52 protein-coding genes and 2 pseudogenes (2 of these 54 running past the window's edge) are annotated in these 57157 nt (G+C 64.2%); 35 read left to right on the forward strand and 19 right to left on the reverse strand.

Annotated features, from left to right (window positions below):
- The 5 genes from N7E70_RS05025 to N7E70_RS05045 all read left to right on the forward strand — a co-directional run.
- Window positions 1-173: the 3' portion of a glycoside hydrolase family 16 protein gene (locus N7E70_RS05025; RefSeq protein WP_269441462.1), read on the forward strand. It extends 556 nt beyond the left edge of the window; 173 of the gene's 729 nt are visible here — the last part of the coding sequence; the start codon falls outside the window, past its left edge; the stop codon is at window positions 171-173.
- 64 nt (window positions 174-237) lie between these two features.
- Complete coding sequence (locus tag N7E70_RS05030; protein ID WP_263005689.1) at window positions 238-1569, forward strand: UDP-glucose dehydrogenase family protein; 1332 nt, start codon at window positions 238-240, stop codon at window positions 1567-1569.
- Between the two features lie 39 nt (window positions 1570-1608).
- A complete protein-coding gene (locus N7E70_RS05035; protein WP_263005690.1) occupies window positions 1609-2688 on the forward strand; it encodes a glycosyltransferase in 1080 nt (359 codons plus the stop codon).
- A gap of 33 nt (window positions 2689-2721) precedes the next feature.
- Window positions 2722-3903 carry a glycosyltransferase gene (locus N7E70_RS05040; RefSeq protein ID WP_263005691.1) on the forward strand — a complete coding sequence of 394 codons (1182 nt, stop codon included), beginning with the start codon at window positions 2722-2724 and terminating at the stop codon, window positions 3901-3903.
- Complete coding sequence (locus N7E70_RS05045; RefSeq protein ID WP_263005692.1) at window positions 3900-5357, forward strand: lipopolysaccharide biosynthesis protein; 1458 nt, start codon at window positions 3900-3902, stop codon at window positions 5355-5357. Before N7E70_RS05040 ends, N7E70_RS05045 begins: the two co-directional genes overlap by 4 nt.
- Here the strand turns inward: N7E70_RS05045 and N7E70_RS05050 are convergent.
- Complete coding sequence (locus N7E70_RS05050) at window positions 5259-6644, reverse strand: polysaccharide pyruvyl transferase family protein (protein WP_263005693.1); 1386 nt, start codon at window positions 6642-6644, stop codon at window positions 5259-5261. The two genes, N7E70_RS05045 and N7E70_RS05050, sit on opposite strands and share 99 nt — an antisense overlap.
- Before the next feature lie 166 nt (window positions 6645-6810).
- Between N7E70_RS05050 and N7E70_RS05055 the strand changes: the two are divergent.
- The 6 genes and pseudogenes from N7E70_RS05055 to N7E70_RS05080 all read left to right on the forward strand — a co-directional run.
- Window positions 6811-7935, forward strand: a pseudogene (locus N7E70_RS05055) (glycosyl transferase family 1); the annotation flags it as partial.
- Window positions 7936-8001: 66 nt separating this feature from the next.
- A complete protein-coding gene (locus N7E70_RS05060) occupies window positions 8002-8988 on the forward strand; it encodes a glycosyltransferase family 2 protein (RefSeq protein WP_263005734.1) in 987 nt (328 codons plus the stop codon).
- Window positions 8985-9914: a glycosyltransferase gene (locus tag N7E70_RS05065; RefSeq protein WP_269441444.1), complete on the forward strand. Its 930-nt coding sequence runs from the start codon at window positions 8985-8987 to the stop codon at window positions 9912-9914. Before N7E70_RS05060 ends, N7E70_RS05065 begins: the two co-directional genes overlap by 4 nt.
- Complete coding sequence (locus N7E70_RS05070; protein WP_263005694.1) at window positions 9904-10854, forward strand: glycosyltransferase family 2 protein; 951 nt, start codon at window positions 9904-9906, stop codon at window positions 10852-10854. The genes N7E70_RS05065 and N7E70_RS05070 overlap by 11 nt, the downstream gene beginning before the upstream one ends.
- Before the next feature lie 64 nt (window positions 10855-10918).
- Window positions 10919-11812: a UTP--glucose-1-phosphate uridylyltransferase gene (locus N7E70_RS05075; RefSeq protein ID WP_263005736.1), complete on the forward strand. Its 894-nt coding sequence runs from the start codon at window positions 10919-10921 to the stop codon at window positions 11810-11812.
- 153 nt (window positions 11813-11965) lie between these two features.
- Window positions 11966-14350: a polysaccharide biosynthesis tyrosine autokinase gene (locus tag N7E70_RS05080; protein ID WP_263005695.1), complete on the forward strand. Its 2385-nt coding sequence runs from the start codon at window positions 11966-11968 to the stop codon at window positions 14348-14350.
- On the opposite strand, the gene N7E70_RS05085 is transcribed toward N7E70_RS05080, so the two are convergent.
- Window positions 14347-15114: a metallophosphoesterase family protein gene (locus N7E70_RS05085; protein WP_263005737.1), complete on the reverse strand. Its 768-nt coding sequence runs from the start codon at window positions 15112-15114 to the stop codon at window positions 14347-14349. The two genes, N7E70_RS05080 and N7E70_RS05085, sit on opposite strands and share 4 nt — an antisense overlap.
- A gap of 203 nt (window positions 15115-15317) precedes the next feature.
- On the opposite strand from N7E70_RS05085, the gene N7E70_RS05090 reads away from it, so the two are divergent.
- On the forward strand, window positions 15318-16400 hold the full coding sequence (locus N7E70_RS05090) for a DNA topoisomerase IB (protein WP_263005696.1): 1083 nt from the start codon (window positions 15318-15320) through the stop codon (window positions 16398-16400).
- A gap of 11 nt (window positions 16401-16411) precedes the next feature.
- Here N7E70_RS05090 and N7E70_RS05095 read toward each other — a convergent pair whose 3' ends face one another.
- Window positions 16412-17743 carry a sensor histidine kinase gene (locus tag N7E70_RS05095; protein WP_263005697.1) on the reverse strand — a complete coding sequence of 444 codons (1332 nt, stop codon included), beginning with the start codon at window positions 17741-17743 and terminating at the stop codon, window positions 16412-16414.
- 232 nt (window positions 17744-17975) lie between these two features.
- Here N7E70_RS05095 and N7E70_RS05100 point away from each other — a divergent pair, with 232 nt between their 5' ends.
- Complete coding sequence (locus N7E70_RS05100; protein WP_263005698.1) at window positions 17976-19958, forward strand: acyltransferase family protein; 1983 nt, start codon at window positions 17976-17978, stop codon at window positions 19956-19958.
- 16 nt (window positions 19959-19974) lie between these two features.
- Here N7E70_RS05100 and N7E70_RS05105 read toward each other — a convergent pair whose 3' ends face one another.
- Window positions 19975-21240: an AGE family epimerase/isomerase gene (locus tag N7E70_RS05105; RefSeq protein WP_263005699.1), complete on the reverse strand. Its 1266-nt coding sequence runs from the start codon at window positions 21238-21240 to the stop codon at window positions 19975-19977.
- A 225-nt stretch (window positions 21241-21465) separates the two neighbouring features.
- Between N7E70_RS05105 and N7E70_RS05110 the strand changes: the two genes are divergently transcribed.
- Window positions 21466-22560: a fatty acid desaturase gene (locus tag N7E70_RS05110; RefSeq protein WP_263005700.1), complete on the forward strand. Its 1095-nt coding sequence runs from the start codon at window positions 21466-21468 to the stop codon at window positions 22558-22560.
- Window positions 22561-22643: 83 nt separating this feature from the next.
- On the opposite strand, the gene N7E70_RS05115 is transcribed toward N7E70_RS05110, so the two are convergent.
- Both N7E70_RS05115 and N7E70_RS05120 read right to left on the reverse strand, forming a co-directional pair.
- A complete protein-coding gene (locus N7E70_RS05115; protein ID WP_442866512.1) occupies window positions 22644-23573 on the reverse strand; it encodes an Lnb N-terminal periplasmic domain-containing protein in 930 nt (309 codons plus the stop codon).
- 178 nt (window positions 23574-23751) lie between these two features.
- Window positions 23752-24554: pseudogene (locus tag N7E70_RS05120) on the reverse strand (LysR family transcriptional regulator).
- Here N7E70_RS05120 and N7E70_RS05125 point away from each other — a divergent pair.
- The 8 genes from N7E70_RS05125 (at window position 24553) to N7E70_RS05160 (ending at window position 32777) form a co-directional block, all read left to right on the forward strand.
- Entirely contained in the window at window positions 24553-24852 is a 300-nt protein-coding gene (locus N7E70_RS05125) for a chromate transporter (RefSeq protein WP_263005703.1), read from the forward strand. The pseudogene N7E70_RS05120 and the gene N7E70_RS05125 sit on opposite strands and share 2 nt — an antisense overlap.
- 125 nt (window positions 24853-24977) lie before the next feature.
- Entirely contained in the window at window positions 24978-26876 is a 1899-nt protein-coding gene (locus N7E70_RS05130) for a sigma-54-dependent Fis family transcriptional regulator (protein ID WP_067965966.1), read from the forward strand.
- Between the two features lie 11 nt (window positions 26877-26887).
- Entirely contained in the window at window positions 26888-27151 is a 264-nt protein-coding gene (locus tag N7E70_RS05135) for a hypothetical protein (protein WP_263005704.1), read from the forward strand.
- 30 nt (window positions 27152-27181) lie between these two features.
- A complete protein-coding gene (locus tag N7E70_RS05140) occupies window positions 27182-28984 on the forward strand; it encodes an NAD(P)/FAD-dependent oxidoreductase (protein ID WP_263005705.1) in 1803 nt (600 codons plus the stop codon).
- A gap of 137 nt (window positions 28985-29121) precedes the next feature.
- The gene (locus tag N7E70_RS05145; RefSeq protein ID WP_154387015.1) at window positions 29122-30087 is read left to right on the forward strand and encodes a helix-turn-helix domain-containing protein; all 966 of its coding nucleotides are present in this window, start codon (window positions 29122-29124) and stop codon (window positions 30085-30087) included.
- An 88-nt stretch (window positions 30088-30175) separates the two neighbouring features.
- On the forward strand, window positions 30176-30580 hold the full coding sequence (locus N7E70_RS05150) for a GFA family protein (RefSeq protein ID WP_067965970.1): 405 nt from the start codon (window positions 30176-30178) through the stop codon (window positions 30578-30580).
- Between the two features lie 172 nt (window positions 30581-30752).
- The gene (gene adh / locus N7E70_RS05155) at window positions 30753-32270 is read left to right on the forward strand and encodes an aldehyde dehydrogenase (RefSeq protein ID WP_192313308.1); all 1518 of its coding nucleotides are present in this window, start codon (window positions 30753-30755) and stop codon (window positions 32268-32270) included.
- A gap of 153 nt (window positions 32271-32423) precedes the next feature.
- Window positions 32424-32777, forward strand: a complete 354-nt coding sequence (locus N7E70_RS05160) for a DUF779 domain-containing protein (RefSeq protein ID WP_067956239.1) — start codon at window positions 32424-32426, stop codon at window positions 32775-32777.
- Window positions 32778-33004: 227 nt separating this feature from the next.
- Here the strand turns inward: N7E70_RS05160 and N7E70_RS05165 are convergent, their stop codons facing one another.
- The 10 genes from N7E70_RS05165 to N7E70_RS05210 all read right to left on the reverse strand — a co-directional run bounded on the left by N7E70_RS05165 (window position 33005) and on the right by N7E70_RS05210 (window position 42802).
- Entirely contained in the window at window positions 33005-34495 is a 1491-nt protein-coding gene (locus tag N7E70_RS05165) for a sulfatase family protein (RefSeq protein ID WP_154387013.1), read from the reverse strand.
- 69 nt (window positions 34496-34564) lie between these two features.
- The gene (locus N7E70_RS05170) at window positions 34565-35539 is read right to left on the reverse strand and encodes an aliphatic sulfonate ABC transporter substrate-binding protein (protein ID WP_371746551.1); all 975 of its coding nucleotides are present in this window, start codon (window positions 35537-35539) and stop codon (window positions 34565-34567) included.
- A gap of 31 nt (window positions 35540-35570) precedes the next feature.
- Window positions 35571-36368 carry an ABC transporter ATP-binding protein gene (locus tag N7E70_RS05175; protein ID WP_067956241.1) on the reverse strand — a complete coding sequence of 266 codons (798 nt, stop codon included), beginning with the start codon at window positions 36366-36368 and terminating at the stop codon, window positions 35571-35573.
- The gene (locus tag N7E70_RS05180) at window positions 36365-37060 is read right to left on the reverse strand and encodes an ABC transporter permease (RefSeq protein WP_442866513.1); all 696 of its coding nucleotides are present in this window, start codon (window positions 37058-37060) and stop codon (window positions 36365-36367) included. Before N7E70_RS05180 ends, N7E70_RS05175 begins: the two co-directional genes overlap by 4 nt.
- A gap of 110 nt (window positions 37061-37170) precedes the next feature.
- Window positions 37171-38298, reverse strand: a complete 1128-nt coding sequence (locus N7E70_RS05185) for an ROK family transcriptional regulator (RefSeq protein WP_067956247.1) — start codon at window positions 38296-38298, stop codon at window positions 37171-37173.
- Between the two features lie 181 nt (window positions 38299-38479).
- Complete coding sequence (locus tag N7E70_RS05190) at window positions 38480-39283, reverse strand: sulfite exporter TauE/SafE family protein (protein WP_263005708.1); 804 nt, start codon at window positions 39281-39283, stop codon at window positions 38480-38482.
- A gap of 98 nt (window positions 39284-39381) precedes the next feature.
- Entirely contained in the window at window positions 39382-40326 is a 945-nt protein-coding gene (locus tag N7E70_RS05195) for a sugar ABC transporter substrate-binding protein (RefSeq protein ID WP_263005709.1), read from the reverse strand.
- 303 nt (window positions 40327-40629) lie between these two features.
- Window positions 40630-41280, reverse strand: a complete 651-nt coding sequence (locus tag N7E70_RS05200) for a GntR family transcriptional regulator (RefSeq protein WP_067965975.1) — start codon at window positions 41278-41280, stop codon at window positions 40630-40632.
- A gap of 81 nt (window positions 41281-41361) precedes the next feature.
- A complete protein-coding gene (locus N7E70_RS05205; protein WP_263005710.1) occupies window positions 41362-42297 on the reverse strand; it encodes a 2-hydroxyacid dehydrogenase in 936 nt (311 codons plus the stop codon).
- A 100-nt stretch (window positions 42298-42397) separates the two neighbouring features.
- Window positions 42398-42802, reverse strand: coding sequence for a VOC family protein (locus tag N7E70_RS05210; RefSeq protein WP_067956254.1), 405 nt, complete (start codon window positions 42800-42802; stop codon window positions 42398-42400).
- A 196-nt stretch (window positions 42803-42998) separates the two neighbouring features.
- Between N7E70_RS05210 and N7E70_RS05215 the strand changes: the two genes are divergently transcribed.
- Genes N7E70_RS05215 through N7E70_RS05225 form a run of 3 tightly spaced genes read left to right on the forward strand, consistent with a single transcriptional unit; the run spans window position 42999 to window position 45276 of the window.
- A complete protein-coding gene (locus N7E70_RS05215; protein ID WP_263005711.1) occupies window positions 42999-43955 on the forward strand; it encodes an alpha/beta hydrolase in 957 nt (318 codons plus the stop codon).
- 5 nt (window positions 43956-43960) lie between these two features.
- The gene (locus N7E70_RS05220) at window positions 43961-44875 is read left to right on the forward strand and encodes a dihydrodipicolinate synthase family protein (protein ID WP_263005712.1); all 915 of its coding nucleotides are present in this window, start codon (window positions 43961-43963) and stop codon (window positions 44873-44875) included.
- A complete protein-coding gene (locus tag N7E70_RS05225) occupies window positions 44872-45276 on the forward strand; it encodes a RidA family protein (protein ID WP_263005713.1) in 405 nt (134 codons plus the stop codon). Before N7E70_RS05220 ends, N7E70_RS05225 begins: the two co-directional genes overlap by 4 nt.
- A 102-nt stretch (window positions 45277-45378) precedes the next feature.
- On the opposite strand, the gene N7E70_RS05230 is transcribed toward N7E70_RS05225, so the two are convergent.
- Together N7E70_RS05230 and N7E70_RS05235 are read right to left on the reverse strand one after the other, a co-directional pair.
- The gene (locus N7E70_RS05230) at window positions 45379-45978 is read right to left on the reverse strand and encodes a malonic semialdehyde reductase (RefSeq protein WP_263005714.1); all 600 of its coding nucleotides are present in this window, start codon (window positions 45976-45978) and stop codon (window positions 45379-45381) included.
- Window positions 45979-45989: 11 nt separating this feature from the next.
- Window positions 45990-46799, reverse strand: a complete 810-nt coding sequence (locus N7E70_RS05235; protein ID WP_263005715.1) for a glutathione S-transferase family protein — start codon at window positions 46797-46799, stop codon at window positions 45990-45992.
- Between the two features lie 130 nt (window positions 46800-46929).
- On the opposite strand from N7E70_RS05235, the gene N7E70_RS05240 reads away from it, so the two are divergent.
- From N7E70_RS05240 to N7E70_RS05265, 6 genes are all read left to right on the forward strand, one after another.
- Entirely contained in the window at window positions 46930-47841 is a 912-nt protein-coding gene (locus N7E70_RS05240; protein ID WP_246787021.1) for a fumarylacetoacetate hydrolase family protein, read from the forward strand.
- A 47-nt stretch (window positions 47842-47888) separates the two neighbouring features.
- Complete coding sequence (locus N7E70_RS05245; RefSeq protein WP_263005716.1) at window positions 47889-48881, forward strand: ABC transporter substrate-binding protein; 993 nt, start codon at window positions 47889-47891, stop codon at window positions 48879-48881.
- Between the two features lie 28 nt (window positions 48882-48909).
- A complete protein-coding gene (locus tag N7E70_RS05250; protein ID WP_208993677.1) occupies window positions 48910-49452 on the forward strand; it encodes a VOC family protein in 543 nt (180 codons plus the stop codon).
- 153 nt (window positions 49453-49605) lie between these two features.
- Window positions 49606-50370 carry an ABC transporter permease gene (locus N7E70_RS05255; protein ID WP_263005717.1) on the forward strand — a complete coding sequence of 255 codons (765 nt, stop codon included), beginning with the start codon at window positions 49606-49608 and terminating at the stop codon, window positions 50368-50370.
- Window positions 50371-50393: 23 nt separating this feature from the next.
- Window positions 50394-51218 carry an ABC transporter ATP-binding protein gene (locus N7E70_RS05260; RefSeq protein WP_263005718.1) on the forward strand — a complete coding sequence of 275 codons (825 nt, stop codon included), beginning with the start codon at window positions 50394-50396 and terminating at the stop codon, window positions 51216-51218.
- 96 nt (window positions 51219-51314) lie between these two features.
- Complete coding sequence (locus tag N7E70_RS05265) at window positions 51315-51677, forward strand: GlcG/HbpS family heme-binding protein (protein WP_263005719.1); 363 nt, start codon at window positions 51315-51317, stop codon at window positions 51675-51677.
- Window positions 51678-51828: 151 nt separating this feature from the next.
- On the opposite strand, the gene N7E70_RS05270 is transcribed toward N7E70_RS05265, so the two are convergent.
- Complete coding sequence (locus tag N7E70_RS05270; protein WP_331461884.1) at window positions 51829-53706, reverse strand: methyl-accepting chemotaxis protein; 1878 nt, start codon at window positions 53704-53706, stop codon at window positions 51829-51831.
- A 706-nt stretch (window positions 53707-54412) separates the two neighbouring features.
- On the opposite strand from N7E70_RS05270, the gene N7E70_RS05275 reads away from it, so the two are divergent.
- The 4 genes in view from N7E70_RS05275 to N7E70_RS05290 are tightly spaced (at most 60 nt apart) and all read left to right on the forward strand, a layout consistent with a single transcriptional unit that may run on beyond the window.
- A complete protein-coding gene (locus N7E70_RS05275; RefSeq protein WP_263005721.1) occupies window positions 54413-54556 on the forward strand; it encodes a hypothetical protein in 144 nt (47 codons plus the stop codon).
- A 60-nt stretch (window positions 54557-54616) separates the two neighbouring features.
- Complete coding sequence (locus N7E70_RS05280) at window positions 54617-55585, forward strand: ABC transporter permease (RefSeq protein WP_263005722.1); 969 nt, start codon at window positions 54617-54619, stop codon at window positions 55583-55585.
- Window positions 55586-55602: 17 nt separating this feature from the next.
- A complete protein-coding gene (locus N7E70_RS05285) occupies window positions 55603-56553 on the forward strand; it encodes an ABC transporter permease (RefSeq protein ID WP_263005723.1) in 951 nt (316 codons plus the stop codon).
- Window positions 56554-56558: 5 nt separating this feature from the next.
- A protein-coding gene (locus N7E70_RS05290) for an amidohydrolase family protein (RefSeq protein WP_263005724.1) crosses the window boundary here: on the forward strand, window positions 56559-57157 show its 5' portion. Its footprint extends 595 nt past the window's final position; only the first 599 of its 1194 coding nucleotides appear in the window; its start codon is at window positions 56559-56561; its stop codon lies beyond the right edge, outside the window.

A 57157-nucleotide genomic window follows, 5' to 3' on the forward strand; every position in this document is an offset into this window, starting at 1 on the left:
GCCATCCGCAGAAGATCTTCTTCAGCCTGTGGGGCACGGGCACGCTGAGCGAATGGATGGGCCGATTTGTCGATCCCGGCAAGCCGGTGAGCATGGCGGTCGATCGCGTCGCCTTCACCGCCCCGGGCGAAGCTTGCCAGTTCGAGGGCTCGGTCGCGTGCACCCTGAAATGACGGGCAGATACCCAGGCGCGGTTCAGCCGCGCTTCGACATCATCAACAGACAGGAACGGACTGGATGAACCTCACGGTATTTGGGATTGGCTATGTCGGTCTTGTTCAGGCGGCTGTTCTGGCCGAGGTCGGGCATGACGTCGTCTGCGTCGACGTCGATGCGGCCAAGGTCGAGCGGCTGAACCAGGGTTTCATCCCGATCTTCGAGCCGGGGCTGGAGGCTTTGGTGCGCGAGAACCACGCGGCGGGGCGTATCGTCTTCACGACGGATGCTTCGATGGCGGTGAAGCATGGCGCGATCCAGATGATCGCTGTCGGCACGCCGCAGGGCGAGGACGGCTCGGCCGACCTCAAATATGTGCTGTCGGTGGCCGATGCCATCGGCCGCGAGATGGCGGGTGCCAAGATCGTGGTGACCAAGTCGACGGTGCCGGTCGGCACCGCCGACAAGGTGCGCGAGACGATTGCGGTGGCCTTGAAACAGAGAGGCCGGGAGGAGCTAAGCTTCGACGTCGTCTCCAACCCGGAGTTTTTGAAGGAAGGTTCGGCGGTCGCCGACTGCATGAAGCCCGACCGCATCATCGTCGGCACCGACAGCGAAGCGGCCGAGGAGGTGATGCGTGAGCTCTATGCACCGTTCAACCGCAACCACGAGAAGATGATCGTGATGGACGTGCGCTCGGCCGAGTTCACCAAATACGCCGCCAACTGCATGCTGGCGACCAAGATCAGCTTCATGAACGAGATGGCGAACCTGGCCGAACTGCTCGGCGCCGACATCGAGGAGGTGCGCAAGGGCATCGGTTCGGACCCGCGTATCGGCTACCACTTCATCTATCCCGGGCTGGGTTATGGCGGCTCGTGTTTCCCCAAGGACGTGCGCGCCCTGATCCGCACCGCCGGCGATGTCGGCTTCGAGCCGGTGCTGCTGCATTCGGTCGAGGCGCGCAACAATGCCCAGAAGGCGGTGCTGTTCGACAAGCTGAAAGACCACTTCAACGGCGATCTCACCGGCAAGACCTTTGCGCTCTGGGGTCTGGCCTTCAAGCCCAACACCGACGACATGCGCGAGGCACCATCGAGGGTGCTGATGGAGGCGCTGTGGCAAGCCGGCGCCAGGGTGCAGGCCTATGATCCCGAGGCGATGAACGAGGCGCAGCAGATCTATGGCCAGCGCGACGACCTCACCTTGTGCGGTACCAAGGAGGCGGCGTTGCGCGGTGCCGATGCACTCTTGATCGCCACCGAGTGGAAGAATTTTAGGGCGCCGTCCTTCGAGCTGATCCGCGAACAGCTCAAGACCGCCGTCATCTTCGACGGCCGCAACCTCTACGACCCGGCAGTCGTCGCCCGCCACGGCATCCAATACGTCTCCATCGGCCGCAAGGCCGGGTGAGGCGCGAGGCCGTCAACCATTCGATATCGGAGCAGGGACATGAAGGTTCTGTTTGCAGGCGGCAACGGCTACACGCCCGAGTTCAGCGGCGGCGTTCAGTCGTCGACGCATCACCTGGTCGAGCAATTGCGCGCCCATGGCCACGAGGCCTCGGTGCTGGCCGCGCTGTTCGGCGACGGCATGTTCGGCTTCAAGGCGAGAGCCAAGATGAAGCTGACCGGACAACGCGCCGTCATCGACAGCTTCCCTGGATATCCCGTAGTGCGGGCCTGGTTCCCATGGGAGGCCGCAGGCTTCGCAGTGGAGAAGCTGAAGCCCGACGTCGCCGTGGTCCAGTGCCACAAGTCGGTGCCGATCGGGAAAGCGCTGGAGGCCCAGGGCATTCCGCTGGTCGTCTATCTCCGGAATGTCGAATTCCACGAGCTTGGCGGCGATCTCAGCGAGTTGCGGCAGGCGCGCTACATCGCCAATTCGGAATTCACCGCGCGCACCTATGGCCAGCGCTTCGGCATCGAATCGACCGTCATCCCGCCGACGATCAATCCCGCGCTCTACGCCACGGAAACGTCAGGCGACTTCGTCACGCTGATCAATCCTTACGAGGAAAAGGGTTTTGAGCTTGCGGTGCGCATCGCCGGGCGCTGCCCCGACATTCCGTTCCTGTTCGTCGAAAGCTGGAAGCTGGCCGACGATCACCGCGCCCGTATCGAGCAGACGATTGCGCCGCTCGGCAATGTCCGGCTCGAAAGCCGAACCAGCAACATGAAGACGGTCTATGGTCGGACGAAGATCCTGCTCGCGCCGAGCAAATGGGAGGAGGCTTGGGGCCGTGTCGCCTCGGAGGCGCATTGCAGCGGCATTCCGGTCATCGGCTCGCGCCGCGGCGGCCTGCCGGAGGCGGTTGGCGAGGGCGGCGTGGTGCTCGACTACGACGCGCCGCTCGACGACTGGGTCGAAACCGTGCGTCGGCTCTGGCAGGACAAGGCCTGGTATGACCGGCAGTCGGCGGCCGCGCGCGCCTTTGCCGGGCGCGCGCAACTCGACCCCGACGCGCAGTTCGCCACCTTCATGGGCGTGCTCGAACAGGCCGTGGCGCAGGGCCTGAACAAGGCTGCCTGAGGTGGTGCCGTCAGGGTTCTGGAGAGCCGTTCGATGAAGGTTTGTTTCGTTGTCGACAAGTTCCCCTCGCTGTCCGAGACCTTCGTGCTCGACCAGATCGAAGGGTGCCTTGCGCGCGGCATCGAGGTCGGCGTCGTCTGCAACGAGACGACCTTCGGCAAGGAGCGCAACATCGACGATCCGCGCTGGCGCAATCTGCCCGGCGGCGTCGCGCAATGGTGGGGGGCGCTCGGGCCGCTGCGGCCCTCGCTGCGTCGCTGGTCGGGCAAGCTTTGGGACAAGGCATCGACGGCGCTCGACATCGCCTTTGCCGGCAAGCTCGAGAAGTACGACGTTATCGTCGCGCATTTCGGCAATAACGGCCTGCGGGTCGCCAGGGCGATGAAGCAGCGGCGGATATCGGTACCTCTGGTGACGATCTTCCACGGCCACGATGTCGGCGCGCCGATGCATGACGGTTCGCTGTCGCGTTACGAGGTCGTCTTCCGGCAGGGTGCGCTGCAACTGCCGGTCAACGGCTTCTTTCGTGACGCGCTGATCGAGGCCGGTGCGCGCGCCGACAGGGTTGCCGTGCACCATATGGGCGTCGATACCGAGGCGATCGGTTATCGCGCCGGCGAACGCCGGGACAGCAGGCTGGAGCTGATCTCGGTCTGCCGGCTGACCGAGAAGAAGGGCATCGAGTTCGCGCTTCGCGCGCTCGGCGACGTGCAAGCCGTCAGGCCCGACATCGACTGGTCCTACGTAGTCATCGGCGGCGGCGAATTGCTCGACGCGATGAAGCAGCTGGCGCAGACGCTCGGCATTGCCGAACGCGTGGCGTTTCTCGGGCCACGTCCGCACAGCGAGGTCAAGCAGCGGCTTGCCGACGCGCATGTCTTTGTGCTGCCCAGCGTCAAAGCGGGCGACGGCGACCTCGAAGGCATTCCGGTGGCGCTGATGGAGGCGATGGCAGCGGGGCTGACCGTGGTCAGCACCTATCATTCCGGTATTCCCGAACTGATCGAGGACGGCAGGACCGGCCTTCTGGCGCCGGAACGGGATGTCGGGGCGCTGGCGCAGAAGCTGATCTGGATCGCCGACAATCCCGCACCTTGCGAAGAACTGGCACGGGCGGCGCGGCGGAAGGTGGAGGAAGACTTCGATTCCGGCCGGCTCAACGATGCTTTCGCCGACACGCTGTTCCGTCTCGCCGCAACAAGGATTGCGGCATGACCGCCGATGCGCAACTCGGGCGCATCGCGCTGCGCGGCGGGGCGCTGACGGCAGCGGCGCAGGCGATCAAGATCGGCATCCAGTTCGTCTCAGTGGTGATCCTGGCCAGGATGCTGGCGCCGGAGGATTTCGGCCTCGTCGCCTCGGTCGGCCCGATCATCGCTTTTGTTGGACTGTTCCAGAATCTCGGCCTGCAACAGGCGGTCATCCAACGCCCTGAGATCAGCCGGCAGCAGCTCAACCAGGTGTTCTGGATCAGCGCCCTGGCCGGGCTGATCTGCACCATCGTGATCGCCGCGCTGTCGCCGGCGGTGTCGGCATTTTATGGCGACGGCAGGATGACCGGCATCACGCTTGCCGCCGCCATGCCTCTGTTGCTCGGTAGTCTTGCCGCGCTGCCGCTGGCCCTGATGAACCGCAACCTGCAGTTCGGCCAACTGGCCGTCAATGACGTCGCGACCGCCCTTGCCGGCCTGGGCGCGGCGATTGCCGCCGCCTATGCCGGGCTCGGCTACTGGTCGCTGGTAATCGGGCCTGCGGCGGGTGCCGTGGTGACGCTCGCCGGTGCATGGTTGGCGACGCGCTGGAAACCGGGCAGGCCAAGCATCAGGGTCGAGCGCGAGATCCTGTCCTTCGGCGCCAATCTCACCGGCTTCAACCTCGTCAATTTCTTCTCGCGCAACCTCGACAACATCCTGATCGGCAAGTTTTCCGGCCCGGTCGAGCTCGGCTATTACGACCGCGCCTATAAGCTGCTCCTGTTTCCACTGCAGAACATCAACCAGCCGCTGTCGCGGCTGATGGTGCCGCTGCTGAGCCGAATCCAGGACGACAAGCCACGCTTTCGCGAGCTCTATCTGCGCACCAACTGGTTGCTTGCGTTCATCACCGTTCCCGGCATCGCCGCCTTGACGATTGCTGCCGAGCCGGTCGTTTCCATCCTGTTCGGCGAACGTTGGCTGGGCGTGGCGCCGATCTTCGCCTGGCTCGGCATTGCCGGCCTGATGCAGCCAGTGTCGAGCACGACGGGTTGGATCTTCATCTGTCAGGGCAAGACCAGCACGATGTTCCGCTGGGGCGTCTATTCGGCGCTGACGACGGCGTTGTCATTCGCCGTCGGGCTGAAATGGGGCGCCGTCGGCGTTGCTGCCGCCTATGCCATCTCAGGCTACGCGCTCAGGCTGCCGGTGCTGGCGGTGATGATCGGGCGGACCGGCCCGGTCACGGCGCTCGACTTCATGATGGTGCAGGGGCTGTTGATCATCGCAGCGGCAGTGGCCTGGTTCGGCTACGGCTACCTGCCGCCAGCACTCATCGCCCAGTCCAACATCGTGGCGGCGATCACCGCGGCAACCCTAAGCTACGCGGTGGCGCTCGCCTTCATGGTCGCCGTTCCGCAGTCGCGTCGCGCCCTCGTCGCGACTTGGAAGACCATCGCCCGTAACATCCGCTGACGCACCGCCAAGCAGCGGCCGGACCAGATCGGCGGCCGACATGGCAGAGGCGTGTTCTTCCAGCACCGCGGCAAGCGTCGTTTTCCTGAGGTGGTCGAGATCGCCTGTGAAAGCCGCGAGCTTTTGGGTGGCTTCTTCAGAGGTCACGGAGTCTATGTCGAGCAGCAGCTCGGCCAGGCCGACGCGCTTGGCAAGTTCTCGGGTCTTGAATTCGTAGGCGATGGGCAGAACCGGCACGCCGACGCAGAGCGACATGATCATCATGTGCATGCGGGTGGCGACGACGAAGTCGAAGCCCTTGACCAGTTCCATCAACTGCTCGGGCGTGTGGAAGCCGGCGTCGACGTCGACATGGACAGCGACATTGGCATCGAGTTCGGCAACGATGGCACGGGCGGTTTTCGAATCGTCATGCGCGTATTCCGGCACGCCCTGGCAGGTCGAGACGAAGGTCACCTGCTTGCCGTGGTCGCGCACCAGGGTGGTGGTGATGTCGCGGATAGAGGTGATGTAGCGGTGCATGCCGTCGGCGCCGTCAGTCACGTAGTTCCAGTGGCGTACCGAAATGCCGACGCGGCCGGTCTGCGCCGGCGACGTGCCGGCAGAGAGCAGCGTTTCGATGCGCTTTTTATCGGCGAGCGCAAACACCGAATCGGCGACGACATGGCACTTGCCGGGATCGTCGACGAGGCCGTCGAGATGGCCGCGCGAGCACTCGTCACGCAGCAGCATCAGCGGGCTGCGGTCGAAGACTGGCTTCAGTTCGCGGCGATTGTAGTCCTTGTCGAACGGGCCGAGAGACTGGGTGAAAAACACCGGGTCCTTGCCGAAGATGGCGTCGATGCGGAACTGGTTGAGGCGGCGTTCGAGATTGTAGTTCTCGACCAGATAGGTGCCGCCCGTGGTGACGACGAGGTCGGCCTGCCTGTACATGTCGAGACTTCGGCGGTCCTCGGTGCCGAACATCGTTTCGTCCAGGGCGCGGCTCTTGCCATAGTGGCGCAGCGCGCTCAGGGCGAGCCGGTTGTAGATCGGTTTGGCCAGGTTCTTCAGTCGATTGTCGTCATAGGGGTATTTGAAGATCGATTCGGCCAGCAGCTTGCGGATCTCGATGTCGGGATAGGCTTGCCTGGGATAAAGCCGCGACGCCACCTCGGGCTGGCTATCGAACACCTGGAAGCGCAACTCGCCCGGATAGGCCGCCTTTAGGATGTGCCGGATGGCCAGCAGGATCGCCGCATCGCCGGTGTTCAGGCAGACGGTGTTTTCGACGATGACAGTCTTCATGGGCGCTGGCCTCCTCGGATTGGTCGCGTCGGGAAGATAAGTACAGGCTAACCGGGCCATTTTGCGGCGCAACAATAATTGAGGTGCGAGCAGTCAATAATTGTTGCGACGCAGCAATGAGTGCACTAGCTTCGTCGTCGGTGGGCCAAACTGCGAGCGTGAATTCATGCTGCATGTTCTGTACCTGGTGCACGATGTTTCCGACCCGGCAGTCCGTCGACGGATCATCATGCTCAAGGCTGGTGGCGCGCGCGTTACGCTCGCTGGTTTCCGCCGGACGCAAGAACGCGACGACGTCGAGGGCCTGACGCCGATCGACCTGGGTCACACCCGCGACGGGCGCTTTGCGCAGCGTCTGGGGGCGGTTGCGGTTGCTGCGACGCGCATCGGCGCTGCGCTGAAGGCGGTGGCTGCGCCCGACGTGATCGTTACCCGTAATCTCGAAATGCTGGCGTTGGCGCAACGTGCCCTACAGGCCTTCGGCGCCTCGACGCCAATCGTCTACGAATGCCTCGATATCCACCGGCTGGTGTTGCGCGAGGATGTGCTGGGCAAGGGCCTGCGCGGGGCCGAGCGGCTGTTCGGGCGCAATGTCGGCCTGCTGCTGACAAGCTCGCCGGCTTTCGTCAGGCATTATTTCGAACGGTACAGCCAGATCGATGCACCCATCGAACTGGTCGAGAACAAGCTCCTCGAGCTGGAGCCGCGTATTGATTCGATGCCGTCGGCGGCGCTGGCTGATGAGCCCTGGAAGATCGGCTGGTTCGGGGCGTTGCGCTGCCGCAAGTCGCTTGAGCTGCTCGCCGCCTTCACCCGCAAGATGGAGGGTCGGTTCGAGGTCGTCCTCCGCGGCCGGCCCGCTTTGTCGGAGTTTGCTGACTTCCACGGTTTCGTCGAATCGGAGCCCCATTTGGCGTTTAAGGGTGCCTACAGAAATCCCGAGGACATGGCTGATATCTATGCGCAGGTGCATTTTGCCTGGGCGATCGACTTCTTCGAGGAAGGCCAGAATTCGTCATGGCTGTTGCCCAACCGGCTCTATGAAGGCTGCCGATTCGGCACGGTGCCGATCGCCATGGCGGGTACAGAGACGGCGCGTTTCCTCGAGCGCCTCGATATCGGGCTGGTGCTGCCCGAGTCGTCAGCAACAGCGCTGATGGAAGAGCTCTCGGACATGACGCGCGAGCGTTTTGCCGCCTTGCGCGGCGGCGTGCTTGCCCATGATCCAGGAACCTGGATCTGCGACCTGGCCGATTGCCGGGCGCTGGTGGCGAGGCTCGAACGGGTCGCCGCCCAAAACGGCGAAAGCCTCGGCCATCGCCGCCTGACCTTCAACGCAACCAACACAAGCAGACGCATGACCGAAACGTCCTCCGCCATCATCATCATTCCGTGCCTCGACGAGGAGCGCCATATCGGCGGCCTTCTGGCCCAGCTGCGGCCCTCTGCCCGGCGGCTCGGCGCAATGATCATCGTCGCCGACGGCGGCAGCCGCGATGCGACCCGGACCATCGTTGCCGGCATTGCTGCCGAAGACGACAATGTCGTGCTGATCGACAATCCGGCGCGTATCCAGAGTGCGGCAGTGAACCTGGCCGTCGAACGCTTCGGTCGTGGCGTCGACTATCTGATCCGCATCGACGCTCATGGCGGCTATCCCGACGACTATTGCGACCGGCTGCTCGAGGAAGCGCCGGCGACGGGCGCCGATTCCATCGTCGTTTCGATGTTGACCGAAGGCAGCGGCACGGTGCAACAGGCGGCCGCGGCGGCGCAGAACTCGAAGCTCGGCACGGGTGGGGCGAAGCACAGGCTTGGTGCGGCGGGTGAGTGGGTCGATCACGGTCACCACGCGCTGATGCGCATCGCTGCGTTCCATGACGTCGGCGGCTATGACGAAAGCTTCAGTCACAATGAGGATGCCGAGCTCGACCATCGCCTGCGCGAGGCCGGCTACCGCATCTGGATGAGCGGGCGCACCCGCATGACCTATTTCCCGCGTGCTTCGCTCGGCGGCCTGTTTCGCCAGTATCTCGGCTATGGCAGGGGGCGGGCGAGGAATGTGCTGAAACACCGCGTCATCCCCAAGCTCCGGCAAATGATACCGCTGATGGTGGCGCCGACGGCACTTGTCGCAAGCCTCGCCATCATGCACTGGGCCTTCGCCGTGCCTGTCCTCGTCTGGGCGGCGATCTGCCTGGGCTATGGCGCTGCCCTTGCCTTGCGGGCCGGCAAGCCGGGGCTGGCGCTTGCCGGCGTGTCGGCGATGGTGATGCATTTTGCCTGGTCGCTCGGCTTCTGGCTGCAGCTTCTCGGCATGCCGGCAAGAGGGCGTGCGGCATGAGTGCAATGCCCAGCATCGACATCTGCGTCTGCACTTTCAGGCGGCGCGAACTGGCCGACACGCTGCGCTCGCTTGCGGCGATGGATTTGCCCGAGGGATACCGCATCGGTATCGTCGTCGCCGACAATGACGAGGTGCCCAGTGCTGCGGAGCTGGTCTCCGCTCTGGCGCAAGAGCTTTCGCTTGAGGTTCGCTACGTCCATTGCCCGGCGCGGAACATCTCGCTCGCCCGCAATGCTTGCCTGGATGCCAGCTCGGCCGATTTTGTCGCCTTCATTGACGATGACGAGAAGGCGACGGGCATGTGGCTGAAGCGGCTCGTCGAGACCGCGCAGGCGACAGGTGCCGAGGTGGTGCTTGGGCCGGTCAAAGCGCGTTACGGGGCAGGGGCGCCGGGCTGGATGCAGGTCGGCGATTTTCACTCGACCTATCCGGTGTTCGTCCGGGGCGAGATTCGCACCGGCTACACCTGCAATGCCTTGCTCCGGATCGCTTCGCCCAGCCTCGCCGGCCGTCGCTTCAGCCTGGCGCGCGGCCAGTCGGGCGGCGAGGACACCGAGTTCTTCGACCAGGTGTTCCGCGCCGGCGGACGGATCGCATATGCGCCCGAGGCCTGGGTGGAGGAGCCGGTTCCGGCGTCGCGCACCTCGTTCGGCTGGCTGACCAAGCGGCGCTTCCGTGTCGGGCAAACGCATGGCCGCCTGCTTGGAGCCAAGAGGGGTGGCGCTGGTCGCTTCGGTGAGCTGGTCAGGGCCTCGGCCAAGGCCGGTTACTGCTTTGCCGCGGCTGGGCTGACTGTGCTGCAGCCGGTCAGCCGCAACCGCAGCCTGTTGCGCGGCGTGATGCATCTGGGCGTGCTGAGCGGGCTGGCCGGCGCGCGCGAACTTCGCCTCTACGGCAATAAGGGAGGCGAGGATGCAGCCTGACGTCAGCTTCGTCATCGCCGCCCACAATGCCGAGGCAACGCTCGGCCGCGCCATCGACAGCGCGCTGGCTCAGCAAGGTGTGACCGTCGAGGTGATCGTCGTCGACGACTGCTCGTCCGATGCGACGGTTGGGTTTGCACGGGCCTATGCCGATCCGCGTGTGCGGGTCGTGGCGCTGGAGAACAATCGCGGTCCAGGCGGGGCGCGCAATGCCGGTCTCGACGCGGCGCGAGGGCGCTGGGTCGCGGTGCTCGATTCGGACGATGCCGTGCTGCCTGACAGGCTTTCAGCAATGATCGGCAGGGCTGAAGCTGGCTCCGCCGTGATGGCGGTCGACAACATCGTCGTGATTCACGAGGACGGCCGCCCGCAGGACATCATGTTTGCTGAAGGCTATCTCGAAAAACTCGGCCAATTGACGCTGGCAGACTTCATCGGCGGCAATGTCGTCTTCGAGACGACGTTCAATTTTGGTTACATGAAGCCGATATTCTTGCGTGAATATCTCGAGGCAAATGAGCTCCGTTACGACGAGAATCTGCGCATCGGCGAGGACTATATGCTGCTCGCAGACGCGCTCGCCCTGGGTGGCAATTGCGTCGTCGAACCTGCCGTAGGCTATGCCTATCACGTCCGAAACGGCTCGATTTCAAGGGTTCTGGAGCTTCATCACGTCGAGGCGATGCAGCGTGCCGATGCTGCGTTCGAGGCTCGCAACAGGCTCGGCGGAGAGGCGAAAAAAGCGTTCACGCGACGCGCCCGCAGCCTCTCCCAGGCTGCCTCATTCCTGTCACTGGTTATGCACATCAAGCAGCGGTCGCCGCTCAAGGCGGTACGAACCGCACTGAAGGACCCGGCGGCGGTTCGACATTTGCGGATGCCGATCGAGGTCCGGCTGCGCCGGTTCGCCAGGCAGTTCGCATACCGGTCCGGCACATGATGCGTGTGTCCGGAGCGGTCAAGAACAAGACGAGGAGAGTTACATGAGCGAGAGGATTGGCACGATGAAGAAAGTCAGGAAAGCGGTGATCCCGGTGGCGGGTCTCGGCACGCGGTTCCTTCCCGCGACCAAGTCGATGCCCAAGGAGATGCTGCCCGTGGTCGACAGGCCGGTGGTGCAGTATGCCGTCGACGAGGCACTGGAAGCCGGCATCGAGCACATCGTCTTCGTGACCGGCCGCAACAAGGCTGTCATCGAGGATTATTTCGACCTTCATCCCGAACTTGTCGGCACGCTCGAACAGGCCGGCAAGGTCGAGCAGATCAAGTCGCTGGAGAGCCTGCTGCCGGTTCCCGGCGCCACCAGCTTCACCCGCCAGCAGGCGCCGCACGGCCTCGGCCATGCCGTCTGGTGCGCCCGCGACATTATCGGCGACGAGCCCTTCGCGCTGCTGCTGCCCGACATGGTGTCGTTCGGCAAACGCGGCTGCCTGGCCGAGATCATGGACCTGCATGCCGAAACGGGCGGCAACGTCATTGCCGTCGAGCAGTGCGATCCGAGCGAGACCAACAAATATGGCATCGTCGGCAAGGGCCCCGACGTCGGTTCGGGCTTCGAAGTGACGGCCATGGTCGAAAAGCCGGCCCCGGCCAAGGCACCGTCGAATTTCTACATCAACGGCCGCTACATCCTGCAGCCGGAGATTTTCAACCTTTTGGGCACGCAGAAGCGTGGCGCCGGCGGTGAGATCCAACTGACCGACGCCATGGTGCGCCTTGCCGCGAGCCAAGCCTTCTTCGCCCGGCCGTTCAATGGCCGGATGTTCGACTGCGGCTCAAAGGAAGGTTTCATCCAGGCCAATGTCGCCTTCGCGCTGAAGCGGGCCGACATTCGCGATTCCGTGCTCGACGCCATCCGAGAGATGGTCGCCGAGCAGGATCACGTCGTCGCGGCCTGATGCCAACGGCCCGTCGGGGTGGCTGGAACGGCCGCCTCGACGGAGTTCGGAAAGAGCCGTGCCGGTCGGGCACGGCAAATTGCGTAGCTGAAATCGGCTTCGCCCAGAACCCAGCGAGCAGCCGCCGCTGCTCAGGCAAGAACTGGAACGCAGATGAACTACGCCAGCTTTCCCTTCAGCAACCGCCTTCCCGCGTCTCGCGAGGACGCGCGCGAGGGGAGCGACTTCATCGATCTCGAACGCCTGCTGGCGATGGCCAAGCGCCAAGCCAAGGTGGTCGGCGTCGGCGCCGTCATCGGCCTGCTGCTCGGGCTCGTCTATCTGCAGACGACGCCGCCGACCTATACCGCCTCGACCCGCGTGCTGATCGACGAGGGCATGAACAAGATGGTCGACGAGGTGTCGGCGACGCCTGTGAACATGCAGACCGATGCGGCGATCCTGTCGCAGATCGAAATCATCAAGTCGGCGCGGTTGGCCGCCGTGGTCGTCGACAAACAGAAGCTCGACCAGAACGCCAGCTTCATGCAGCCGCCGCAATCGCTGCTGTCGACGCTTGTCGGCTACGTCCGCGGCTTCCTCCAGGTCTTCCGCTCCACACCCGAGATCGCCGGCGGTGCTGCGCTCAGCGATGCGCAACGCAAGGCGATGGCCGATGCCGCCCGCAAGGAGCAGGCGGTGGCGATGTTGCAGAACAACATCATGGCCGAGCGCTCCGGCCGCAGTTACGTCATTTCCATGGCCTACCGCGCGCATGATCCGCAGCTGGCGGCCGCGATCACCAAAGCCTATGCCGACGCCTTCGTCGCCGACCAATTGGATGCCAGCTTCGACGCCACCGAAAAGGCGGCCGTCTGGCTGCAGGGCCGGCTGGAGGAGCTGCGCACGAGTTCGCAGAAGGCCGCGCTCGAGGTGGAAAAATTCCGCGCCGAAAATGGCCTTGCGGCGGCGCGCGGCGAAACCATCGCCGAGCAGCAGCTTTCCGATCTCAACGCCCAGCTGATCCTCGCCCAGGCCGATACCGCCAAGGCGCGGGCGCGCTACGAACAATACCGCACCATCGTCGAGAGCGGGCCGGAAGCGGCGGTCGGCAATTCGACCCTGTCGGCGGCCGAGGCAGGTAATCCATTGATCTCGGAGCTCAAGAAGCGCCATTCCGGCGTTTCGAAGCGCGAGCAGGAGATTTCGGCCGGCTTCGGTCCCAACCACCCTCAGGCAGTCGCGCTGCGCAAGGAGCAGGCCGACCTCGCCAATCAGATCTTCCGCGAGCTCAGCCAGCTTTCGGAGACCTATCGCAACGAGTTCGAGGTGGCGCAGTCGCGCGAGACGGCGTTGCGCAACAGCGTGTCGGAGGCGACCGGCCAGAACTCCAGCGCCAATCAGGCACAGGTGCGGCTGCGCGAACTGCAACAGCAGGCCACCGCACTCAGTACGCTCTACCAGACCTTCCTGTCGCGCTACGAGGAGGCGTCGCAGCAGCGCTCCTTCCCGATCGCCAAGGTCCGGGTGATTTCGGAGGCAACGATGCCGCGCGGCCCGTCGAGCCCGCGCACCTCGATGGTGTTCGGGCTGGCGCTGGTGCTCGGCGTCGTCCTGGGTACTGCCTTCGGCGCGCTCAACGAATTCAACGAGCGCTTCTTCCGCACCGCCGAGGACGTGCGCGAAAGGCTGGGCGTCAAGTTCCTCGGCTACCTGCCGCTGATCGCCTCGAATGACGACAGGAAGGACCTGGGCAAGACCGCCAATATGGGCACGCCGCCGCCATCGCGTCAGGCGGATCTGGCGAAGCGCCGCGCGAGGATGCGCATCGCCGTCGACCAGCCGGCGTCGATGTTCGCCGAGACGCTGCGCAGCACCAAAATTGCCGGCGACGTCGTGCTGCAGGACATTGGCAGCAAGGTGATCGGCGTCATCTCGATGCTGCCGGGCGAAGGCAAGTCGACTGTTGCCGCCAATCTCGCCGGCCTGATCGCCAGCAATGGCGCAAGGACGCTTTTGATCGACGCCGATTTGCGCAATCCGGGGCTCAGCCGCAGCCTCGGCATCGATGCCGAGCAGGGGCTGGTCGAGGCCGTTGTCAACGACCAGGGCTGGCAGTCGGTGGTCAAGGTCGACCGCCAGAGCAAGATGGCGATCGTGCCGGCGGTGGTGCGCGGCCGCTTCTCGCACACCAGCGAACTCTTGTCGTCGGCCGGCATGCGGCGCTTCATCGACGATGCCAAGGCGACGTTCGATTACATCATCGTCGACCTGCCGCCACTTGGGCCGGTCGTCGACGCCAAGGCCTTCGCGCCGCTGGCCGACGGGTTCGTGCTGGTGGCGGAATGGGGCGCGACGCCGCGTCCGCTGGTCCGCTCCGGGCTCGGCGCCGAACCGCAGATCGCCAGCAAGGTGCTCGGCTTGGTGCTCAACAAGGTCGACCTGAAGAAGCTGCCGCGTTATGGCGCCTATGGCGGTTCCGAACAGTTTCTGGAACGCTATTCCAGCTACTATATCGACAAGAGCGAAACCAAAGCCAAGGCCAAGGTGGCGAGCTAGGAGAAAAGCAGCCGGCCGCCCTTGCCCGATATGCGCACCGCGGTCAGCCGCCCGGTCCTGAAGGCGCCGGTGTCGATGTCGAGCCGGCGGCCATCGATGCGGGGATGGTCGACCGGCGTGTGGCCATGCACGACCCAGCGGTCGAGCCGGCGCGAGGCCTCGAAGAATTCCTCCCTGATGTAGAGCAGGTCGTCATCTTCCTGGTCGAGCAGCGGCACGCCGGGGCGGAGACCGGCATGGACGAAGACGAAGCGCTCGGAATAGGCCATGATCGGCAGGCCGCGCATGAAGGCGATGTGTTCCGGCGGGATGGTGGCGCGGATGTGGTCGTCGAGTTTGCCGCCGCTGCCGTAGAGCTCGCCGAGATGTTCGGCGTCGATGCCGTAGGAAAACAGGGTGCTGCGTGCACCCGTGGACAGCCACCGAGCCAGCGACAGCTTGCCGTCGAGATAGTCGAGCGTCTGGGCCTCGTGGTTGCCCATCAGGCAGATACGCCAGAAGCCTGGTGGCGGCGGGGCGATGAGGTGATCGATGACGCGCGCCGAATCGGGGCCGCGGTCGATGTAGTCGCCGAGCATGATGATCAGCTTGCGGCCGGGCAAGGTGGCGGCGTCTGCGACGACCTTGTCCTCGAGTGTGCGCAGCTCGCGATAGCAGCCATGGACGTCGCCGATGGCGTAGACGACGGTTTCGGACAGGTCGAGCTCGATGCGCCGACGCCCGGGTGACTGTCTTTGCGAACGGAAATTCAGAAAGCTGACCAGCCTGTCGCCTCGCTAAAATTGTCGGGTTGCGTCCCGACGCCGGGCACGTCAGTGCCTGAGATCACAGTGCGCGGCGGGCGTTTCCGTTTCCTGAACGTAGCCGTTGGCATGCTTGATTTGAACCAGGATGTCGTTGCAAACAACAGCGTGCCGGAACCCATGAGCTGCATCCGAGTTAGCGCTGATCCCGAGGGATCGCACCGATGCGGAAAGACACCGAGCAGTCCCGGCGCGTGCCGGACGAAAATGCCGAGGCCGCGCATGAAGCATCGCTGGCTTATGTCAGCGACGACGAGCCCGGCATATCAAGGAAAAGGGCAGGCAAGCGCCTTCTCTACGAAACGGCCAATGGCGGAAAGGTCGCCAGCAAGGCGGTTCTTGCGCGCATCGATGCGCTTGCCATTCCTCCGGCATGGACAGATGTGTGGATTTGCGCCGAAAGCAACGGTCATATCCAGGCGACGGGACGCGACCAGCGTGGCCGAAAGCAATATCGCTACCATCCCGACTGGTCGGAAAAGCGTGACGAGCTCAAATTCTCGAGCCTGGCCGAATTTGCACGCGCGCTGCCGCTGCTGCGCCGCCGGATCGACAAGGATTTGCGGCTGCGCGGAATGGTGCGCGAGCGGGTCGTCGCAGCGGTGGTATGGCTGCTGGACAATACAATGATCCGGGTGGGTGGCGCCGCCTATGCCAGGGAGAATGGCAGCTTCGGTCTGACGACGCTACGCAACCGCCATGTCGACATCGACGGTTCGACGCTCAGATTCGCCTTCAAGGGCAAATCGGGAAAAGAATGGCGTTTGCGGCTGGTCGACAGGCGTATGGCAAAGATCGTGCGCAGCATCCAGGAACTGCCCGGCCAGACCCTGTTTCAATATCTCGACGACAATGGTGCGCGGGTGCCGATATCGTCCCAGGACGTCAATGACTACATTCGAGCTGCGGCCGGCGCAGCTTTCAGCTCCAAACATTTCCGCACCTGGGGCGGAACCGTGCGCGCGACGGCGCTGTTTTCCAGAACGCCGGTGCCCGAGCGGGCGGAAGCGAGGGCGCAGGCATGCAACAAAGTCATTGACGACGTTGCCAGGCACCTCGGCAACACGCGGGCCGTCTGCCGAAAAGGTTACATTCATCCGGAAGTGATTTTGGCGTGGTCGGAAGGGCGGTTGTCTGACGAGCTGGCTGCGTCCCGCCCCAAGGCCGGCTCGCAGCTTGACGTCGACGAGCGCATCACTCTTGCCTGGCTTTCGCGGCAAGAGAAGCGAAGCCGACTGCAGAGGTGAAGCTACTGCCGTCAGGGAGCGGGCGTCCGGACCAGGTCAAGCGGTGCGTCGAGCGTCCAGGTGACGCCATCTGGTTGGAAGCTGAGATGGCCGACGCCGTTCAGCGCCAAAGGCGCGACGCGCTCGAGCACGATCCGGCCAAATCCTTTGCGCGAGGCCTTTCCAACGGTCGGTCCGTTGGTTTCCTTCCAGGTCAGGCGAAAGCGATCGGAAGCGGTCCAGCCGATTTCGACGGTGCCAAGATCGGATGACAGCGCGCCATGCTTGGCCGAATTGGTGGCAAGCTCATGAAAGGCCATGCCAAGATTCTGGACCGCCATCGTCGACAGCAGGACCGGCTCGCCCGATATGGTGATGCGGCGCTCGGCGGCAAACGGCCGGATCTGGTTGCTGACCAGATCGGCCAGGTCAGCGCCGCGCCAGTCACCGTCGACAAGCAGATCCTGGGACTGCGACAGCGCCATGATCCTGTTGCGGATCTGGGTGTCGAATTCGGCGATCGACGTTGCGTGCTTGCCCGTCTCGCGGATCATCGACAGGATGACGGCGAACTGGTTCTTCACCCGGTGGTTGACCTCGCGCATGAGCATGCGGATGCGGCTCTCGCTTTCCTTGCGCTCGGTAATGTCTCTGGCGATCTTCGAGGCGCCGATGACCTTGCCGGCGCCGTTGAGCACCGGCGATACGGTGAGCGAAATGAAGACAAGGCTGCCGTCCTTGCGTTTCCTGATCGTATCGAAGTGGTCGACGCGCTGACCGCTCCGCACCTTGCCGAGGATGACGTCCTCTTCGTCCTGCCTGTCATCTGGGATCAGCATGCGGACGTGCTTGCCGATGGCTTCATCGGCGCTGTAGCCGAAAAGCCTGGTGGCGCCGGCGTTCCAGCTCTGGATGACGCCGCACAGGTCCTTGCTGACGATGGCGTCGTCGGAAGATTCGACGATCGAGGCGAGGCGCTGGGTTTGTATCTCGGCCTGCTTCTGGGCCGAGATGTCGACCAGAAGGTTGATGGCACCCGTTATCTCGCCGGTTTCGTCGCGTATTGGCGCGGGGAAGGCGAGGAACGGCACAAGCGTGCCATCTGGCCGCTCGGCTATGGCCTCGGCGTTGCGGATCGCCCGACCCTCCTTCAGGGCCAGCGCCATCGGGCAGTCGCCATGTGCCAGCGGTTCGCCCTCCGCCGTCCGAAGCCGCCAGGAGCCGCACCACGAGTCCTTGCCGATTTCGGGCCGGTGACCCCAGAGTGCTGCTGCGGCTTCATTGAAAAAGGTGATCCGCCCGCTGGCATCGGTCGTATAGACCGCAGCCGGCAGCCCGCCGAGCAAAGTCTCGCGATTCGTCATGTGGCCGCCCTGGTTCCGTGGGGCATTAACGACCAATGCCCGCATGAGTTCCGTTCATCCAGAAATCGACACTCGAAGGCGCGGAAATGCACCCGTTTCTCCCGGGTAAGGTGTTCGGAAAGGCGGCTTTCATGTTGCATTGCAACATAGTTTGAATTGTGCCCGCGGGCATGGTCGCCCAACCTGCCGTCATGTCCAGCACGCACATCACAGCACACGTTGCAGCAAAGACATGACGGCACCTGTCACCACCTTCCGCCCCGACATCGAGGGCCTGCGTGCCATCGCCGTCGGCGGCGTGATCGCCTTTCACTTCGGCCTGTCCGACCTGCCGGGCGGTTTCATCGGCGTCGACATCTTCTTCGTCATCTCGGGCTATCTGATCACCCGCCACCTGATTCAGGAGATCGGCCGTAGCGGGACCGTCGATCTCTGGTGCTTCTATGGGCGCCGCGCCAGACGGCTGTTGCCGGCATCGCTTCTGGTGATCGCCACCACGCTTGCCGCCGGCTATTTCATCCTCGCGCCGTCCGAGCAGCAGCTTTACGCCAAGGGTGCGCTGTTTGCCTCGAGCTACGTCATCAATCTCTGGCTGCTGCGCTGGTCGTTCGATTATTTCGCCGCCGACACGGCCAGCAACCCGTTTCTGCATTTCTGGTCGTTGTCGGTCGAGGAGCAGTTCTATCTGCTTTGGCCGGCGTTCCTGCTGTTGGTCGCGTGGTTCCGGCCGGGGGCAAGGGGTATCGCGCTCATCCTCGGTGTGGTTGCACTGGTGTCGTTCGGAGTGAGCGCCTGGATGACCTCGGAGTCGCAGCCGTGGGCCTTCTATTTCTCGCCGCTGCGGGCATGGGAATTTGCTGTGGGCGGGCTCGTCTCGCTTGTTGTGGCGGAGCGCTGGGCATCGGGTTTTCGATTCTCGCCTGTCATGGGCTGGACTGGTATCGCATTGATCGCCGTCGCCTATCTCAGCGTCTCGGAGACCGATCCTTTCCCCGGCTTCATCGCGTTGCTGCCGGTCGCGGGCACGGCGATGCTGCTGCTGTCAGGCGCCCGCAAGAGTGCTGTCGGGCCGGCAAGCCTGCTGTCGCTACCGCCGTTCCAATGGACCGGCAAGCTGTCCTATTCGCTGTATCTCTGGCACTGGCCCGTCATCGTCTATGCGACGATCCTGTGGCCTGACCTTACGCTTGCCGGCAGGCTTGCCTGCCTGGCGGTGACGGTCGGCCTGTCCTTCCTCAGTTATCGGTATGTCGAGAATCCTGTTCGCTCCAATGGCTGGCTTTCGGCCGGTTCGCTGCGCTCGCTGGGTTTGGCGGCGCTGCTGACCTCGCTCGGCGTGACATTATCCTTTGGCGCAGCTCAGATTGCTGCGCGAAGTGTCGGCCCGGAGCAGAAGTTGATCGCGGACAGTGCTGCACGTTCGTCGTCGGCGCGCCAGATAGACAGCGCCTGCGTTGCCAGCCTCGAGCAGACCAAGCCGCGCAGCTGCAGTCTGGGTGCATCGAAGCCGCAAAAGACGATCGTGCTGTTCGGCGATTCGCATGGCGACCACTGGTCGACGCCGCTGGCAAAGATTGCCGAGACCAACAACTGGCGGCTGGTGACCTATCTGAAATCGTCCTGCTCGGTGGCGGCGGTGCCGACATGGAACGTGCGATTGATGCGGGCCTACTCCGAATGCGATGCGTGGCGGCAGACGGCAATGAAGGAGATCGCCAGCCTCAAGCCCGATGCGGTGATCGTTTCGCAGTTTTCCTACAGCTACGTCGAAAACGACGTCAATGGCGGGCTGAAGCATCTGGTCAGCCGCGACGTCTGGGCGGGTGGCCTGAGGGCATCGCTTGCGGCGCTTCGCAAGACCGGCGCCGAGGTCGTGCTGCTCGGGGATGTTCCCGTTCACAAGTCATATCTCGACCGTTGTGTCGCCCGTTCGTTGTGGCAGGGCAGGAGCAGCACGGTCTGCGACACGCCGCGACGGGAAGCGATCGACGAACGGGTGTCGAAGACTGAACAAGTGGCGAGCGCCGGGCTTGATGGCGTCCGCTATGTCGACCTGACCGAGCTGTTCTGCAACGACACGACCTGCCCGGCGATGATCGGTGGCAAGCTGACCTTCCGCGACCGCCACCACATCGCCACGCCTTTTGCGGCGACCCTTGCCGGTTCGATGCAGCGCGCGATCTTCGGCAACCAGGTGGCGGCGCGCTGGCCGTGAGGCCGGACCGATCTTGCTAGAGGCGGATGCCCGTCTGCAGCAGGCCACGGGTGATGCTGCCCGAGGTCGGCAACAGTGGGATCAGACAGGCCTGGAGCGCGTGGTAGATGTCGGGCTTGCCGTAGAACGGGCCGGCATTGGGCTTGAGATCGTCGTCGAGCTGGGCGTGCCAGCCGCCATTGGCGCGGTCGATGAAGCGGCTGGCGCAGAAGCTCCAGATACGGCGGTACCAGGCCTCGTAGGCAGCGTCGCCGCCGATGGCGTTGAGTACGGACGCGGCACCGATCGCCTCGCAGCACGGCCACCAGTAGCGATCCCTGATCCGGGCCGAGCCGTCCCATTCGAGCGTGTAATAGAAGCCGCCCTTGGCGGTATCCCAACCGTCTGCCGTCGCCTGGCCGAACAGGTTCCTTGCCGCGTCCGGCAGCCAGGCATGCTTGCGGCCGCCGAGCTCCCACAATTGCAGCAGCAGCCGTGCCCATTCGAGCGAATGGCCAGGCGTCGTGCCATAAGGGCGGAACATCGGGTCGCCGGAGTAATCGCGGTCGAGCTTCCATTCCGCGGTGAAATGCTCGGGCAGGCGCCAACCGGCGGCAGCCGAATGGCGGCGGATGATCAGGTCGGCGATGCGCTCGGCCATGGTGAGATAGATGCTGTCGCCAGTCGCCTCGAAGGCGGCCATCAGCGCCTCTGTGAGGTGCATGTTGGAGTTCTGGCCACGATAGCTGTCGAGCGGCTGCCAGTCGCGGCTGAACTCTTCCGCCACCGCGCCATGCGCCTCTTCCCAGAATTTTTCAGACAGGATTGTCGAGATGTCGGTCAGCAGGCGGTCGGCGTCGGGGTGGCCGGCGACCTTGGCGCTGGAGGCGGCAAGCAGGACGAAAGCATGGCCATAGGCCTGCTTGGTGTCGTTGGTCGGACCGTCATAACCGACGCCCCAGAAATAGCCGCCATTGGCTGTGTCGCGATGGCCGTTCCAGAGGAAATCCATGCCGTGGTCGACGAGCACGTCGGCGCCGGGGCGTCCCATCAGATGGGCAATCGAGAAACAGTGCACCAGGCGCGTGGTGACGTGGATCTGTCGGCCGGCGAAGCGGCCGGGGACGGCGCCCGGCGCGAGCGGGTGGCCATGATCGTCGAGGTCGTGGAAGCCGCCGAGCGGATTGAGGCTCTGGCGTTCGAATAAAGAGAACAGCGCGTCGGCCTGCTGCAACAGCCACAAGCGATGGCTTGGAAGCGTGGTCCATTTGGCCGAGCCGGCGGAAATTTCCAAAGAAGCCATGGATAGGAGTTCCCTGCGGCTGCTGGCCGCGCCTCGATGATTTCCCCGACCTAAGACGTAATGGCCCGCGCACTCAACAGGAAAACGCCATGATTTGCGTCCAGCGGTGCATAGACGCTGGATACGGCTAATATGCCACGGTGGTGCCACTAGCCATGGCGCGTGCCGCGCATTATGGACAAATGGCGCGCTTGACCGAGTTGGCAGCGAGATTTCGGGGACTAAATGACGAAATTGATGTCGTCCAAGGCGGACGACCTGCCCAAAGGGTCTGCCCAGGGTGCGGATCATGCGGCTGAAAAGGCGCTCGTTCGCCGGCTAGCCTCGCATTGCAACCGCTTTCGCGACCCCGACGACCGCCGCGCGGCGTTCGAACTGGCGGTGACGCTGACACCTTTCCTGATGATGGGTGCAGCGCTTGTCTGGCTCGCAACCTATGCCGGCCCGCTGCTCGGCGGTTGGCGCTGGCTGCTGATGGTGGCGTTGGCGCCGGTCTGTGCCTCGTTCCTGGTGCGGTTGTTTGCCATCCAGCATGACTGCGGTCACGGCTCGTTCACCAGTTCGCGTATGGCCAACAAGACCATCGGCCGGGCGCTGAGTGTCTTCACCTTCACGCCCTACACGCTATGGCAGAAGGCGCATGCCGTGCACCATGGCGGCTCGGGCAATCTCGACAAACGCGGCATCGGCGACATCGATACGCGCACGGTTGCCGAATATGAGGCGATGACCACCAGCCAGCGGCTGATGTATCGCATCTATCGCAACCCGATCATCCTGATCGTCATCGGCGTGCCGATCTACTTTCTGATCATGCACCGGTTGCCCTACAACGACGCCATTCCGCGCGTCGAGGCATGGCGCAGCGCCGGCGGCCTCAACGTGGCGCTGGTGCTGGTCTATGGCGGCCTCGTGCTCTTGGCCGGCTGGGCGGTGATGCTGGCGGTTCTGCCCGTCGTGGTGATGGGCGCCTGGGCCGGCGGCTGGCTGTTCTACGTCCAGCACCAGTTCGAAGAGACGCGCTGGGATGCGGGCGACGCCTGGGACCTGCATGTCGCGGCCTTTGGCGGCAGCTCGTGGTATGCCTTGCCCGCTGTGGCGCAGTGGATCACCGGCTCGATCGGCCTGCACCACATCCACCATCTGTGCAGCCGCGTGCCGTTCTATCGCCTGCAGGCCTGCTTCGACAGCAATGCCGAGCTTCGCGATGCCAGCCAGACGGTGAAGCTGACTTTCTGGAAGAGCGTCGGCTGCGTCAATCTCGCGCTGTGGTGTGAGGATCGCCGTCGCCTCGTGACCTTCGCCGAAGCCAGGGTCTAGCTACCTCTTGGCGGTGTGATGGCCGGCAGTGCCAGAGCTTGGCGCCTTCTGGCTGAAAACGACCTCCAATTCCCAGGTTCCGTCTAGAGGGCCGGTTGCGGCACGCCCTCGCGGATCAGCCGCGAGAAATCGCCGGTCAGCCCAACCGCCAGCGCGCGCTGGGCGATATGGGCGCGGCTGCGCAGCTCCTGCACCGACACGCGTGTGTCGAGCGCGCCACGGTCATAGGCATATTCGGGCAGGTAGCCGTTGACGATCAGGCGCCAGTCGAACGGGGTGACGTCGCCGACGGCGCGCATCATCCTGAAGATGACGGTGGTGCAGTTGGTGGTGATCGAATTGTAGAAGCGCGGTGTTGCGGCCAGCGCATTGGCATCGGCGACATAACCGAGCAGCAGCGCCCGGGCGGCAGTCGGTGAGACGTTGAGGCGATAGAGCTGGACGTCCTCGCCGCGGATATTCGAGCGGACGCCGACGACGTCGCGCTCGTCGGCGGCAACAATGACCAGCGGGTTGGCCTTGAACAGATCGGCGATCGGCGAGAACTGGCCGCCATTCTGCCGCCGCACCTCGACCGACCAGGCGAGCTGGTCACCGCCCTCGAAGCCGAAGCTCATGATGACATGGGCCATCTCGGGCCCGGCCCAGTAGGACATGAACAGGTCGAGCGTCTTGAGCTTGCTCAGGTCGTAGCTGCGCGTCGTCCAGCGTTCGGTGAAGTCGCTGTTGCTGCGCCAGTCGAAGTCGCGGACATCTGTCAGGGTCAGCATGTCGCCGTCGCGCCGGCCGGTGACCTGCCGGGCCACGTCGGGCGCAAACTCGGCATGGTCCGACGGAACGATGGTGTTCCACCATACCAGCACCGCGGCGAAGCCGATGGCGAACAGTGCCAGCCCATGCAGGCGCCAGGGCGTGAACAGGGCGATGGCGGCTGCGATGCCGAGCAGGACGAACAAGCCTGCGGCCAGTCCCCTGGCGATGTCAGGCGCCGGCAACCGACACCAAAGCGCCATCGCTGCCCAGGCGGTGGTGAGCGCGATGGCGATGACAAGGACGATGGCCGAAACGATCAAGCCCACACTGCGCACTGCCAACTCCGGTCCGGTTCATTTCGATGCTCACGCCGAGATCGCAGATCGGCTGTCCGGCGGCAAGGCGGCATCGGCACGCCAGTGGCGATTTGCGCGGCACCTATTGCAGCCGGAAATCGCAGATTTCGGCGCTCAGGGCCGCGACTTCCTCACAGAACTGCACATGGTAATCGTTCCTGAAGGTGGCGAAGTATTCGAGATTGGGCAGCTCCATCTCGGTGCGCACGACGCACAGCCGGCCATCGGCGACCATGTTCCTGAAGAAGGCGTGCGGCAGGATGGTGACGCCCATGCCATGGGCCGCCAAGTGAGCCAGCGCCACCATGTTGTTGCAGGAATCGTCCGCTTGAACGGCAAATTCGGGTTGTCGATGACGCTGTGCAGGAGCGGCCGCAGGATCGAGCCGGTCGTCTGGATCAGCAATGGATGCTTGGTGAGATCGCTCAACGTCGCATTGTCCTTGCCGTCCAACAGCTTCGGGCTGCACATCCACACAAGCTCGATGGCGCCAAGCGGCGTGCTGACGAATTGCGGCTCCTGGATGACACGCGGGCAGATGACGAAGTCGAGGCGGCGGTCGACCAGGCGCTCGAGCAGGGAGGCGGTGAGGTCGATCTCGGGTTCGAGCGTGATCATCGGATAGCGGTCGAGAATCCCTGACAACAGTTCGGGCAGCCATGACAGCGCGACGAGATCAGTGACGCCAAGGCGAAAGCGGAATGACGGAACCGACGATTTCTTTGCCAGTGAGTTCAGGCGATCGTTCAGGCGCAGAATCTGCTCGGCGATTGCGCGGATCTCTTCGCCCTTGGTCGTCAGGACCGGCTTGCGCCCGGTCCGATGGAACAGCGGCGTCGAAAACCTGGCCTCCAGTTCGCCGATGCGCTTGGAGATCGCCACCATGGCCCTGTTCGTGCCGTCTTCGCTGCTCTGCTACGGCGTCATCAAGGTGTCCAATGCCCACAAGGCAAAGCGGTGGCACAAGGCGATGCGCGAAGGCCTCGCCCCCGTCGGGGTGGGGCTGATCATTGCGGGCGTCATTGCCATTTTCCAGCTCGCTGGCGGCGGTCTGCTTGCAGCCGGGATCGCCGTGGCCTCGGCCGCACTGCTGCTCTGGATGCCGCGCTGTCCCACCGTCGGCGTGCTTGTCGCCGGGGCGGGGACGATGCTGCTGTGGGCCCAGTTCGGAGCTACGGGCTGACAAGGCTGGAGGCGTGTGCCCCCTGCTGCATCGGTTGCGTCCTTTACATTACCAACATGCCATGCAGTCATGTGGCATCAGGAGGAAATGGGAGGCGGTGCGTTGGGAGGCGTGCTGCAGTGCCGATGTTTTCGCATTCCGACCATATTCGCGAGATCGAAAGCGTCAGCCTCGGTGCCTCGACCGGGCGTGACGAGCAAGTGGTCAAGTCGTGGCTGCGCTGCATCGAGCAGCATCGTCTCGACCCTACCCAGGCGTGCGAGGCCTATATCCTGCCCGATGGCGAACTGCGCGCGCATCGCCAGCAGTCCGAGGAACTGATCGCCATTGCCCGCTCGGGCCTCGAAAACCTGTTCCGGCAGGTGGCGGGCCAGAACTACGTTCTGCTGCTGTCCGACCGCAAAGGCGTGACGGTCGAGTTTCTGGGCGACCCGCTGTTCGACAACAATCTCCGCAAGGCCGGCCTGTATCTCGGCTCCGAGTGGTCGGAGGCGCGCGCCGGAACCTGCGCCGTCGGCGCCTGCCTGGAGGCGGGTGAGGCCCTGACGATCCACCAGACCGACCATTTCGACAACACGCACACGCCGCTGTCCTGCACCGCCGCGCCGGTCTACGATACCAGTGGCGATCTTGCCGCCGTGCTCGACATCTCCCTGTTGAGCTCGCCGATCCGCAAGACCAGCCAGAACCTCGCGCTGCATCTGGTCGCCGCCACCGTGCGCCGCATCGAGCTGGCCAATCTGATGGCCCAGACCCGGGACGAATGGGTGCTGCGCTTTGCCCGCTCGCCGGAGTTCCTCGACGTCGACCCGGAGGCGGCGATTTCCATCGATGGCTCGGGCCGCATCATCGGCATGACCCATGGCGGCGCCAAGATACTGGCGCGCTCTGTCGGACTCGACTGGCGCCAACCGGACGGGCTGATCGGTCAGCCGATCGCGCGATTCTTCGACATGGAGATCGACGACCTGCCGGATCTCACCCGGCGGCGGCCGACTCAGGATCGCCTGGTCTTCGCCCGCGACGGCAACGCGCTGTTTGCCCACGCCATCGAGCCGCACCACAAGGTGCAGGCGCCGGTGCTGGCGCGCGAGCAGATTCCGGTGTCGCTGCGTGGCCTGAGCGGCGGCGACCCGCAGATGGCTGCACTCCAGGCAAAGGCGGCGAAGCTGGCTGGCAAGCCGCTGCCGATCCTGCTCCAGGGCGAAACCGGCACCGGCAAGGAATATCTGGCCAAGGCCATCCATGACGGTGCTGCCGTCAAGGGCAAGTTCGTCGCCATCAACTGCGCCGCGATCCCGGAGCAACTGATCGAAAGCGAGTTGTTCGGCCACCTGCCGGGCGCCTTCACCGGTGCTTCCGCCAAGGGGCGTAAGGGCCTGATAGAGGAGGCCGACGGCGGCACACTGTTCCTCGACGAGATCGGCGACATGCCGCTTTCACTGCAGAGCCGTTTCCTGCGAGTCCTGGCCGAACGGGAGGTGCTGCCGGTGGGCGCTGCGCGGCCAAAGCCTGTGAACCTCAGGGTCATCTCGGCCTCGCACCGAGACCTCGGCTTGCTGGTGCGGGAGGGACGCTTCCGCGAGGATCTTTACTACCGCCTGAATGCGGCGACACTTTCGATCCCGCCGCTGCGCGAGCGCCGCGACTTCGACTGGCTGCTCGAGACGGTCGTAGCCCGCCACCGGCCGGTCGGCGAGGGACTTGCAGTCTCGCCGGCGGCACTCCTGGCGTTGCGCGCCCATGGCTGGCCGGGCAACATCCGTGAGCTCGACAATGTGATCGCCGTTGCGGCAGCGCTTTGCCAGGACGGCGTGATCGAACCCGGCGACCTGCCGGAGACGCTGACATCGGCGGCAGCGGTCGCCGTGCGGCTCGATGACGCCAGTGCCGGACCGGCGGCGCTGAAAGCGATGCTCGGGGCCTGCGGCTGGAACATTTCCGAGACCGCCCGCCGCATGGGCGTCGACCGCTCCACCATCCACCGCCAGATCAAGCGCTACGGCCTGACCGCGCTCAACTGAGCTGTTGCAGCTTGCCGCTGCAACAGCTGTGGCATGCGGCAGGCGCGGTGCAACAGGCCGCGCCTGCGTTTCCCTGGGAAATCAAGTCTTTTCCCGGCGCCGGCGACTTGGCACGGCGCTTGCTGTCCATGGATCGACTGGAATCGGAGGAAGCCATGTCGAACAGCCAGGGCCGCAACGGCCTGCTGAAAGCTGCGGAACAGCCGGAGACGAGAATCCGTCTCGCCGGCCGGACCGCCCGGGAAAGCGCGAGACCGCGCGCTCTCGCCATTTGAACAATCATCGGCAATTCGGAGGAAAACAACATGCTCGACGACAGCCCGCAGACCAAGATCGACACCATTCTCGCCAAGCTGGAAAAAGCGCTTGCCGGCGGCGACATCGAAGCGGCGGTGAACCTGTTCCAGGCAGACTGTTACTGGCGTGACCTGGTGACGTTTACCTGGAACCTCAAGACCATGGAGGGCCACGACCAGATCCGCGACATGTTGAAGAGCCAGCTGGCATCGATCAAGCCGGGGCGCTTCCGCCAGGACGAAAAGGAGCTTGCCAGCCAGAATGACGGCATCACCGATGGCTGGTTCGAGTTCGAGACCGCAGTGGCGCGCGGCTATGGCCATGTCAGGCTCAAGAACGGTCTCATCTGGACGCTGCTGACGACGATGAGCGAGCTGAAGGGTCACGAAGAGCCCAAGGGCCTGCTGCGTCCGATGGGTGCCGAACATGGCAGCGACGCCGGCCGCCGGACGTGGAAGGAAAAGCGCGAGGCGGAAACCGCCGAACTCGGCTTCTCCGAGCAGCCTTATGTCGTCATCATTGGCGGCGGCCAGGGCGGCATCGCGCTGGGCGCCCGACTGCGGCAGCTCGGCGTGCCCACCATCATCGTCGAACGCAACGAGCGGCCGGGCGACAGCTGGCGCAAGCGCTACAAGTCGCTCTGCCTGCACGATCCGGTCTGGTACGATCACCTGCCCTACATTCCGTTCCCCGAGAACTGGCCGGTCTTTGCGCCGAAGGACAAGATCGGCGACTGGCTGGAGATGTACACCAAGGTGATGGAGCTCAACTACTGGAGCTCGACCAGTTGCAAGTCCGCCAGCTATGACGAGGCCACGCGCGAGTGGACGGTCGTGGTCGAGCGCGACGGACGGGAGATCGTGCTGAAGCCGAAGCAGCTGGTGCTGGCGACGGGGATGTCGGGCAAGGCGAATGTTCCCAAGTTCAAGGGGCAGGACGTCTTCAAGGGCGAGCAGCAGCATTCCTCCCAGCATCCGGGGCCCGATGCCTACCGGGGCAAGAAGGTTGTCGTTGTCGGCTCCAACAACTCGGCGCACGACATCTGCGCGGCCCTCTGGGAGGGTGGCGCCGACGTCACCATGCTGCAGCGGTCCTCGACCCACATCGTCAAGTCGGACTCGCTGATGGAGATCGGGCTCGGCGATCTCTATTCCGAGCGCGCGGTCGCTGCCGGCATGACGACACGTAAGGCGGACCTGATCTTCGCCTCGTTGCCCTATCGTATCATGCACGAGTTCCAGGTGCCGATTTACAACAAGATCCGCGAGAAGGACGCCGCCTTCTACGAGCGGCTGGAGAAGGCCGGCTTCATGCTCGACTTCGGCGACGACGAGTCCGGCCTGTTCATGAAGTATCTCCGGCGCGGCTCCGGCTACTACATCGACGTCGGCGCCTGCGAGCTGGTTGCAGATGGCCGGATCAAGCTGGTCAGCGGTGTCGGCGTCGAGAAGCTGACGGAGACCTCGATCGTGCTCGAAGACGGGCGCGAGCTGGAAGCCGACCTCATCGTCTATGCCACCGGCTATGGCTCGATGAACGGCTGGGCCGCCGACCTGATCAGCCAGGACGTCGCCGACAAGGTCGGCAAGTGCTGGGGGCTGGGCTCGAGCACGACCAAGGATCCCGGGCCGTGGGAAGGCGAACAGCGCAACATGTGGAAGCCGACCCGGCAGGACGCGCTGTGGTTCCATGGCGGCAACCTGCACCAGTCCAGGCATTATTCGCAGTATCTGTCGCTGCAGCTCAAGGCGCGCAAGGAAGGGATCGCAACCGACGTCTACGGGTTGCAGGAGGTCCATCACAAGTCCTGATGTCAAACCACGCGGCCGGCGGGCGTTGGCTCCGCCGGCCGGCATCCGCATACGTCTAAGGGCTACTTGACCCGATTTCGGAAGCAGGCAACGACTATGCGGTACGGGAAGAGGTGCAGACGCCGCCGGAGGAGAGGATGAGAGGCACCGCAGTCACCGAGCATGCCGACAAGGTGCAGGCTGCCCTGAAGTCGAGCGAGGCCGCGCGTTCGGCACTGGTCGCGTCCTGGCAGCGATCGTCGCATCACCATCTCGATCCGACCCATCGCAGCCCGCCCAAACGCTTGACCGAATCCGAGCTCGTGTTCGCCCGGCAGCGCATCGAGCCGCTCATCGCGGTCGCCCAGGCCAGCCTCGACAGGCTCTACCTCGCCGTCGGCGGGGTCGGCTGCTGCGTGCTCCTGGCGGATCGCGACGGCGTGCCGGTCGAGCGCCGCGGTGCGCTGGCCGATGACGAGACCTTCCATGACTGGGGACTGTGGACCGGCACGGTGTGGAGCGAGGAGAGCGAGGGCACCAATGGCATTGGTACCTGCCTTGTCGAGCAGCGACCGCTGACAATCCATCGCGGCCAGCATTTTCTGACGCGCAACACGGCTTTGTCCTGTACGACCACGCCGATCTTCGACCACGAAGGCAAGCTGGCCGCGGCGCTCGACGTCTCGTCCTGCCGTGCCGACCTGACCGAGGGCTTTGTCAACCTCATCGCGCTGGCGGTGGGGGACGCCGCCCGGCGCATCGAAGCCGATAATTTCCGGCTCGCCTTCCCCGATGCCCGCATCATGCTGGCGCCGGTGGCCGAACGCAGCGCCGGCGCCCTGCTTGCCATCGATGCCGACGATCTCGTCATCGGCGCGACGCGCAGCGCCAGGCTGGCGCTCGGGCTGACCGCCGAAAGCTTTGCCAAACCCATGCCGGCAGCCGACCTGCTGGGCGGCAGCGTGGTGGCGGAGCGAGAATTGCGCGAGGCCGAGCGGGCCGTGCTGCAGCGCGCGCTGGCCCGCGCCGGCGGCAATGTCGCGCTTGCCGCGCGTATGCTCGGCATCAGCCGCGCGACCTTGCATCGCAAGATGAACCGGCTCGATCTCCACCGCGCCACCTGACGAAATCAACGGATGCTGACAAGTCTCCTGACATCAAGATGGCAGGAGCCGGGTGGTATGTTGCGGCCAGTTCATCGAGGAGGACGTCGTGATCAAGACTTACCGGGGCAGCTGTCATTGCGGCAAGGTGCATTTCGAGGCTGACATGGATCTCGCGGCAGGGACTGCGCGCTGCAACTGTTCGATCTGCTCCAAGCGGCGCTCGTGGAACGCGCTGGTCAAGCCGGCACAGTTTCGCCTGCTGTCGGGCGAGGACGCCATGACCGACTACGGCTTCGGCACCATGCAGGGGCATCATCTGTTCTGTTCGACATGCGGCTGCGCGCCGTTCAGCCAAGGTCATGTCGAGGCGATCGGCGGCGACTTCGTCGCCATCCAGATCGGATGTCTCGACGACGTCGATCCGAACGAGCTTGCAGCGGCGCCCGTCAACTATGGCAATGGCCGCGACAATAGGTGGTGGGAACCGCCTGCGATCACCTCCTACATCTGAGGTCCCGGCACCGCTTTTCGGCCGGCTGCCAGTGCGTTTGGCAGATGTGTCGCAGAACTGCGACACATCGCGACGGGCCCCGCCTGCAGCCCGGCTGACAACTGTCGAAGTCCCGGCAAGTCTGCCTCCCGACGCGCCGCATGCCGCGGCGCTGCTTCTCGGGAGGAAGAGCATGAACAAGGTGGAATTCTCGCGTACCGCCAAGGTGCCGTTTGCCAAGCGTTATGACAACTATATCGGCGGTGCCTGGGTAGCGCCGAAGGCCGGCCGCTATTTCGAAAACATCTCGCCTGTCACAGGCCGGCCGCTCGGCGAGGTTGCCCGCTCCGATGCGGCCGACATCGAGGCGGCACTCGACGCCGCCCACAAGGCCAAGGACGCCTGGGGCAAGACAGCACCTGCGACCCGCGCGCTGATCCTCAATCGCATCGCCGATCGTATGGAGGAAAACCTCGACCTTCTGGCGCTGGCCGAGACCTGGGACAATGGCAAGCCGATCCGCGAGACGACCGCCGCCGACGTGCCGCTTGCCATCGACCATTTCCGCTACTTCGCCGGCGCGCTGCGCGGCCAGGAAGGCAGCCTGTCGCAGATCGACGACGACACTGTCGCCTATCACTTCCACGAGCCGCTCGGCGTCGTCGGCCAGATCATTCCGTGGAACTTCCCACTGCTGATGGCCTGCTGGAAGCTGGCACCGGCGCTCGCTGCCGGCAACTGCGTGGTGCTGAAGCCGGCTGAGCAGACGCCCGCCACCATCATGCTGTGGGCCGACCTGATCGGCGACCTGTTGCCCGAGGGCGTGCTGAACATCGTCAACGGCTTCGGCCTCGAGGCCGGCAAACCGCTGGCGTCGAGCCCGCGCATCGCCAAGATCGCCTTCACCGGGGAAACGACGACCGGCCGGCTGATCATGCAATATGCCTCGCAGAACCTGATCCCGGTGACGCTCGAACTTGGCGGCAAGTCGCCCAACATCTTCTTCCAGGACGTGACAGCGGAAGACGACGACTTCTTCGACAAGGCGATCGAAGGCTTCGTCATGTTCGCGCTCAACCAGGGCGAGGTCTGCACCTGCCCGAGCCGCGCGCTGGTGCATGAGAAGATCTACGACAGGTTCATGGAGCGGGCGCTGAAGCGCGTCGAGGCGATCGTCCAGGGCGACCCGCTCGACCCGGCGACGATGATCGGCGCCCAGGCTTCGTCGGAGCAGTTGGAGAAGATCCTGTCCTACATGGACATCGGCCGCCAGGAAGGCGCCGAGCTGCTGGCCGGCGGTGAACGCGCCAACCTGCCGGGCGACCTTGCCGGCGGCTATTACGTCAAGCCGACCGTGTTCAGGGGCCACAACAAGATGCGCATCTTCCAGGAGGAGATTTTCGGGCCGGTTGTCTCGGTCACCACCTTCAAGGACGATGATGACGCGCTGTCGATTGCCAACGATACGCTCTATGGCCTCGGCGCCGGAATCTGGAGCCGTGACGCCAACCGGCTCTACCGCTTCGGCCGCGCCATTCAGGCCGGCCGCGTCTGGACCAACTGCTACCACGCCTATCCGGCGCACGCGGCCTTCGGCGGTTACAAGCAGTCGGGCATCGGCCGCGAGACGCACAAGATGATGCTCGACCACTACCAGCAGACCAAGAACATGCTGGTCAGCTACAGCCCGAAGAAGCTCGGGTTTTTCTGAGCCTCTTCCTTCTCCCCGCTTGCGGGGAGAAGGTGCCCGAAAGGGGCGGATGAGGGGCGGCTCGAACCAGCAATGTCTGCGCTGCCCCTCACCTGCCTGCCGGCATCCTCTCCCCGTGAACGGGGAGAGGAAAGCTAACCCGGAACTCCGCCCATGCCCTCGCATCCTCCCCTCGACAAGGTCTCCGCCACGGTCGAAGCAGTCGCCCTGCTCGACGAGATCATCGCCGACCATGGGCCGGTGCTGTTCCACCAGTCCGGCGGCTGTTGCGACGGCTCGTCGCCGATGTGCTATCCGCGCTCCGACTTCATCGTCGGCGACAACGACGTGCGGCTGGGCACCATCGGCGAAACGCCTGTCTACATCAGCGCCTCCCAATACGAGGCCTGGAAACACACCGACCTGATCATCGACGTCGTGCCGGGGCGCGGCGGCATGTTCTCGCTCGACAACGGCCGCGAGAAGCGTTTCCTGACGCGCTCGACGGTGTGCGCCCGACCGGCCTGATAGCTCCGCCTGCTCATCGCATAGCGCTTCGAATGATCGCTGGACCGTGCCTGGTGCGCCGCAGAAGACAGCCGGACAAGCCGTCGCGGAACGGAACGATTTGCCCGGCGGGGTCCGTGCCGTCGTTAGCGAGGTTCCGCTTTTCTTCGAACCGCGGAACCTTTCTATCTTCCTGCTTTTGCGCAATTCCGGACGGAAAACCGCTGCACACTTTTCCTGGAATTGCGCTAGCGCGTCGTTGCCGTCCGCGCCTTCGGGCCGGGATGGCGCTCTTCCAGCTTGTCCGCGTGATGGGCGCGGCCGGTGGCCCTCAGGCGTTCGAGATAGGCCGGCAACTCGCCCTTGCAGTGATAGGGACCGCCCTCGCGCAGGACGGTTACCAGCGGGTCGACGTCGGTCTCGCTGCGGGCAAGCGTGGCCGAACGCCAGTCCTCCAGGAGCTTGCTCGCATGGGCGACGATGTCGGGCCGCTCGACGGCGAGGTCGTGCTGCTCGTGCGGGTCGTAGGTCAGGTTGTAGAGCTCGATCGGTTCGAGGTCCTTGTAGCCGTCGTGGTAGGTGCGCAGCATCAGCCAGTCGGCATCCTCGCTGCGGAAACGCACGCCACGCTGCACCGCCCATGCGCCCTGCGACAGCACCAGAAAGTCGCGGCCACCCTGTTCACCCGCTGCCAGAGCAGGCGCGAAGGACTTGCCGTCCCAGACCTCGGGCACCTTGCCGCCGAGCTTGTCGATCAGGGTCGCTGCCCAGTCGAAGTGATAGTGCAGGCCCTCGTTGACGCCGCGCATGTCGGCGACACCGGGCCAGCGCATGACCAGCGGCACGTTGCAGGTGTATTCGTCCGCGGTCTGGTGGTCGGCCCAGACGTTGAGTTCACCCATGTTCTCGCCATGGTCGGCACCGATGACGATGATGGTGTCGTCGAACAGGCCGAGGTCCTTCAGCGTGGCGACCAGCATGCCGACATGGTCGTCAGCATATCTGACGCCAGTGTCGTAGCCGTCGAACCAGGCCTTGGCCTTTGCGAGGTCATCGATGGGGACGGGCATGCGAGGGTAGCCGGAGGGATCGGCGTCATAGCCGCGCGGCTCCATCGGGCTGTGTGGGCCATAGCCTTTCATCTGCTCGGCAAGGACCTCGCGCGTCATCCATGACGGGATCGGATCGTCCCTGAACGGGTCGCCGAAGCTTTCAGGTACGCGGTAGGGGGTGTGCGGATCCCAGACATTGACATGCAGGAACCATTTCCTGGACTTGCCGTTGCGGCGCAGCCAGTCGACGGCCACCGGGACGACGTCGTCGGCATTCTCCATGCCACCCTGGCCGGGATTGAACATCTCGTTGAAGCCGGCATACCAATGCCAGCAGCCATGGCGCTCGCCGAAGGACGAGATCGTGGCGGTGTGGTAGCCGAGGTCGCGCAGCGCCTTCATCCAGCCTTCCTCGTAGAAGGTGCCGGCCCAGGCGCGCTCAGCACCCTCCCGAAAAGGTTCGCAGGCGGTGCCGCCATGACCGACGACGCCCGTCCGCAACCCGTGCCGGCCACTCCAGAGAGCGGTGCGTGACGGATGGCAGGGCACGTCGGAGACATAGACGTTCTCGAAGCGGATGCCGTCTGCCGCCAGAGCGTCGATCGCAGGCGAGGTGTTGCGGTGGTAGCCGTAGCAGCCGAGATGGTCGCGGCGGAGACTGTCGATGTCGATGTAGAGAACGTTCATGGGGTCACGCTTGGATGGGAGAGGTCAGGAAAGGCCCCGCCGCCAAAACAGCGAGGCAAGCAGACTCGATCAGCCGGCGTAGAGATCGCCGAGATAGTAGTCCTTCGGATCGAGCGGGTCCTTCAGCTTGCCGAAAGCGACAAACTGCTCGTTGAGGCCCTTGAGCCAGCCGGCGACGGTGCCGTCCTTGGTGGCGGCGGCAAGTTCCGCACTGGTCAGGTACTTGCCGTTCTTGCTCTCGGTTACCAGCGGGTCTGCCGGAACGCCGAGGAATTTGGCGGTGATATCGACCGAGCGCGGAACGTCGGCGGCACGGAAGTCGTTGGCGTCCTTGAGCACGGCGATCATCTTCCTGACCGTGTCCTGATCTTCCGCTGCAACCTCGTTACGGGCGACGAAGGCCGAGGGGAAGGAATTGGCGGGAAAGAAATCGGCACTCTGGGCGACCTCGACCAGGTCGGGCACGGTCTTCTTGATGACGCCGACGAGCGGGTACCAGATGCCGGCACCGTCGATCTGCTTGGAGGCGAAGGCCGAGACCACGGTGCTCGGGTCCATCTTGACCACCTCGACGTCGGAGAGCTGCATGCCTGCCTTGGCGAGCGCGAGGCGCAGCAGCATGTCGCCGGATGTGCCCTCGGGCACGCCGACCTTCTTGCCCTTGAGGTCGGCCATCGAGTTGAAACCGGCCTGGGCGATGACGCGATCGGACAGGCCAAGCGCGTTCATGGCGACGATCTTGGCTTTGCCAGAGGCAGGCAGCCACAAGGCTCCGGGACCGACATAACCGAAGTCGAGGCTGCCGGCGCCGAGCGCCTGGACCTGGATAGGACCGTTGGTGAACACCTTGAGTTCCGGTTCGAGGCCATGTTTGGCCCACAGGCCCTGGTCGCTGGCAACGGCTGTCAGGCTGGTGCCGAAATAGTCGGCGATGTAGCCGACGCGCACCGGCTTGGCCTGTGCGCGGGCCGGACTGCCGAGCGACAACACTGCGGGTGCGGCCAGCGCGCTTCCGGTTGCGGCGAGAAAGCCGCGCCTGGTCAGGTTGATCTTCATTGTAGTCCTCCCTTTGGTGTCAGGCCTCGACCTGCGGCTTCTGGTGGTAGACCGAGTGCCAGACCTGGTTGCGTATCTCGGTGAATTCCTTGGACAGGCGCACATCCTCGTTGCGCTCGGCCGGCAGGTTGACCGGTATGATCTTGTGCAGGCGCCCGGGCCGGGCGGCCATGACGATGACGCGGTTGGCGAGATAGACCGCCTCGTCGACGTCATGGGTGATGAAGAAGACGGTGCGGCGCTCGCGGCTCCAGGTGTCGAGCAACTGGTCCTGCATGTGCACCCGGGTCAGCGCGTCGAGCGCGCCGAACGGCTCGTCCATCAAAAGCATCGTCGGGTCGACGGCATAGGCGCGGGCAATCGCGCAGCGCTGCTTCATGCCGCCCGACAGAGTCTTGGGCAGCGCGTCGGCGAAATCGCGGAGCCCGACCAGCCCGATGAAATGGTCGGAGATGCGGCGCCGCTCCGACGCCGGCAGGCCCTTGATGCGCAGTCCGAACTCGACGTTCTGGCGCACCGTCAGCCACGGGAACAGGGCGTATTGCTGGAAGATGACGCCCCGTTCCGGCCCCGGGCCGCTGACCGGCCTGCCGTCGACGAGAACCTTGCCGTCGGAGACGTCCATCAGGCCGGCGGCGATGTTCATCGCCGTCGACTTGCCGCAGCCGGACGGGCCGACGACGGTGACGAACTCGCCGTCGGCGATGTCGAGGTTGAGCCGGTCAAGCGCCAGGAACGACTTGTCGCCTTCGCCGAAGCGGCGGCTGACATTTTGGAAGGAAAGTTTGGGCTGGAAGGAAAGCTTGGGCTGGCTCATTGGGCGCGCTCCTGCCAACTGGTGAGGCGGCGTTCGGTCGCCTGAAGCAGGCGATCCATCAGCAGGCCGAGCACGCCGATGGTGATCAGGCTGACGAAGATGGTCGGCAGGTCGTAATAGAGCTGGGCCTGCTGCATCCGGAAGCCGAGGCCCGACTGCGCCGCGATCAGCTCGGCCGCGACGACAGTTGCCCAGGCCGATCCCAGGCCGATGCGGACGCCGACGAGGATGAAGGGGGTCGACGCCGGGATGACGACCCGCGGGAATATGACCCTGTCGTTGGCACCGAGCACGCGGGCTGCGTTGATCAAAGTGCGGTCGACGCTGATGACTCCCTGATAGGTGGCGACGACGCAGGACAGGAACGAGGCAAGGAAGATGACGAAGATCTTGGGGGCCTCGTCGATGCCCATGGTGACGATGGCGAGCGGGATAACCGCCAGCGGCGGGATCATGCGGAAGAACTGGACATAAGGTTCGATCAGCGCGCGGGCGATCTTGTACCAGCCCATCAGGAAGCCGACCGGGATGGCGAGTGCTGCGCCGAGCAGGAAGCCTGTGAGCACGCGCTTAAGGCTGGAGAAGATGTCGAGCGCGAGCTGGCCGTTGGCGGCGAGTTCGATGGCGCGGACGAACACTTCCTGCGGCCCGGGCAGGACAACCAGCTTGGCTGCCGTGATCGCCCACCAGATGGCGAGGCCGACGAGGAAGGCGAGGGCGTTGAGAGCGAGGCCGGGGAGGTGTGGTCCGACGCGCGAAAGAAGCGTGCCAGTGGAGGCCGCGACGGTCGACGAGGCGGCGCTCAATGGAGTGCTCCCGAATAGAAGAACTGGTCGAGTGCAACGGCCGCGCCGCCGATGGCGCCGGACTGCGCTCCGAACGTGGCGCGGCGGATGCTCAATATGTCGCGCATATGCGGCATGATGCGGAGCGGCAGGTCCCGTTCCAGCCGCTCGAACAGTGATTGCGGCGCGTCGCCGAGATGACCGCCGAAGACGATCAGGTCGGGGCTCAATATGTTGACGGCGCTGGCGAGCGCGGTGGTGAGGTGGCGAACGACGACGTCCCAGGCGGCGGTGTTCTGCTCGACCCTGGCGAGCAGATTGTCGGGCGCCGCGCCCTTGAGGCCGGCAGCGTCCATCAAAGCGCGCTCGCAGACGAAGGTTTCGAGGCAGCCGACATTGCCGCAGGCACAGCGCTTGCCCTCGGCCACGATCTGGATGTGGCCGAGTTCGACCGCACCATGGCCGCCCGGCCTGAACGGCGCGCCATCGACCATCAATCCGGCGCCAAGGCCGGTGCGCAGGTAGATGTAGAGCAGGGCCGGCACATTCTTGCCGATGCCGTAGTGGCTTTCGGCCAGAGCCATGGCGCTGACATTGTGTTCGACCGTCGTCGGCAGTCGAAGCGCATCTTCGAGCTTGTCGGCGAGCGGCACGTTGCGCCAGCCGACATTGATCGAGGCGAGCGCCGTGCGGCGCGCCGGATCGACCGGGCCGGGCACGCCGATGCCGACGCCAAGCAGTCTGCTGGTCTCGACCTGCACTTCGGCGGCAAGCTCGGTGACAGTCCTCGACACCTGACCGACGATCTCGTCGGGATCGGCAGCCTCGGTGTCGAAGGCAAAGGCGGCGGTGGCCTTGGGGCGGGCGAGGAGATCGGTGATGGCCACCTGCACATTGCCGGCGCCGATATGGACGCCGGCGACGCTGCGGGCGTCGGGTGCCAGCTTCACCGCCTGGGCGGGGCGGCCGACCACGCCGTTGGGCAGGCTGGTGTCGCCTTCGAGGATCGAGCCATCACGCAGCAGGGCAGCCGTGACATGGGTCAGCGTCGTCGCCGACAGCTTCGACCGGCGCGACAGGTCGGCCCGCGACTGCGGTCCTTCATCCCTGAGGATGCGCAAGATATGGCCGTGATGAACACCCATCCGGTTCCTCCCATATTATTTTCTAAACTTTAGAAATTAATATGGGAGGAGTCAACAGGTTCGGTTGGCGGAGCAAAGGATCGACATCCGAACCGACGAACGGCCAGAGTGTCCCGGCTGGCGAATGAGATCGGCGCGCTCCCCTGTTCGATAGCGAGCCCGAAGCGGTGCCGTGCTCCCGCTATGCCAGCAGCGACCAGGCGAACTGGGCCGAGACGGCGAGCAGGAAGACGCCGAAGGACACTTCGAGCGCGCGCTTGGAGGCAGCATGAGCCATACGCGCGCCAAGGGGGGCAGTGACGAGCGATATCGGCATGATCAGCGCCACGGCAAGCATGTTGACGTAGCCGAGCGAGAATTCGGGCAGGTCGGTCTTGTGCCAGCCGGCGACGATCAGACCGATGACGGCGGGGATGGAAATAAGCACGCCGACGCCAGACGAGGTCGCCACCGCGCGCTTGATCGGCTGGTTGTAGAGCATCATGAAGGTGTTGTTCATGATGCCGCCGCCGATGCCCATCAGCGTCGAGAGGAAGCCGATCAACAGGCCGTAGAGTGAACGCACCGGCTGGCCGGGCAGGTCCCGGGCGACGATCCAGCCCGGCTTGTTGATCAGCATCTTGACGCCGACCATGGTGGCGATCGCGGTGAAGATCCACTTCAGGCTGGCGCCGGAAATGACGGCTGCGACCGCCGAGGCGAGAATGGCGCCGATAGGCAATACGATTGCCCAGCTTTTGAGCAGCGGCATGTCGACCGCGCCATGCTTGCGGTGGGCCATGAAGGAGCGGATCGAGGTCGGCACGACGATGCCGAGCGAGGTCGCCACCGCCAGATGCATGCGGATGCTTTCATCGACGTCGAGCATGGCAAGCGCCTGCACCAGGACGGGGACGAGGATGGCGCCGCCGCCGATGCCGAACAGTCCGGCCAGAAGGCCGGCCACGGCGCCGGAGAGGACGAGGGCAATTGCAAGTGTCAACATCGCTTGATTTCTCTGGGCTGGTAAAGACGAGGGGAACCCGGGCCGGCCGGATTCCCCTTTGCTGATGTGTCAGGCTGAAGTGCCGCCGGACGTTGCGCTTACGGCTGGTAGTCGGCCGGGGCGATGATCTTGGAGAAGTCGTAGCCGGCGACCTTCTCCTTGGTGACGAGCAGGGCCGGCGCTTCGATGCGGCCGAGCACCTTGCCGCCTTCGATCGCGGCGATCGCCTCGCGGGCGGCGTCGCGGCCCATGGCCACCGCCGGCTGCAGCGAGGCGCAGGTCAGCTTGCCATTTTCGAGGGCAGTGCGTGCATCATCGTTGAGGTTGGAGGTCGAGACCTTGATCTTCTCGACGGAGGCGCCGAGCTGGTTGATCGACTCGACGGCCATGGTGTCGGCGGCGGTGAAAATGCCGTGCATCTCGGGATGGGCCTTGGCCCATTCGACCGCGGCGACACCCGCATCCTTGGTGCCGCCGGCCTTTTCGGCGACGATCTTGATGTCGGGGAAGTCGGCTTCCATGGTGTTCTTGAAGCCGGTGACGCGCAGCTTGGCCCAGATCTCGTCCGGACCGGCGAACAGGCCGACCTCACCCTTGCCGCCGATGGCGCGGCCGAGGCAGATGCCCTGCAGGCGGCCCATGCCGATGTTGTCGGCGCCGACGAACGAGGTCAGGCGGTCGGACTTTGGCGGCACCGACAGTGCGATAACAGGGATGCCCTTGTCGATGGCTTCCTCGACCGCCGGGCCGACGGCGGCAGCGTCGGCAGCGCCGATGATGATGGCATCGACCTTCTTGTCGATGTAGCTGCGGATCTGCTCGATCTGGACTTCGGCCTTGTCCTTGGCGTCGCCCTTCAGCACCGTGTAGCCCTTTTCCTTGCCGGCGGTCTCGACGCCGTAGAGCCCGGCTTTCCAGAACGGCGAGCCGAAATAGGGAACCGTGACGCCGATCGTCTTTTCGGCGGCTATGGCCGGTGCCGACAGCATGCCTGTTGCCGCCATCGTCAGTGCCAAAGTCAAATACCGTGCATTCTTGCCCATGATTTCTCCTCCAGAATTCGGGTCTTGAATATCGCCGTTGCTCGATGTGCCGGCGGCTACAGGTACCTTGTAGTATGCAATGCGATTATAATGTATGCACAGATGAGTTTGAGAATGCAAATGATTTGATATGCACATCCGCATTCTTGTATACCTGCTTGCGCAAAAGCGTGCGGCTGCGCCGGCAGGCAAGGCGTGAGTTGGCGGGAATGCAGGGTGTTGCTCGGTCAACCCAAGGCGAGCGCAAGTGGCCCGGCCGGTGGCCAGGCAAGGTCAACTTCGGTGTCGGGATGATGCCTTGGGCTACTTGGCCGCTTCGGCGGCGAAGCGGCTCATGACGCCGGCGCTGAGGCGGGCGTTGTGCTGGTAAAGGGCGGCGAAGGCAGCCGGACCGTCATTGGCGCGGATCGCGTCGACGACCTTCTGGTGCTCGTCGAGCGACTGCTGCAGCCGGATGTCGGCGGGGCCGGCCTGGTGCTGGCGGAAAGGGGCGAGGCGCACGCGCAGGTCGACCGCCATCGCGGTGATGGTGACGCTGTGGGCGCCACGGCAGATGGCATCATGGAACTTGCGGTTGATGTCGCGGCAGCCCTCGATGTCCTTTTCGGCGGCGCAGGCCGCGTATTGGCGGTGCAGTTCATAAAGCTGCTCGCGCTCGAGCGCGCTCATGCGCTGCGCGGCGAGGCGGGCGCACAGGGCCTCGATCTCGCATTCGGCCTCCAGCATGTCGGCCATCTGTTCGGTGTCGATGCGGGCGACGACGCCGCCGCGGCGCGGATTCATCTCGATCAGGCCGCGGGCGCCGAGTTCGCGCAGGGCGTCACGCACCGGCGTTCTGGAGACGCCGAACTTCTCGGCGATGACCTTTTCTTCGAGCTTCTGGCCAGGAACCATCACGCCCTTGGCGATTTCCTCGGCGAGGGCCTGGTAGATCTGCGAGGCGATGGTGGTCATGCGTTCGGCTTTCCGGTTTTCACGGCAAATGGCGATCTGCCGCGAGGCAAATCCCAAATCGATTTAGTGACAGCCCGAGATTTATGCAAGCTGGGCTTTGAGTATACCACCGTTGCGATGCGCGGCGAGGTTGTGGAGAAAGACGTCGATCTGTGCGTTTTCCGCCGCCGGTGAGCGTCCGGCCATGTGCGGTGTCAGCACGGCATTGTCGAGGTCGGCGAGGCCGGCGGGCAGCTCAGGCTCGCCTTCGAAGACGTCGAGGCCGGCGCCGGCAATTCGGCTTTCACGGAGGGCTTCGACCAGTGCCGCAGTGTCGACAACCATGCCGCGCGAGACATTGACCAGGAACCCGCCCGGCCCGAGTGCCGCAAGCATGCGGCGGTCGACGAGATGTCGCGTTGACGGCCCGCCGGGGCAGGCGACGACGAGGAAGTCGCTCATCGACGCCAGCGCGATCGGATCGGCAACGTGCTGCCAGTCGACGTCGGTTACTGGATTGCGGGTGGTGTAGGCGACGCGCATGCCGAAGGCTTCGCCGCGCTTTGCCACGCCTTGGCCGATGTTGCCGAGGCCGATGATGCCGAGGGTTGCGCCCGACAGCGTAGGCCGGGCCGAGCGGATCGCGCCCCAGGCACCCTCTCGCAGACGGCGGTCGCGCCGGCAGATGTCGCGCGAGATCGCCAGCATCAGCGCGAGCGCATGGTCAGCGACAGTCTCCGTGTTGGTGTTCGGCGCGTGGGTGACGTGGATGCCGCGGCGCCTTGCGGCCTCGACGTCGACATTCTCGTAGCCCGCGCCATAGGCGGAAACCAGCTTTAGGTCCGGCAGCCTGCCCATTTCGCCGTCGGACATGCCGGTGCTGCCGTTGGTGAGCACCGCCCAGACGCCGCTGAAATCGATCTCCGGTGATCCGCTGCCCAGTCCTGCGGGCAGCGTGATCACGTCGTAGGATTGGGACAGTCGCGACAGGCAGGTGTCGGATACGGGGATCGTCACCGCGATCTTGGACTTGGCCATCTCGATTGCTCCATTCCGTTCTTGCCGCCGCCCAAGCCGGCGGCAGTGACATGGCCCGATGCCGGGGGTGCTAGTTGCTCCGGCATTGGTTCGGGCCAGGTCAGGCGGCGTTGACGTTCTTGACCGCGCCCTTCCAGCCGTTCTCGGTGACGTCGAAAACGATGCCTTCGGGGGTCTTGTACTTCACTTCGTAGAAGACGTTCGGGTTCGATTCCTTGCGGCCGTTCATGTACGAACCGCCGGCAGCCTTCACCAGTTCGTCGGTCTCCTCGACCGAATCCACCCACATGCCGAAGTGGATGATGCCGTTGTAGTCCTTCTCGGTCTCGAAGCCCGGAACCGGCTCTTCGCCGAAGTTCAAAAGGGCGACGTTCATGACGCCGTCGGACATGTAGACGCCGCGCATCGCCTGGCCGGCGCGGGTCATGCCGAAGGCCTTCTCGAAGAACTGGGCGGCCGCTTCCGGGTCGGACACGGCGATCGCGAGATGGCGCAACTTGGCCATTGGTTTTCCTTTCACAGGGTTTGACGGCGAGGCGGCAGCCGCCCCGCAACACAGACTCTTTATATCTGTGTATGCAAATAGTAATCTGTGTATGCAAATATGTTGTCAAGTGTGAAATTGACTGCTATCCAGCACAAAAGAGGGGAGTGGGTACACCTGCTTGAGGGCCCCTCTGCGAGGAGCAGGGACAGCGGAAATGCGATTTGCGGGACTTTCGCCTGATGAGCGGGCGCGACTGGATGCCATAGGCAGGGTCTGGAACGACGATCTCGGCGCGAGCCGCAAGGTGGTGCTCGACGTCTATCGCGACCATCACCAGGAAAAGGCCGCCAATGACGGCATCGTCGTCCACCGCGACCTGGCCTATGGCGCCGATCCCGCCCATCGCCTCGACGTTTTCGAAAGCAGCAGCCGTTGCGCGTCCGGGCGCGGCCGGCCGGTCGTCGTCTTCGTCCATGGCGGCGCGTTTACGCGCGGCTCGAAAAGCGCGGACGGCCTGATCTACGACAATGTGCTGCGCTGGTTCAGCCGCCAGGGCCTCGTCGGCGTCAATGTCGAGTACCGGCTGGCGCCCGGCGCGCAGTACCCCGAAGGCGCGCGCGACGTGGCGGCGGCGATCGACTGGATCGCCGCAAACATCGAGCGTTTCGGCGGCAATCCGCGCGCGATCCTGCTCGTCGGCCATTCCGCCGGTGGCTGCCATGTCGCCGGTTATCTCCACGACCCCAATGTCGGGCGGCTTCCGAGCCCCGACATCAGAGGGGCGGTGCTGATCAGCGCGCGGCTCAGGGCCGACAGCCTGCCCACCAATCCCAATGCCAACAACGTCCGCCAGTATTTCGGCGACGACGAGGCGGCCTACGACGCGCTGTCGCCGGTCATTCATGCGGGAACCAGTGCGCTGCCGGTGATGGTCGCCGTTGCCGAGTTCGAGAACCGTTACATCGACGCCTATGGCGCCGAGTTCGTCCAGCGGCATGCGATGCGCACCGGCAAGGCGCCGCGCTTCGTCCAGCTGAGCCGCCATAACCACACATCCATCGTCGCGCATTTCGATACGCACGAAGAGGAACTGGGACACGAGATCATGCGCTTCGCCATCGACGAATGCGGTCTCTTTCCCTGCGGATTGTCCTGTCAAAAGCGAAAGTGAGACCCATGACCCAGGAGCTTCTCTCCGTCTACGCCCCGGTTCTGACGCCGTTCAATCCGGACTTAACAGTCAATTCGCAGCATTTCCTCAGTCATTGCCGCTGGATCGTCGAGCAGGGTGCCGGCCTTGCGATCTTCGGCACCAACAGCGAGGCAGCTTCGCTGTCGATTTCGGAAAAGCGTCGCCTGCTCGATGATGTCGTTGCTGCTGGCATCCCTGCCTCGGCGCTGATGCCGGGCACGGGCAACAATTCGCTTGACGAGACCGTCGAGTTGACGCGCGCGGCAGTCGATGCGGGTGCGCCTGCAGTGCTGGTGCTGCCGCCGTTCTTCTTCAAGCCGGCATCGACCGACGGGCTGATCCGCCACTATGGCCGCCTGATCGAGGCCGTCGGTTCGGACAAGCTGCAGGTGGTGCTCTACCACATCCCGCAATTCACCGGCGTTCCTGTTACCGTCGAGCTGATCGAGGGCCTGCGCCGCCGCTATCCCAATGTCGTAGGCATCAAGGACAGCTCGGGCGACCGCGAAAACCTGGCGCGTTATCTCGAGCTCGGCGACGGCTTCAAGGTGTTCCCGGCTTCCGAGATCCTGCTTGGCGAGACGATCGCCAAGGGGTCGGTCGGCTGCATCTCGGCCACCGCCAACGTCAACGCCAAGGGCATGGTCGAAGCGGTGATGAACACGCCGAAGCTCGGCGTCGCCGACGCCTTCGCCCGGGCTGCCACCGTGCGCACGCTGTTCCAGCATTTCCCGATGATCCAGGCGATGAAATCGCTGATCGCGCGCGAGCTCGGCTCCGTCGACTGGCGCACCGTGCGCGCGCCGCTGGTTGAACTCGACACGCAGGCCGAGCAAAAGTTCTTCGCCGCCGTCGCCCAGGTCGGTTTCTCACCTTGGGCACTGGAGAAGGCAGCGTGAGCACTGCAGCAGCCGACAGGCCGAAGCCGCTCGCCAACTATCCGTTCCTGCGCGAAGCGGGCGGCCTGCTGTTCCTGTCGGGCGTCAGCGCCCGGCAGAAGGACGGCACCATCGCCGGCGTCACCAGGCAGGCGGAGGCAGTGAGCTACGACGTCGCCGCCCAGTTCCGGGTGATCATCGCCAACATCACCGAGACGCTGGGCTCGGCCGACGGCACGCTTGCGGATCTCGTCGACGTCACGATCTTCCTCACCGACATGGCCTACTATCCAGCCATGAACGGCGAATACAACAAGTGGTTCGGGCCTGACGGCCCGGCCCGCACCACCGTCGGCGTCAGCCAGTTGCCGCACCCGGATATGGTGGTCGAGCTCAAGGTCGTGGCGCGCCGGCCGGACTGATTTTCAGGCAGACCTGTTTCAGGACTTTTCAAACAGCTGATTACCCTACCCAAAGCCTGCCCCCGGCGCTTGCGTCGGGGGCTTTTTCCTTTCAGGCGCAGATCAAAGCACTGTGCAGGCTTCGTCGAAGGGCAGGCGCGGGTGGCGAGGAAACAGCTTGGCCGGATCGCCATGGCCGATGCCGCAGATGAAGTTTGAACGGATGGCTGAGCCGGCAAAGAAGATCTCGTCGGTAACGGCACGGTTGAAGCCGGAGATCGGACCGCAGTCGAGGCCGAGCGCGCGTGCCGCCAGCATGTAATAGGCCGCCTGCAGCGTGGCGTTGCGGAAGGCGGTGTCATCGATGAGATGCGGATTGCGCTCGAAATGGCCTTTGCCGTCGGTGTGCGGGAACAGATACGGCATCTTGTCCGCGAAGCCATAGTCGGTGGCGAAGATGGCGACGACCGGGCAGGTCATGATCTTGGAGACGTTGCCCGCGGCAAGTGCCGGCTTCAGCCTTTCGCGTGCCGCATCCGATGTCAGGTAGACGATGCGCAGGGGCGAGCAGTTCATGCTCGTCGGCCCCATCCTGGCGATGTCGTGGATTCGTTCGAGCAGCGCGAGATCGACCGGCCGGTCGAGCCAACCATTCTGGCTGCGGGCGTCGAAGAACAGGCGGTCGAGCAGGGTCTTGCCGTCGTCCAGTGTGTCGATCTTCATGGCGTGATCCATCAGAAGCGTTCCATTTCCAGTGTTGGAGCTTGCCCGTGCGCCTCGGCGATCAGCGTGGCCACGGCAGCTGTGTTGACGAGTGGATCGGGGCGAGCGTTGTCCGGGCCCTGGGCCTCGGCGTATGACTTGAGGGCGCGGATTCGCGTCGCCCAGTCGGACGTTCTGGGAAAGGCGGCGAGCAAGGCGGGCATGGCCAGTCGGTCGAGCCTGTCGACGAAGGCGGCCATGGCCACGTCGGCGAGCGAAAAGCTGTCTGCTGCCAGCCAGTGTCTTTCAGCCAATGCTCGCTCCATCATGGCCATCACGTCGCGGAACGTCCTGATCGAGGTGACGACGGCCGCGTGATCGAAGGGCGCGTGCGCCGCGGCCAGATAGGCGTCGCGTCGTGCCGGCAGCGGATGTCGCGAGATCATTTCGGCGAATGCGGCAGGGGCGATTTTCGCCACACGCGCCTTGAGGATGAGATTGAAGGTCGGCGGGCGGATGGCCGGGTGCACCACCTCGTCTTCGAAGCGAGCCCAGCTTCGCGCGCGTGCGCGTTCTTCTATCGAAGATGGCAGCAGCCTGCCGCCGGCAATGTCGACGAGCAGCTCGTTGATGTCGGAGGATTCGACGAAGACCTCGCCGTTCCAGCGTAGCGCCGGCACCAGCCCTTTGGGGTGCACTGTGAGATAGGCCGGGGTGAGATTGTCGAAACGCGACAGGTCGATGCGGCGCGAGGTCCAGGGAAGGTCGAGCTCGGCCAGGCACATGCGGACCTTGAAGGACTGAACCGAACCCCATTCATGGAACAATTCGATTTCAGACATCGTTAGAAACTCGCTCTCCGTGCGCACCTCATGCTTGACATGCATACACAGATGATGAAATGTATGCAACAACGATAGCAGGCAACAAGGAAGGAGCCAGCCAGTGGTGTGGCACGCGCTAGGACAACGAGTGATCAGGGACGAAGTTCGGCCCGTATTGGTGACGGAGCAGGGCGTCTATGACCTCGCGCTGGTGGCACGCCTTACGGGTAAGGACGCACAGGCCTGGGACAAGTGGATTTCAGCCGGCGTGGCGGGCATGCTCGACCGCTGGCTGGACGTGGCGCCGGCTTTGGCGGCTCTCGCCGAGAACGTTGCCGCTGCAGGTCCAAAATATGAGCCGCTGGGAACGGGAACGCAGCTTTGCGAGCCCTATCGCCCGATCCGCATTTTCGCCACTGCGTCCAACTATGTCGAGCATGCCCAGGAGATGGGCACGGTGCTGGCCGCCAAGTCGGAAAGCCAGCCCTATGTCTTCATGAAGGCGGATTCGAGCGTCATCGGTCCCGATGCGGCGGTGATCCTGCCGGAGCGGGCGCAGAAGGTCGATTGGGAGGTCGAGCTGGCGGCAGTCATTGGCATCGGCGGCCGCGACATTCCGGTCGAGAAGGCACTCGAGCATGTCGCTGCCTATTCGGTCATCAACGACATCACCTCGCGCGATCTCACGCGCCGCTCCGATTTCCCCTTCAAATTCGACTGGTTCCGGGGCAAGAGCTTCGACACGTTCGCCCCGCTCGGTCCGTGGCTCGTGCCGGCCGCCTGCATCGGCGATCCGCAGAGCCTGCGCCTGACGCTGGACGTGAACGGAACGCGCAAGCAGGACGACAGTACCGGTTCGATGATTTTTTCCGTCGCCGAGCAGATCTCCTATCTGTCGTCGATCCTGACGCTTCGGCCGGGCGACCTGATCGCCACCGGCACGCCTGACGGCGTCGGCATGGGAACCGGCGAGTTCCTCAATTGCGGGGACATCGTCACGGCTGCCGTAGAGAAGGTCGGCGCCATAACAAATCCGATCCGGTCCATGCCGGTCGGGTAAGAAGCATCCAAAAAACCAGGCCCAACACTGAGGAGGACAGTATGGCAATGAGTTTCGGGAAAGCACTGCGCGGGCTCGCGCTGGCAGGTGCCGTTGCAAGCATGACGGCCGCCGCCTCGGCGGCCGAGAAGGTCGCATTCAACATGTCGTGGCTGCCGCAAGGCAGCGTCGGTGGCATCCTGGTCGCCAAGGCCAAGGGTTTTTATGACGAGGCTGGCCTCGACGTCACCGTCTACCAGGGTTATGGCGGCCAGCGCACCGTCAACGAGATCGACCAGGGCCTGTTCGACATCGGCTATGGCGATCCTGTCTCGGTCATTCTCAACCGCGCCAATGGCGGCAAGGCCGTTTTCGTCGGCTCGATCAACACGGTGTGGCCGGGCGCGCTCTGCTACCTGACCAAGGACGGCGAGGGCGAAAAGAAGCTCGCCGACTTCGCCGGCAAGTCGGTCGGCGGCGGCGCCACATCGCCGGTGCAGAACATCGTGCCGAACTGGCTCGTCGACAATGGCCTGCCCAAGGATCACCTCAAGCTGCTGCGCATGAACCCGGCCGTCATCACCTCGTCCTTCCTGGAAGGCAAGGTCGATCTCGCCGAGTGCTGGGAAGGCGCCAGCCTGCCGATCCTGACAGAGAATGCCGGCGAGAGTGGCAAGAAGATCGGCATGATCAAGTATCGCGACTTCGGTCTCGACATGTATGGCAGCGGCTTCGTCACCACCGAGCAGATGCTGGCCGAGAAGCCCGAGGTCGTCGACAAGTTCCTCGACGCTTCCTATCGCGGCTACGAGTTCCTCGCGCAGAACCCGGATGAGTCCGCCGACCTGATCGTCAAGCAGTATCCGACGCTCGAAAAGAGCATCGTGCTGGAACAGATCAAGCAGATCAACGCGCTGGTCCGCGATCCGAATGCCGAGAACAAGGACCTGGGTTTCGTCCGTGCCGACCGCATGGAAAAGACCATGGGCTTCGTGCGTGAAGCTTTCGTCGTCGACGACAGCATCAAGACCGACGACCTCTACCGCAACATCAGCCGCTGAGGGCTGACTTCACTCCTGGATGAGGACCATGAAGAAGAAGATCAACGTCAGGAAACTGGGCCACATGGTCCTGATGGTTCGTGACATCCACAAGTCCGTCGACTTCTACACCAATGTCGTCGGACTGGAGGTCTCGGACTGGATCGAGGACAAGATGGTGTTCCTGCGTGCAGGCGCCGACCATCACGACCTCGCTTTGTCGCAGATCCCGGCTGACTCGCCCGATCGCGACGACCTGCCGAAGTATTCGAGGCCCGGCCTCGAGCACTTCTCCTATCTGGTCGACAGCCTCGAGGACATGGAGGCGGCGGCAGAAATGCTGCAGGAGCGCGGCGTGGAAATCGTCCGCGGCATCGGCAAGCACGGGCCGGGCGCCAACTGCTTCCTCGTGTTCAAGGATCCCGACGGCAACAACTGCGAGATCTATTGCGACATGATCCAGGTCACCGAAGACAACCCGCATGTCGCCCAGGTCTGGGCGCGCAATATCGACGCCTTCGACCAGTGGCATTTCAAGCGCTTCCTTGTCCCGCCGCCCCACCAGGTGGTGAAGGACAAGCTGGGCGAGTAGGCCGAGGACCTGCAAGCCACCGAGACGAGGGGCGCCGGCCATGCTGGCGCCCTTGCTCAAAGAGCGCACCGGACGATCCGGATGCGACACACAGATTTGCCGGGGCTGCTGCCTGCGAGGCCCACCCCCGGACGCCTATCAGGAGGAGCCAATATGTCAGGCGTTAGTCCAAGGCTTGTCGCATACGCGCAAGTCGTCTCGTTTTTCGGAGCGTTCCTGCTCTTCTGGGAATACGGCGTTCGCTATTTCGAAGTGAAAAGCTACATCCTGCCGCCGATCTCGGCGATCGCGGTGGCGATCTGGGAGTCACGCGACCAGATCTTCGAACACTCCATGTACACGCTGGCAGAAGTGCTGATCGGCTTCATCGCCGCTGTCGTCGTCGGCATCATCATCGGCATGATCGTCTATGTCTCGCCCTTCGCCCAGCGTACCATCTACCCGCTGGTGACGGCGCTCCAGACCACACCGAAGAGCGCGCTGGCGCCGCTGATGATCGTCTGGTTCGGCTACGGCTTCATCTCCAAGGTGGCGATGGCCTTCCTGTTCGCCTTCTTCCCGATCGTGGTCGCCACACTCGGCGGCTTCGCCGGCACCGCCAAGAACCTGGAGGAGCATTTCCGCGCCTTGAATGCCGGCCCGTGGACGACCTTCACGACGCTGCGCCTGCCGAGTGCGCTGCCGGCTTTCATCGACGGCTGTCGCGTGGCCATGCCGCTGGCGATGATCGGCGCCATCATCGGCGAGCTCGTCGGCTCCGACCGCGGCCTCGGCAACCTCATCATGCTGGGCACCGCTTCGTCGCGCACCGACCTCGTCTTCGGATGCATCATCGTCATCACGCTGATCTCGCTGGTGCTCTATGCGGCCATCGAATTCGCAGCCAAGTCCGTCTGGTGGCGGGGTATCCAGGTATGAATATCGCAGTTCGGGAGGACACCATGTCGGCTACGGCGACCATCGAGGCTCACAAGGGCAGCGCGCAGCCGGCCCCACAACCGGCCGCCCAGCCTCTGGCCAACCACATCGAAGCCAAGGGGCTGAACAAGCACTTCGGCAAGGTCGCGGCACTCGAAGACATCAATTTCGGCATCCGCAACCAGGAATTCGTCTCGGTGCTCGGGCCGAGCGGCTGCGGCAAGAGCACGCTTTTGCGCATCATCGCCGGACTGATCCCCTATGAGAGCGGCTCGGCGACTGTCAGGGGCGAGGCGATCCACTCGCCGCGACCTGATATCGGCGTGGTCTTTCAGACCAACAACATGCTGCCCTGGCTCACCGTGCGCAAGAATGTCGAGCTCGGCGCCCGCATCCGCAAGATGCCGGTGGAAGCCCGCGAGCAGGCGGTCGACAAGGTGCTGGAGGTTTTGTCGCTCTCCAAATTCGCTGACGCCCATCCGCACCAGCTGTCAGGCGGCATGCGCCAGCGCGCCTCGATCGGCCAGGCGCTGGTGCTCGATCCGCCGATCCTGCTCATGGACGAGCCCTTCGGTGCGCTCGACGCGCTGACCCGCGACAAGCTCAATGTCGAGCTGCTGCGCATCTGGCAGGAGCACCGCAAGACCGTGATGCTGATCACCCACAGCATCGCCGAGGCCGTGTTCCTGTCCGATCGCGTGCTTGTCATGGCCGATCGGCCGGGCAAGATCATCGAAGAGGTGGTGATCGACCTGCCGCGTCCGCGCGACGCCGCCGCCACCCGCGCACTGCCGCAGTTCGGCGAATATGTCGCTTATCTCGGCAAGATCATGGGCGTGACGAAGTAGTCACTTCGTCGGACACCGACAGCATTTCGATCGCATTCTGGCGGCTGCCACTGGCTGGCGGCCGCTTTTTTTAACTGGAGTTTCCGGGGAAACCGCATGACTGAACTGACGCTTGCCATGGCCAGCACCATCATCGCTGCAGCCTTCGAAAAGGGCGCCGCGGCGAAGATGAAGCCCCTGACAATTGCCGTGCTCGACGCCGGTGGGCATCTGAAGGCCTTCCAGAAACAGGACGGCGCCTCGATGCTGCGCTACGAGATCGCCGCGGGCAAGGCCTATGGCGCGCTGGCGGTCGGCATGGGGTCGCGCTGGCTCGACCAGACCGCCAGGGAGCGCCCGCACTTCGTCGAGGGGCTCAATGCCGTCTCCGGCGGCGTCACTGGTGACACGTCGGACAATGACGAACTCGTGGCCGTTGCTGGGATTGAGGCGGCAGGTCTCAGGCATCAGGTCGAGTGATGGTCTGAACGAGCCATCGAAGGCGACGGCGAGGCGGTTCGTCATAGCCGCCGGCAAGGTCGCCGATTCTGCCAAGTGTCTTCAACGTTAGTTCCGGCGCAGCCTCTCCGGCGATTTGCCGGAGAGGCTGTTGCGGTTCAGCTGTGGGCTGTCAGGCTGCGCGACGCTGGCTCTGAGGTGGCGAAGTCTCGGCAAGCGCGAACTGCGCGATCAACTGGCGCAGCCGGGCGGCCTCGCCGGCAAGCGTCACGCTGGCGGCGGTGGTCTCCTCGACCATGGCGGCGTTCTGCTGGGTGACCTGGTCAATCTGGTTGACCGCGGTGTTGACCTCGCCGAGGCCGGTCGACTGCTCGTGCACCGAGGTGGCGATCGCGTCCATGTGCTGGTTGATGGTCACGACATAGGTCTCGATGGTCTTCAGTGCCTCGCCGGTTTGCCGCACCAGCTTGACCCCTGCCTCGATCTCGACGCTCGAATGGTGGATCAGGTCCTTGATTTCCCTGGCCGCCTTGGCCGAGCGTTGCGCCAGTTCGCGCACCTCATGGGCGACGACGGCAAAGCCCCTGCCGGCATCGCCAGCCCGCGCCGCCTCGACGCCGGCGTTGAGCGCCAGAAGGTTGGTCTGGAAGGCGATCTCGTCGATGACGCCGATGATGTTGGAGATCTGGCCGGAGGCTTCTTCTATCCGGCCCATGGCTTCGACCGCGTTCCCCACCACCGCTCCCGACTGGGCGGCGCTGGTGTTGGCCCGCATCGCCACCGCACGCGCCTCGTCGGCCCGCTTGGCGGAGTTTGAGACATTGACGGTGATCTCGTCGAGCGCGGCAGCTGTCTCTTCGAGCGAGGCCGCCTGCTGTTCGGTGCGGCGCGACAGGTCGTCGGCGCTGACGCTGATCTCACGGGTTCCGTTGTCGATCGATCCGGCAGACAGGGTGATGGCCGACAACGTGCCGCCGAGCTGGCCGATCGCGGCGTTGAGATCATGGCGCAGCGGCTCGAAATCCGGCGCGAAGGCTTGCTCGAGCTGGAACGACAGGTCGCCCGAGGCAAGCCGCCGCAGACCGGCCGCAAGCCCTGAGGTCGCCTGATCCAGTCGCGCCTGGGCGGCGGCTTCCGCTTCCTCGGTCAGGCGGATGCGGTCGCTCTCGGCCCGCGCCCGCGCGGCTTGCGCTTCCTCTTCCATGCGCCGGTTGGCAATCGCCGCCTGGCGGAACACCTCGACGGCTCCGGCCATTTCGCCGATCTCGTCGTGGCGCCCGGAATAGGGAACGCCTGTCACTGTGTCGCCTGAGGCCAGCCGGCGCATTGCTTCCTGCATACGCTTGAGCGGGGTCGTGACGCCGCCGACCACCAGCCAGACCGAGAAGGCAACGATGGCCAAGGAGACGACGGCGAGCGCACCCATCCACAGGACGATGGTAGACTTCAGCTCGTTTGCGGCGGCAAATTCCTCCTGTGCAACGCGTAGCTGGAGGGAAACCAGGTCGCTGATGGGCGTAGCAAGCGGATCGATCGTCGGATAGAGCCGCTCGACGACAAAGCTATCGAGCGATGCCTGGTCCTTTCGCGCGATGATGTCGACCAGCGTGTCGACCGCATTTTTCGAGCTCTCGCGAAGCCCGGCGAAACCGTCGGCCAGTGCCTTTTCATCCGGCGTCATGACTGTGGACGCATATGCCGTCCAGGATCGGTCAATGGCTTCAACGGCGACGCGCAGTGCTTTTTCGCCCTCCGCCCAGTCGAGCGCGCCGCTCCTGACCTTGTGGGCGGTGTCGACGATGTTGACGGCATACATGTCCGCGACGGTCTTCAGATGGGTCATCGGCTCGACGCGATCGACGACAATGGTGCGGGTGCGCTCCGACACGGATTGCAGCGCCAAAAAGGCTGTGCCGCCTGAAATCAGCAACAAAACGGCGAGAAGGGCGATACTGGCAATGAGCTTTAATCTAATCGTCATGACGGGGTTCCGGCTCGATTTGATATGGCTCAGTACCGCGCCGCAGATTGCAACTTTATTAAAATGCAATGTATCGGCACCACGAAATTCTCTATCGTAATGCGGGAATGATTTCGAAATTCCGCAACCAGAGCGATTTGAAAAGAATTCGTGGTTTCTATTTCATGTTAATACTTTGATTTTACAAAATAGATCAGTGTTGATCCACGTCAGCCTACCGAGGTGCGACATGCAGCGACGAAGGCAGGCAAAGAACAATCGTCTGACGACACGCCATGTGAGCGGGCGTTGTTGCCGGGTTTACGTCGTCAGACTTGGCTTTCAGGGCTTTGGCGACTGACGGATCGAGCGATGTCTCGGGTCGATCTTCCGGAGCGGGTCGGAGATTCCGGCGATGTTCGGTGAACGCCTCGGACGCTCTCCATATCAAGCGGGTCCAAGCACTGCTGGCCGACAAGAAGGTGGGGCTTGGGCGCCTATCCGGTGGCTGGGCCGACGTGCGAGCAGGCTGGTCGACACAGCCATTGGTCCGATTGTCGGCTGCTCATGGCTGGCGTGTGCGGTCTGTTGGCAAAAATAACAAAGATTGTCGACAATATGGTTGACATGCGTGTTGCGACTTCGTAGCTTTTGGCACGCAGGCGGCAATCGGCAAGGCAGTGGAGGTGCAGCCGGTTGATGCGGCGAGCAGATTGGCGGCCCCGAGCCGTCGTCGCTTCATGAAAAGATCCCCGCCAAAGGGGGCTGGGGCAAAACGAAGTGGTGGAGAACTCACATGTTCAGGAAGCTGACCCTCGCGGCAAGCCGCGGGCTTTTCGACGCCTTGCCATGCGAAGCCCCTCAAAAGGATCTCCGCGCTGACATCGCGCAGTTCACCGAGAACAAGCCGCAGCACCGGCTGACGCAGTCCGCCCAGTAAACACCCACGTGGAGCCGGCGCAGCAGGCGCTCCGGCTCCGTCCACCCCGCGAGGCTTCACATGCTGGTCTTCACAATAAGCCGCATTGCCAATGCCATCATGGTCATGCTGGCGGTTGCCATGCTCGCCTTCCTGATCTTCCGTCTCGCCGGCGACCCGGTCGAGCTCATGGTCACCGAGCAGACGACGCAGGCGGACCGTGATGCCATTCGCGAACGGCTGGGTCTCAACGACGGCGTCGTCACCCAGTTCGCGCGCTTCGTCGCGAATGCCGCACAGGGCGATTTCGGTATCTCTTACCGCAATGGCCAGGACGTGCTGACCCTCATCGGAGAACGCTTCCCGGCGACGTTGGAGCTGGTTCTGCTGGCAACGCTGATCTCGCTGGTCGTCGGCCTGCCGCTCGGCGTGCTGACCGCGATCAAGCGGGGGCGATGGTACACGGAGTCGCTGCAATTCCTGTCGATCGTCGGCGTGTCGCTGCCGAGCTTTGTCGTGGGCATTCTCCTCATCTTGGTGTTTTCTGTCATCCTTGGCGTATCACCGTCCTTCGGCCGCGGCGAGGTCGTGCAACTGGGATGGTGGTCGACCGGCCTGCTGACGCCGTCGGGACGCGCGGCGCTGATCCTGCCGGCAGTGTCGCTGTCGCTCTACCAGATCACGCTGATCATGCGCCTCGTCCGCGCCGAGATGCTGGAAGTGCTGCGCTCCGACTATGTCAAGTTCGCCCGCGCCCGCGGCATTCCGCGCTGGCGCATCTATTTCCGCCACGCGCTGCGCAACTGCCTGATGCCTGTGGTGACGATGACCGCGATGAACATCGGCTCGCTGATCGCCTTTGCGCTCATCACCGAGACCGTCTTCCAATGGCCGGGCATGGGCATGCTGTTCATCCAGGCGGTGACCTTCCTCGATATCCCCGTCATGGCCGCCTATCTCTGCATCATCTCATTCATCTTCGTCGCGCTGAACACGCTGGTCGACATCACCTATGCCGTGATCGATCCGCGCCTGCGTGCCTCGCACTGACAGCTGGAGTCCAGTCGATGACGACAGACATTACCAAAACCGGCGCTGCCGCCCGTCCCGGCCTGCTGAAGCGCATCCGCAACAGCGATGTCTGGTGGTCCTTCACCCGGAGCAAGTCGGCGATGATCGCCGCCGTGATCCTGGTCGTGCTGGTGCTGGCTGCCGTGTTTGCGCCGCTGATCGCACCGCAGAACCCTTATGATGCTGCCCAACTCGACATGTGGAAGGCCGAGCTTCCGCCGATCTGGGAGCCAACGGGTGAGTGGCCTTACCTGCTCGGCACCGACACGCAAGGGCGCGACATGCTGTCGGCCATTCTCTACGGCACGCGCATCTCCATCGTCATCGGTCTTTGCTCGGTCGTGCTGTCGTTGCTGATCGGCATGACTGCGGGCCTGTGCGCCGGCTTCTTTGGTGGTGTCGTCGACAATCTCCTGATGCGCTTCGGCGACATCACCTTGTCGATCCCGACCATCCTGATCGCTATCCTTGTGTCGACCGTCGTGCGTCAGATGTTGCCGGACAACCTGCGCGAGATTGGTGCTGCGGCCGTGCTGGTGTTCGCGATCGCGCTGTCGTCCTGGGTGCAATATGCGCGCACCGTGCGTGCGCAGACCATTGTCGAGCGCAACAAGGAGTATGTTCAGGCGGCTCGCCTGCTCAAGGTGCCCGCCCGTCGTATCCTGGCGCATCACATCCTGCCCAACACGCTGACGCCGGTACTGGTCGCCGCCACGCTGAACTTCGGCATGGCAATCCTGACCGAAGCGACGCTGTCGTTTCTCGGCATCGGCATGCCGCCCGGCCAGCCGTCGCTCGGAACGCTGATCCGTATCGGCAACCAGTTCCTGTTCTCCGGTTCGTGGTGGATCGTGCTCTTTCCGGTGATCCAGCTCTGCCTGCTCGTCGTCGTCGTCAACATTCTGGGTGACTGGCTGCGCGACCTGCTCAATCCGAAACTGAGGTAAGCGTGATGACCAACCTGTTGCTCCGCAACGTCCGTCCTTATGGCGGTGCGAATTCCGACCTGCTGATCCGCAACGGGCGGATCGCCGGCATTGGCCGCTTCGAGGCCGAGCCGGGCATGCCGGTCGAGGATGGCAAGGGCGCCATCGCCATTCCGGGCCTGATCGACGCGCACACCCATCTCGACAAGACCACCTGGGGTATGCCCTGGCACGAGAACAATCGCCGCGCCGTGCTGCGCGAGCGCATCGATTTCGAACGCGAGCACCGCATCGAGATCGGCATCGACCCACATCGCCAGTCGATGCGCCATGCCATCGGCCTCGCCGCCCATGGCGCCACCCATATCCGCAGCCATGTCGACATCGATCCGGTCCACAAGCTGGGTCTCGTCGACGGCATCATGGAAACCCGTGAGAAGCTGAAGGGCGTCATCGACATCGAGATCGTCGCCTTCCCGCAGTCCGGCCTGATGGTCATGCCCGGCACGCTGGAACTGCTCGACGAAGCGCTGAGCCAGGGCTGCGAGGTCCTCGGCGGCATCGATCCCTGTGGCATCGACCGCGACCCCAAGGGCCAGCTCGACGCGATCTTCGCGCTCGCGCT

The organism is Aminobacter sp. NyZ550, assembly GCF_025628925.2.
GTDB lineage: Bacteria > Pseudomonadota > Alphaproteobacteria > Rhizobiales > Rhizobiaceae > Aminobacter > Aminobacter ciceronei.

Bases quoted from the DNA above. Each gene is read 5' to 3' on its own strand.
- N7E70_RS05030 (WP_263005689.1), top strand. From the start codon at position 238: ATGAACCTCACGGTATTTGGGATTGGCTATGTCGGTCTTGTTCAGGCG.
- N7E70_RS05035 (WP_263005690.1), top strand. From the start codon at position 1,609: ATGAAGGTTCTGTTTGCAGGCGGCAACGGCTACACGCCCGAGTTCAGC.
- N7E70_RS05040 (WP_263005691.1), top strand. From the start codon at position 2,722: ATGAAGGTTTGTTTCGTTGTCGACAAGTTCCCCTCGCTGTCCGAGACC.
- N7E70_RS05045 (WP_263005692.1), top strand. From the start codon at position 3,900: ATGACCGCCGATGCGCAACTCGGGCGCATCGCGCTGCGCGGCGGGGCG.
- N7E70_RS05050 (WP_263005693.1), bottom strand. From the start codon at position 6,644: ATGAAGACTGTCATCGTCGAAAACACCGTCTGCCTGAACACCGGCGAT.
- N7E70_RS05060 (WP_263005734.1), top strand. From the start codon at position 8,002: ATGACCGAAACGTCCTCCGCCATCATCATCATTCCGTGCCTCGACGAG.
- N7E70_RS05065 (WP_269441444.1), top strand. From the start codon at position 8,985: ATGAGTGCAATGCCCAGCATCGACATCTGCGTCTGCACTTTCAGGCGG.
- N7E70_RS05070 (WP_263005694.1), top strand. From the start codon at position 9,904: ATGCAGCCTGACGTCAGCTTCGTCATCGCCGCCCACAATGCCGAGGCA.
- N7E70_RS05075 (WP_263005736.1), top strand. From the start codon at position 10,919: ATGAAGAAAGTCAGGAAAGCGGTGATCCCGGTGGCGGGTCTCGGCACG.
- N7E70_RS05080 (WP_263005695.1), top strand. From the start codon at position 11,966: ATGAACTACGCCAGCTTTCCCTTCAGCAACCGCCTTCCCGCGTCTCGC.
- N7E70_RS05090 (WP_263005696.1), top strand. From the start codon at position 15,318: ATGCGGAAAGACACCGAGCAGTCCCGGCGCGTGCCGGACGAAAATGCC.
- N7E70_RS05095 (WP_263005697.1), bottom strand. From the start codon at position 17,743: ATGACGAATCGCGAGACTTTGCTCGGCGGGCTGCCGGCTGCGGTCTAT.
- N7E70_RS05100 (WP_263005698.1), top strand. From the start codon at position 17,976: ATGACGGCACCTGTCACCACCTTCCGCCCCGACATCGAGGGCCTGCGT.
- N7E70_RS05105 (WP_263005699.1), bottom strand. From the start codon at position 21,240: ATGGCTTCTTTGGAAATTTCCGCCGGCTCGGCCAAATGGACCACGCTT.
- N7E70_RS05110 (WP_263005700.1), top strand. From the start codon at position 21,466: ATGACGAAATTGATGTCGTCCAAGGCGGACGACCTGCCCAAAGGGTCT.
- N7E70_RS05115 (WP_442866512.1), bottom strand. From the start codon at position 23,573: ATGGCGCTTTGGTGTCGGTTGCCGGCGCCTGACATCGCCAGGGGACTG.
- N7E70_RS05125 (WP_263005703.1), top strand. From the start codon at position 24,553: ATGGCCCTGTTCGTGCCGTCTTCGCTGCTCTGCTACGGCGTCATCAAG.
- N7E70_RS05130 (WP_067965966.1), top strand. From the start codon at position 24,978: ATGTTTTCGCATTCCGACCATATTCGCGAGATCGAAAGCGTCAGCCTC.
- N7E70_RS05140 (WP_263005705.1), top strand. From the start codon at position 27,182: ATGCTCGACGACAGCCCGCAGACCAAGATCGACACCATTCTCGCCAAG.
- N7E70_RS05145 (WP_154387015.1), top strand. From the start codon at position 29,122: ATGAGAGGCACCGCAGTCACCGAGCATGCCGACAAGGTGCAGGCTGCC.
- adh (WP_192313308.1), top strand. From the start codon at position 30,753: ATGAACAAGGTGGAATTCTCGCGTACCGCCAAGGTGCCGTTTGCCAAG.
- N7E70_RS05160 (WP_067956239.1), top strand. From the start codon at position 32,424: ATGCCCTCGCATCCTCCCCTCGACAAGGTCTCCGCCACGGTCGAAGCA.
- N7E70_RS05165 (WP_154387013.1), bottom strand. From the start codon at position 34,495: ATGAACGTTCTCTACATCGACATCGACAGTCTCCGCCGCGACCATCTC.
- N7E70_RS05175 (WP_067956241.1), bottom strand. From the start codon at position 36,368: ATGAGCCAGCCCAAGCTTTCCTTCCAGCCCAAACTTTCCTTCCAAAAT.
- N7E70_RS05185 (WP_067956247.1), bottom strand. From the start codon at position 38,298: ATGGGTGTTCATCACGGCCATATCTTGCGCATCCTCAGGGATGAAGGA.
- N7E70_RS05190 (WP_263005708.1), bottom strand. From the start codon at position 39,283: ATGTTGACACTTGCAATTGCCCTCGTCCTCTCCGGCGCCGTGGCCGGC.
- N7E70_RS05195 (WP_263005709.1), bottom strand. From the start codon at position 40,326: ATGGGCAAGAATGCACGGTATTTGACTTTGGCACTGACGATGGCGGCA.
- N7E70_RS05200 (WP_067965975.1), bottom strand. From the start codon at position 41,280: ATGACCACCATCGCCTCGCAGATCTACCAGGCCCTCGCCGAGGAAATC.
- N7E70_RS05205 (WP_263005710.1), bottom strand. From the start codon at position 42,297: ATGGCCAAGTCCAAGATCGCGGTGACGATCCCCGTATCCGACACCTGC.
- N7E70_RS05210 (WP_067956254.1), bottom strand. From the start codon at position 42,802: ATGGCCAAGTTGCGCCATCTCGCGATCGCCGTGTCCGACCCGGAAGCG.
- N7E70_RS05215 (WP_263005711.1), top strand. From the start codon at position 42,999: ATGCGATTTGCGGGACTTTCGCCTGATGAGCGGGCGCGACTGGATGCC.
- N7E70_RS05220 (WP_263005712.1), top strand. From the start codon at position 43,961: ATGACCCAGGAGCTTCTCTCCGTCTACGCCCCGGTTCTGACGCCGTTC.
- N7E70_RS05230 (WP_263005714.1), bottom strand. From the start codon at position 45,978: ATGAAGATCGACACACTGGACGACGGCAAGACCCTGCTCGACCGCCTG.
- N7E70_RS05235 (WP_263005715.1), bottom strand. From the start codon at position 46,799: ATGTCTGAAATCGAATTGTTCCATGAATGGGGTTCGGTTCAGTCCTTC.
- N7E70_RS05245 (WP_263005716.1), top strand. From the start codon at position 47,889: ATGAGTTTCGGGAAAGCACTGCGCGGGCTCGCGCTGGCAGGTGCCGTT.
- N7E70_RS05250 (WP_208993677.1), top strand. From the start codon at position 48,910: ATGAAGAAGAAGATCAACGTCAGGAAACTGGGCCACATGGTCCTGATG.
- N7E70_RS05255 (WP_263005717.1), top strand. From the start codon at position 49,606: ATGTCAGGCGTTAGTCCAAGGCTTGTCGCATACGCGCAAGTCGTCTCG.
- N7E70_RS05260 (WP_263005718.1), top strand. From the start codon at position 50,394: ATGTCGGCTACGGCGACCATCGAGGCTCACAAGGGCAGCGCGCAGCCG.
- N7E70_RS05265 (WP_263005719.1), top strand. From the start codon at position 51,315: ATGACTGAACTGACGCTTGCCATGGCCAGCACCATCATCGCTGCAGCC.
- N7E70_RS05275 (WP_263005721.1), top strand. From the start codon at position 54,413: ATGTTCAGGAAGCTGACCCTCGCGGCAAGCCGCGGGCTTTTCGACGCC.
- N7E70_RS05280 (WP_263005722.1), top strand. From the start codon at position 54,617: ATGCTGGTCTTCACAATAAGCCGCATTGCCAATGCCATCATGGTCATG.
- N7E70_RS05285 (WP_263005723.1), top strand. From the start codon at position 55,603: ATGACGACAGACATTACCAAAACCGGCGCTGCCGCCCGTCCCGGCCTG.